Annotated in this window: 31 protein-coding genes; 13 read left to right on the top strand and 18 right to left on the bottom strand. The window is 33.8% G+C overall.

The window, feature by feature from the left end; translation table 11 throughout:
- Window positions 1-129: 129 nt before the first annotated feature.
- The 7 genes from ACKTTV_RS05070 to ACKTTV_RS05100 form a co-directional block, all read right to left on the bottom strand.
- Window positions 130-3585, bottom strand: a complete 3456-nt coding sequence (locus ACKTTV_RS05070) for a GEVED domain-containing protein (RefSeq protein ID WP_408029727.1) — start codon at window positions 3583-3585, stop codon at window positions 130-132.
- A 330-nt stretch (window positions 3586-3915) separates the two neighbouring features.
- On the bottom strand, window positions 3916-7290 hold the full coding sequence (locus ACKTTV_RS05075; protein WP_408029728.1) for a GEVED domain-containing protein: 3375 nt from the start codon (window positions 7288-7290) through the stop codon (window positions 3916-3918).
- Between the two features lie 475 nt (window positions 7291-7765).
- Window positions 7766-7912 carry a hypothetical protein gene (locus tag ACKTTV_RS05080; protein WP_408029729.1) on the bottom strand — a complete coding sequence of 49 codons (147 nt, stop codon included), beginning with the start codon at window positions 7910-7912 and terminating at the stop codon, window positions 7766-7768.
- Window positions 7913-8045: 133 nt separating this feature from the next.
- Window positions 8046-12305, bottom strand: a complete 4260-nt coding sequence (locus tag ACKTTV_RS05085) for a GEVED domain-containing protein (RefSeq protein WP_408029730.1) — start codon at window positions 12303-12305, stop codon at window positions 8046-8048.
- 80 nt (window positions 12306-12385) lie between these two features.
- On the bottom strand, window positions 12386-15838 hold the full coding sequence (locus tag ACKTTV_RS05090) for a S8 family serine peptidase (protein ID WP_408029731.1): 3453 nt from the start codon (window positions 15836-15838) through the stop codon (window positions 12386-12388).
- Window positions 15839-16224: 386 nt separating this feature from the next.
- Window positions 16225-18909 carry a GEVED domain-containing protein gene (locus ACKTTV_RS05095; protein WP_408029732.1) on the bottom strand — a complete coding sequence of 895 codons (2685 nt, stop codon included), beginning with the start codon at window positions 18907-18909 and terminating at the stop codon, window positions 16225-16227.
- Between the two features lie 188 nt (window positions 18910-19097).
- Entirely contained in the window at window positions 19098-21791 is a 2694-nt protein-coding gene (locus ACKTTV_RS05100) for a GEVED domain-containing protein (protein ID WP_408029733.1), read from the bottom strand.
- A gap of 161 nt (window positions 21792-21952) precedes the next feature.
- On the opposite strand from ACKTTV_RS05100, the gene ACKTTV_RS05105 reads away from it, so the two are divergent.
- The 6 genes from ACKTTV_RS05105 to ACKTTV_RS05130 all read left to right on the top strand — a co-directional run bounded on the left by ACKTTV_RS05105 (window position 21953) and on the right by ACKTTV_RS05130 (window position 28839).
- Entirely contained in the window at window positions 21953-23614 is a 1662-nt protein-coding gene (locus ACKTTV_RS05105; RefSeq protein WP_408029734.1) for an ABC transporter ATP-binding protein, read from the top strand.
- Between the two features lie 146 nt (window positions 23615-23760).
- Window positions 23761-24777 carry a sugar nucleotidyltransferase gene (locus ACKTTV_RS05110; protein WP_408029735.1) on the top strand — a complete coding sequence of 339 codons (1017 nt, stop codon included), beginning with the start codon at window positions 23761-23763 and terminating at the stop codon, window positions 24775-24777.
- Window positions 24716-25756: a tetratricopeptide repeat protein gene (locus ACKTTV_RS05115; RefSeq protein WP_408029736.1), complete on the top strand. Its 1041-nt coding sequence runs from the start codon at window positions 24716-24718 to the stop codon at window positions 25754-25756. The genes ACKTTV_RS05110 and ACKTTV_RS05115 overlap by 62 nt, the downstream gene beginning before the upstream one ends.
- A 28-nt stretch (window positions 25757-25784) precedes the next feature.
- Entirely contained in the window at window positions 25785-26552 is a 768-nt protein-coding gene (locus tag ACKTTV_RS05120; protein ID WP_408029737.1) for a DUF4292 domain-containing protein, read from the top strand.
- A 3-nt stretch (window positions 26553-26555) separates the two neighbouring features.
- Entirely contained in the window at window positions 26556-27758 is a 1203-nt protein-coding gene (locus ACKTTV_RS05125) for a murein hydrolase activator EnvC family protein (protein WP_408029738.1), read from the top strand.
- Between the two features lie 46 nt (window positions 27759-27804).
- The gene (locus tag ACKTTV_RS05130) at window positions 27805-28839 is read left to right on the top strand and encodes an AI-2E family transporter (RefSeq protein ID WP_408029739.1); all 1035 of its coding nucleotides are present in this window, start codon (window positions 27805-27807) and stop codon (window positions 28837-28839) included.
- A gap of 145 nt (window positions 28840-28984) precedes the next feature.
- Here the strand turns inward: ACKTTV_RS05130 and ACKTTV_RS05135 are convergent, their stop codons facing one another.
- Window positions 28985-29497 (bottom strand): acyl-CoA thioesterase, encoded by a 513-nt coding sequence (locus tag ACKTTV_RS05135; RefSeq protein WP_408029740.1) that lies wholly within the window; start codon window positions 29495-29497, stop codon window positions 28985-28987.
- Between the two features lie 63 nt (window positions 29498-29560).
- Entirely contained in the window at window positions 29561-30454 is an 894-nt protein-coding gene (locus tag ACKTTV_RS05140) for an HU domain-containing protein (RefSeq protein WP_408029741.1), read from the bottom strand.
- A gap of 96 nt (window positions 30455-30550) precedes the next feature.
- Between ACKTTV_RS05140 and dprA the strand changes: the two genes are divergently transcribed.
- Complete coding sequence (gene dprA, locus ACKTTV_RS05145; protein ID WP_408029742.1) at window positions 30551-31645, top strand: DNA-processing protein DprA; 1095 nt, start codon at window positions 30551-30553, stop codon at window positions 31643-31645.
- A gap of 29 nt (window positions 31646-31674) precedes the next feature.
- Here dprA and ACKTTV_RS05150 read toward each other — a convergent pair whose 3' ends face one another.
- Window positions 31675-32628, bottom strand: coding sequence for an energy transducer TonB (locus ACKTTV_RS05150; RefSeq protein WP_408029743.1), 954 nt, complete (start codon window positions 32626-32628; stop codon window positions 31675-31677).
- Between the two features lie 89 nt (window positions 32629-32717).
- On the opposite strand from ACKTTV_RS05150, the gene ACKTTV_RS05155 reads away from it, so the two are divergent.
- Window positions 32718-33776, top strand: coding sequence for a hypothetical protein (locus ACKTTV_RS05155; RefSeq protein WP_408029744.1), 1059 nt, complete (start codon window positions 32718-32720; stop codon window positions 33774-33776).
- 109 nt (window positions 33777-33885) lie between these two features.
- Here the strand turns inward: ACKTTV_RS05155 and ACKTTV_RS05160 are convergent, their stop codons facing one another.
- The 6 genes from ACKTTV_RS05160 to ACKTTV_RS05185 form a co-directional block, all read right to left on the bottom strand.
- Entirely contained in the window at window positions 33886-34776 is an 891-nt protein-coding gene (locus ACKTTV_RS05160) for a transporter (protein ID WP_408029745.1), read from the bottom strand.
- A gap of 81 nt (window positions 34777-34857) precedes the next feature.
- On the bottom strand, window positions 34858-35715 hold the full coding sequence (locus tag ACKTTV_RS05165; RefSeq protein WP_408029746.1) for a DMT family transporter: 858 nt from the start codon (window positions 35713-35715) through the stop codon (window positions 34858-34860).
- Between the two features lie 283 nt (window positions 35716-35998).
- On the bottom strand, window positions 35999-37453 hold the full coding sequence (locus tag ACKTTV_RS05170; protein WP_408029747.1) for a serine hydrolase: 1455 nt from the start codon (window positions 37451-37453) through the stop codon (window positions 35999-36001).
- Window positions 37454-37562: 109 nt separating this feature from the next.
- Window positions 37563-37937 carry a hypothetical protein gene (locus ACKTTV_RS05175; protein ID WP_408029748.1) on the bottom strand — a complete coding sequence of 125 codons (375 nt, stop codon included), beginning with the start codon at window positions 37935-37937 and terminating at the stop codon, window positions 37563-37565.
- Window positions 37938-37998: 61 nt separating this feature from the next.
- Entirely contained in the window at window positions 37999-38448 is a 450-nt protein-coding gene (locus tag ACKTTV_RS05180; protein ID WP_408029749.1) for a hypothetical protein, read from the bottom strand.
- On the bottom strand, window positions 38445-39041 hold the full coding sequence (locus ACKTTV_RS05185; protein WP_408029750.1) for an RNA polymerase sigma factor: 597 nt from the start codon (window positions 39039-39041) through the stop codon (window positions 38445-38447). Before ACKTTV_RS05185 ends, ACKTTV_RS05180 begins: the two co-directional genes overlap by 4 nt.
- A 158-nt stretch (window positions 39042-39199) precedes the next feature.
- Between ACKTTV_RS05185 and ACKTTV_RS05190 the strand changes: the two genes are divergently transcribed.
- A complete protein-coding gene (locus tag ACKTTV_RS05190; protein ID WP_408029751.1) occupies window positions 39200-39598 on the top strand; it encodes a hypothetical protein in 399 nt (132 codons plus the stop codon).
- 19 nt (window positions 39599-39617) lie between these two features.
- On the opposite strand, the gene ACKTTV_RS05195 is transcribed toward ACKTTV_RS05190, so the two are convergent.
- Window positions 39618-40526, bottom strand: coding sequence for a LysR family transcriptional regulator (locus ACKTTV_RS05195; protein ID WP_408029752.1), 909 nt, complete (start codon window positions 40524-40526; stop codon window positions 39618-39620).
- 92 nt (window positions 40527-40618) lie between these two features.
- Between ACKTTV_RS05195 and ACKTTV_RS05200 the strand changes: the two genes are divergently transcribed.
- A complete protein-coding gene (locus tag ACKTTV_RS05200; protein ID WP_408029753.1) occupies window positions 40619-41218 on the top strand; it encodes an NAD(P)H-dependent oxidoreductase in 600 nt (199 codons plus the stop codon).
- Between the two features lie 146 nt (window positions 41219-41364).
- On the opposite strand, the gene ACKTTV_RS05205 is transcribed toward ACKTTV_RS05200, so the two are convergent.
- Entirely contained in the window at window positions 41365-41871 is a 507-nt protein-coding gene (locus ACKTTV_RS05205) for a hypothetical protein (protein ID WP_408029754.1), read from the bottom strand.
- A gap of 284 nt (window positions 41872-42155) precedes the next feature.
- Here ACKTTV_RS05205 and ACKTTV_RS05210 point away from each other — a divergent pair, with 284 nt between their 5' ends.
- From ACKTTV_RS05210 to ACKTTV_RS05220, 3 genes are all read left to right on the top strand, one after another.
- Window positions 42156-42635 carry a hypothetical protein gene (locus tag ACKTTV_RS05210; RefSeq protein WP_408029755.1) on the top strand — a complete coding sequence of 160 codons (480 nt, stop codon included), beginning with the start codon at window positions 42156-42158 and terminating at the stop codon, window positions 42633-42635.
- Window positions 42636-42843: 208 nt separating this feature from the next.
- A complete protein-coding gene (locus ACKTTV_RS05215; RefSeq protein WP_408029756.1) occupies window positions 42844-43956 on the top strand; it encodes a hypothetical protein in 1113 nt (370 codons plus the stop codon).
- Window positions 43957-44079: 123 nt separating this feature from the next.
- Window positions 44080-45705: an alanine/glycine:cation symporter family protein gene (locus tag ACKTTV_RS05220; RefSeq protein ID WP_408029757.1), complete on the top strand. Its 1626-nt coding sequence runs from the start codon at window positions 44080-44082 to the stop codon at window positions 45703-45705.
- The last annotated feature ends 236 nt before the right edge of the window (window positions 45706-45941 follow it).

Raw genomic sequence — 45941 nt, forward strand, 5'->3', positions numbered from 1 at the left:
AAAATATTCTCAAAGCAATACAAAATTCCCATAAAGAAAAAGAGGTTGCTTTTAACAACCTCTTTCTTCATTCACCATCGAGTATTCGAATCTTATAGAAAGAAACGTTTATTATAATTTGAACTTCAATTACTTTTTAATCAGCTTTGCCTTCAATAGTTTTTGTCCATCATTGATTTCTAATAAATAAATACCAGACTTTAAACTTGATATATTCATCTGAGACTTAAGCTTACCTTCCTCAATTATTCTCCCTAAAGCATCTGTAATAGTGTAAGGAGCATCTTTTAAAGAAGAAATACCTTTTATTTGAACAATTGATTCAACTGGATTAGGATATACGCTAATATCTGTGATTACATCATTTCTCAAAGTTTCTGCATTGACGCTACTGAATACTCCATTTGAAGCTCCTCCGTTTGAAATAATATTTACCGTATAATCTTCCACTTCTCCATATCCAAAAGTTTCACATGCTGTTTGACTTCCATTCCACTTCATTGAAACACGCATTCTTGTTTGCCCCAACAATGCCGAAGAAGGAATAGTAACCTCAGTTGTTAGTAAATCGTAACTTGATGAGCTTCCTTCCGTAACTTTCTCCGAAGCTGAGAAAACACCATCTTGGTTATAATCAATCCATGCAGCCCAGTATTCTACATATGGGGTACTTGAAAAACCAGCACTAAATAACAAATGGTAAGTTCCTCCTAGTCCAACAGTTGCTACTTTGTTGGTATAATCACCATAACCAAAATCACTTCCTGTGCTATTCGTCATACCACCAAAGGCCACATAATCGATCCATTCATAATTTGCATTATTTCCTCCTGAAGAACAATAGCTAACCACATTACTCAAAGTAGTTGCTGTTGTAGTCGCTTGAGATGATTCATTTCCGGCTGCATCAAACGCAACAACAGTAAACGTATAAGTAGTACTTGGATTCAACCCTGTAACATCCATAAAGGTATCAGTGGTTGTTCCTACAAGATTTCCATTTACATAAACATAATATCCTTCCACTCCAACATTATCTGTTGAAGCTGTCCAAGTTAAACGTACTTCTGTTTGTGTAATATTAGAAGCCGTTAAGTTAGTTGGTGTCGAAGGGGCTTGAGTATCTGCCTCTGATCCACCAATAACAACCGTGTAATCTTCTGTTTCACCATAATCATAAGTTCCACAAGCGCTTGGTATTGTATTATATCTTAAAATAACACGCATTCTTGTTGCTCCTTCTTTTGCACTTGCCGGAACAGTAAATGTTCCAGAAACTGCTGTATCTGTGGAAGGAGACTTCGTCCAAACTGTTTCCCCAGCATCTGCAAAATCGCCATCTTGATTGTAATCTATAAACACTGCATATCCTTCATTATATACGGATCCCGTCCATCTTGGTGTAATGACAATCGTATGTTCTGTTGATTTTTCTAAATCGGTTGAAACACTTGTATAGTCAGAATATCCACTTGTACCTCCAGATGTTTTGTTTATGGTTCCTAATTGAACTCTTTGAATATGTTCTTCACTAGGATTATTCCCACTAGACTCACAATATTGTGATGGCGGTGTACCTCCTCCTGATTGGGTTGTAAAGTTTACTGAGTTACTATAGTTTGAATTTCCTGAAGAACATACACTTCGAACTTGAACTTCATATTGTGTGCTTTCAGATAATCCTGTTAAGCTTGTTGAAGTAGATAGCACAGGTACTGTTGTCCAAGTGGTTGTTCCTACTTGACGGTATCTAACTTCATAGGTTGCTTCCGGAACAGCATCCCAAGAAACTGTTGCCGTAGAAGCAGTAACATCAGAAGTGGTAACTCCTGTAGGTACTATTGCATTACAAACCGAAGTATTGCTAGTAATCCCAGTAACTATCAATGAATAGTCTTGACTTCCTCCCACTAAAGAACCTTTGTGAGTTACAGTAATCGTATAGGTTCCTGAAGCGTTTTCAATATCAATTCTTTCATAAGGATCTACATTGTTGTCTTGCTTAGCACTCGTAGTTGCACCAGTTAACTTGTATGGTAAATACGTTGTACCGTTTTTAGACACTCTAATATCCAAATCATTTACCAATACTGGTGTAGTTGAATTCACCGTTGTATTCGCAGTTCCAGGTCTATCGGTCCAAGATATTGATGCCAATAATGGACTTGTTCCGTCCGACTGAACAGTAATGGTATAAGTTTGACCAGAACTTAATGTTAATTCTTCCATTTTAGATTGATTCCCTTTCTTGGTAATCGTCTCTGCGGCTCTCTTGGTATTTAATAATCCCCATCCGAAAACAGCATCAGGACCTGAAGCTCCAGCATCATCTGCAGTATGTAAAGCCAATCCTTTTAAGGTCGCTGCTCTCATAAAATCTCCATTATTCAAGTTTTTATGGTGCTGCTGGAGTAATAATAAAGAACCTGCTACATTTGGCCCAGACATCGAAGTTCCAGTAATAGAATAATAATCATCATCCGTATTTCCATCACTCAAATTTGGAGCTCCTGGATTCATTGCAAAACTTGCAAAATCAAACGATGAATATACTTCCGTTCCATTTCCAGTAATATCAGGTTTAATTCTAAAGTCATCTGTTGGACCTTCACTACTTGACGAATTAATCGCTACAGAAATCAAATTCCCGTTTGAATCGATGTTTGCATCTTGAGCATTTGCAACAACCAAGTTGTTTTTAGATGTCGCTGCTGAAGTAAGTTTATCAAACCCAAAACCTCCAGTAGGGTTGTTATTAGCACTATCGTCATCACCATCATTTCCTGCGGATCTAACCATTAAATAATAAGGCGCATTAAACATTAGTTCATCCCATTGACGAGATTCAGTTATGTATCCCCCAAAATAGTGTTGAGGAATCCAAACTTGTCCAGTATTTGGATCTCTAAACGGAATACCATAGGAGTGATTCGAAACTAACATTCCGTTTGAAGCTTCCGAAGTTGCCTCTGAAATATCGTTATTCCAATCAGCTGTTTTAGCTTTTGCATGAGGAGCCATTCCTTTAGCATTTGCTTGATAAACCCCAGATCCAATTAATGTTCCGGTAACATGTGCTGCATGGAATGTATTTGCATTCCTATTGGTAACACCATCAATAATCGATGCACGATTGTTTCCTCCAGGACCATCATAATCCTCATGCGTTAATTGAACGGCACCTCCGTCCCAAACATTAATCGTCATTCCTTGACCTAAAAGGTTAAGACCTAAAGATCCTCCTGTATGCAAATGATCTGTTCTCGTTGATTTCGCCGCATCTACATTGTCTGTGGCATAATAAATAGGCATTCCTTTATCAACTCTTTGAAGTTCCATAAAACCGCCATCCTTTTTCAAAATTTCAGTTTTCCAACCTTTTTGTTTTGCCAGTAGTAGTGCTTCTTGTTTTTGATTGGCTTGCTTTGCTCGTAGTGTTTTCTTGAGAGTTTCAAGTTTAGTTAAATCGTAACTACTACGAATCTTTTGAATTTGTTGTTTGTTTTGTGCCTGCAATTGAGTGAAAAGACTAGCGCCTAAACACGTACCCGCAAACACAAGCATTTTAAAATACCTGTGATTCATTTTTGAAAGGTTTTTTGTTAGATATAGTTGTTTGTTTGCCCCCCGATGTTAAGAAAAAGACATCTTAACATTTACTACAAATGGGTTGCAATGTAGTTGATATTCAACTAACAACACACCAAAAAAACAAAATGAAACAAAGAATGTCGTTTTTCTGTTAACACCCTTATCTTTTTCAGTAAAATTCAATAATTTTCATTTGGCAAACCCTTCGGAAAAGTATTTTTTCTACTACAAACTCTATCAATATACCCTGGTATACTACAATCTTTTCTAACAAAAAGCCCGAGAAAACCTCGGGCCTTTAACACAAATATGTACTAAACTAATCTATTTTTTAATGAATTTTGAAGTCATTCGCTTTTTATCCTTGACAACCTCTAACACATATATTCCAGAACTTAAAGAAGATACATCTATCCTTGATTTTATTTTACCAAACTGGATAACGTTACCTGCTTTGTTTAAAATTTTATAGGTTGTTTTCCATGATCTGAAATCAGCATTAACATTAATAAATTCTATTACTGGATTTGGGTAAACTACTAGAGTGAGCTCTTTATCAATGGTACTCTCAATGCTGTCGTCATTGCCAGTTTGATTGAAAGCAACAATATTTACATTATAATCTTCAACCTCACCATGTGAAAAGTTTTCGCAAGCGGTTTGTTGCTTATCCCATTTCATTGAAACTCGCATTCTTGTAGTTCCTAAAATGGCATTGGAAGGAATCTTTACACTATTACTTAAATGATTTGCGCTTGAAGAAGTTTTACTAACTACTTTTTCATTATCATCAAAAGTTCCATCTTTATTAAAATCAATCCAAACTGCCCAGTACTCCTTATAGGCCTTACCTCCAAAGCCAGCACTCACTTTCAAGGTATTGTTTTCACTCCCTCGTTGTACTTCGGCTATTTTATTTCCAAAATATTTATATCCGTTGTTATTTTTACTTTCATTAGACATTCCACCAAACGAAACATAGTCAATCCACTCATAAGAAGAATTCTTCCCTTTTGATTCACAATAAATCAGTTCAGCATCATCTGCCGTTTTCACATTTACTTTATTACTGAAACCTGAAATATTCCCATCTGCATCCTTCGCTTTTACAGAAAAGGAATATGAAGTGTTCGGCGTCAAACCAGTAATATAGGCTGTTGTACCTGAAATCGATTTAACTTTTATTGAACCTCTATACACATCATAACCAACCACTTGAACATTATCAGTTGATTCATTCCAATTTAATTCCACACTTGTTTGTGTAACTGCCGATGCTACTAATCCATTTGGAGCAGTTGGAGCCTCAGTATCAGTTTCTGAATTTTTTATTGTGACGGTATAATCTTCAGTTTCCCCATACTTATAAACACCACAAGATTTTGCTGGTTCGTTATAACGCATTACGACCCTCATCCTAGTTTCTCCTACACTTACCTGGTTAGGAACTTTAAAAGAACCATTAACTGGCGAGGTTTTAGTAGGTGCTTTTGTCCAAACAATTTCATTTTCATCTTCAAAATCTCCATCTCTATTATAATCAATATAAACGCCATACCCTTCAGCATAGGTATTTCCTGTCCATTTTGGAGTAATGGAAATTGAATAGGTTTTACCCTTATTTAAGTCTGTAGATATTGACGTAAAGTCGGTGTATCCATTTCCTCCTCCTGAAGAATTATTAATACCCCCAAGCTTAACTCCTTGTATATATTCATCCTTAACACTATTTCCTTTTGAACTGCAGTATGAAACTGTAATATCAGGAGTTGTAAAATTCAAAGAAGTACTATAGCTAGAGTTTTCAGAAGAACATTTACTACGCACCTGTAATTCATATTCAGTTGAAGCAGATAATTCAGTCAAAGAAACAGATACTCCAGAAACAGCCTTTGTTGTCCAGTTATTTGATCCAACTTCACGAAATCTTACATCATATGTTGCTTCAGGCACTAAACTCCAGTTTACAACAGCAGTCGAAGATGTAATATTTAATAATTTTAGCTCTGTTGGTACGGAAGTACTACACGCTACTGGTTCGTCTGAAACACCTGTTATGATAAGTGTAAAATTTTGACTTGCCCCAGTTAAATTACCTTTATGTGTTACTGTGATTGTATATAGCCCAGAAGCTCCGTTTACATCAATTCTTTCAAAAGGGTCAACGTTGTTATCTTTCCTTGCATTAGTTTTAGGACCAATCAGTTTGTAAGGCAGATATTCAGTCTCTCCTTTAGAAACTCTTAAATCTAAGTCATTAACCAATACTGGTGTTGTGGAGTTTACTTCTTCATTTTCTTGCCCGGGTCTATCAGTCCAAGAGATAGAAGCCAACAAAGGATTTTCGCCATCAGAATTTACTGTAATAGTATATGATTCTCCAGATTGTAAGGTTAACTCCTTTAATTTTGATTGACTTCCTCTTTCTGTAATGGTTTCAGCGGCTTTTTTGGTATTTAGTAATCCCCAACCAAAAATAGCATCAGGTCCTGATGGTCCAGCATCATCTGCAGTATGGAGAACTAATCCCTTTAGTGTTGCCGCTTTCATATACTCACCGTTGTTTAGGTTTTTGTAATGCTGCTGCAAAAGAACCAATGAACCAGTAACATTTGGTGAAGCCATTGACGTTCCTGAAATTGATTTATAAGCCGTATCGCTATTATCAAAAGTAGAATAAACCTTAGTTCCATTTCCCGTAATATCCGGTTTGATTCTAAAATCATCTGTTGGTCCTTCACTACTAGAACTATTTATAGAAACGGATACTAAATTTCCATTAGCATCAATATTTGCATCTTCTGCGTTTGCTACAACCAGATTATTTTTTGATGTTGCTGCTCCAGTTAATTTATCCCAACCAGCTCCACCTGTTGGATTATTATTTGCTGTATTATCATCTCCATCATTTCCAGCAGCTACTACCATTAAGTAATTTGGGGCATTAAATAGGATTTCATCCCAAGCACGAGATTCATCGATATACCCTCCAAAAAAGTGCTGAGGAAGCTGAACCTGTCCAAACTCGTTTCTTGCTGCGTATCCATATGAATGATTGGAAATTAACATTCCATTAGAAGCAGCATTTGTTACTTCTGACTTATCATTCTCCCAATCATAGCCAATAGCTTTTGCATAAGGAGCCATTCCTTTTGCATTGGCTTTAACACCAGATGCTATGATAGTTCCTGTTACATGAGCTGCATGATAGTGCCTTTTCTTAGAAGAATCTCCAATAGAAAAACGATTATTCCCACCGGGTCCATCGTATTCTTGATGAGTAGTTCTTGCCAAACCACCATCCCAAACATGAGCTGTCATTCCTTGCCCCAACAAATTAAGACCTAACGATCCTCCAGTATGTAAATAATTTGTTCTAGTCGATTTTGCGGCATCAACATTGAAAGTAGTATAATAAATAGGCTTTCCATTTACCACTCTTTGTAACTCCATATAGCTACCATCATTTCTTTTGATTTGAGTTTTCCAACCGTTTTTCCTAGCTAGCTCTAAAACTTCCCTCTTAGCTTTTGATGTCTCTTTTCTAAATTTATCCTTTAATGTTTTTAGTTTGGATAAATTGTATCCCCTTTGAATCTTTTTAATTTCCTGCTTATTCTGTGATTGTATTTGCGTTTGGAAACCACATCCTAAGATTGCTCCAACAAATATTAGGTTTTTTAAATAGTTGTATCTCATTTTGAATGAGTTTTTAAAATTATAGTTATTTTAATTTAACATTGATTTTTCGTTACAAAAATCACAGATCTGTATTTTTTTTGTTAAAACGATGCCAAATATATAATTAAATTTCTGTCAGAAAATCTCAAAACTAGGAAGTAAAGCGAAACTCTAATAAAACATAACATCAAGCCCTTAAGGCGTCTGGGGTTTTAAAAGAATAAAATATTTATTTGACTTTTTGCAAAAAAAAATACCTTTATCATACATAATAAAAAAGAAAGTAATTCTAAAAAAAGAGCTAGTATAAACAATACTATTCAAGTCAATAGCAAACCGAAAGACTTCCAATAATTTTCACGAAAAATCTATTTCACCTGCATAAAAAAACATATAAAAAACTAAACAACAACAAGTTAAAACAATCAGTAGATTAACCAATTTTCATTAACTTTCCCTTACTATACTACATTTCATTTGTTTCAATAAAATTTTACCAAATAGTTAGGTAATATTTCTGCGCGTTTTTAGCCTGTTTTCTGTTATTATTTTTTGCAATTGTCACCTCTCTTCCATTTAATAATACTATTTCCAAAAACACTATTTTAACACCATTTTGAATAAAAAACTTAGCCCTCATGCTCTGTTTTTTCTTTCAATTTAAAAAAGTTGAAGTTTTCATGACTCAACAACTATCAAAACAGCACAAAAAAACCCTGAGCAAAAGCTCAGGGCGTGCATTAGTTAAAAGAAAGAAGGGTTTAATAAGATATTTATCTCTTAACTAACTTAGCAGATGTTGATTTATCTCCGTTGGTCACCTCCAACACATAAATTCCGCTTTGTAATTCTGCAATATTTATTGTGTTATTGATTGTATTTCCTTGTTGAACTACTTGACCAATGGCGTTGGTTATTCTATAATTTACCTTGTCATTGCTTCCAAATCGTACAATAACATTATTAATAGCTGGGTTTGGATACACAGTTAAACTAGTTAAACCATCTTTATCTAAAGGTTCAGCATACTCATCATTTGAAGCCGTTGCTACCGCCGACGCCGAATTCGTAATATTTACTGTATAATCCTCTACTTCTCCATCGGCAAAAGTTTCACAAGCTGTTGAAGCACCGTTATACTTCATCGAAACTCTCATTCTTGTTTGACCTAAATTTGCCGAAGCAGGAATTGAAATATTAGCCGATCTATTTGCAGCTGTGCTTGACGAACCTAAAGATGTTTGCTCGTTACTTTCAAAAGTTCCATTTTGGTTGTAGTCAATCCAAACTGTAAAATATTCGGTATATGACGAACCACTAAATCCTGCGCTTACCAAAATCTGATTGGTTGTTCCTCTTGTAACGGTAGCCACTTTGTTTGTGAAATCACCATATCCTCCATTTGCTGCAGTTGTATTGGTCATACCTCCAAAAGAAACATAATCAATCCATTCATAACTTACTCTATTACCTTTTGAAGCACAATATGAAACCACATTTGCTAAGGTTGTAACATTTACAACATTACTTGAATTAGATTCATTTCCAGCGGCATCATTTGCCTTTACAGAAAAAGTATAGGCAGTACTTGCCGTTAACCCTGTTACGTTATAAGAAGTTGATGCTGTTGATCCGATTTTCGTTGTGCCTTGGTATACGTCATATCCCGTTACACCTACGTTATCAGTTGATGCAGTCCACGCCAAACTTAATGTTGTTTGGGCAACATTAGAAGTAGCTAAGCTACTCGGTGCTGTTGGAGCCTGAGTATCAGCCACCGCAGCTGATATATTGACTGTATAATCTTCTGTTTCACCGTAGTCATAAGAACCACATGAAGAAGGAATTGTATTGTATCTTAAAATAACACGCATTCTCGTTTCTCCATCTAAAGCTGAGCTAGGCACAGTGAAAGATCCACTTACAGGTGTTGTTTTTGAAGCCGATTTTGTCCAAACAGTTTCTCCTGCATCAGTAAAGTCACCATCTTGATTATAATCAATAAAGACACCATAACCTTCATTATATACAGTTCCAACCCATTTTGGAGTAATGGTAATTGTATTAGATTTTCCTTTTTCTAAATTCGTAGAAATTGAAGTATGATCGGTATATCCACTAGATGCAGTTGAAGTATTATCAATACTTCCTAACTGAACTCTTTGAATATACTCATCGGCAACACTGTTTCCTTTTGAAGCACAATATGTAATTACTACTCCTGGTGTAGTTACGTTTACTACACTACTTGCAGCAGACTCATTTCCAGCAGCATCTTTTGCTTTTACTGTAAAAGTATAATTGGTGTTCGCGGTTAATCCTGTAACATTAAACGAAGTATTTGTAGAAGTTCCAATTTTAGTCGATCCTTGGTAAATATCGTATCCAGTTACAGCAATATTATCGGTTGAAGCGGTCCAAGTTAAAGTTAATCCAGTAGCAGTTACAGAACTTGCAGTAACATTTGTTGGTACTGTTGGAGCTTGCGTATCTGGAGTAGCATTAGACGCTGTAAATTCACCTGTAAACACTCCTCTACCATATGTAGAAGCAATAATTTTATTGTTTGTATGATCTCCGCTTACATTCCAATAATCGAAAGATGTTACACTCACATCACTCATTCCATTATATGCTTGAGACCATGTTGGATTTGCATCGTTGAAGTTTGAAGTAGACCAAACACCTAATTGCGTTGCTATAATAGCTTCGTTTCTTGACAATGGGTTTTGTAAGAAATCTCTTACTGGAATATTCGGTAAATCTCCTTCTTTATTCACCCAGTTTGCACCACCATCAGCAGTTGCCCAAACGCTAGTAACTCCGTAATTGTGAATTGTTACAAAAATATCATTAGCCGTTGCTCCAAATCTTACAGAAGAAACTGATCCTATAAACGGAGTATTGATATTTGCCCATGTAGCACTTGAATTAGTAACATTTGTTAGTCTTAATAACTTTCCGTTTGCTAAACCAACATACCAAGTGTTATTTGCAAAAGGAGACGCTCTAAAAGCCGTTGGACTTGCATCTAATAATGCATTGGTAATGTTTCCTTTAGAATTAGCCGCAACGTTAATACTCTTGATAGATTTTGCTGCATCTGTTGAAGCATTTGTTAACAAACGGTTTGCTGAATCATCATATCCCATTGGGTTTACGAAATCTCCAGTACCTTGCTCATTTAATAAAGTAGTTGCTCCTCCTTGTTGTCTTCCTAGACCATTCCAAGGTAAGTTAAAGCGATAAATTACATTTCTTACATACGTAGCAATCATGTAATCACCATCTTTATCAACGAAAGTGTAAAATCCATCTCCATCACTTAAGAAAGTAGTACTGTTAATTCCTGGAGTTGGGTTTCTAAATGCTTGTGTACCGTTATCTTGTGCACCAGCTGTAAATATTCCACCAGTATCTCCAGCTCCATCAGGACCAATACCTGCTTTTACAAACTGTGTTACGTTATATCCTCTGTTTCTTACACTAATTGTTCCTCCAGCATTTCCTGAGTAATAAATACCTCCATCATTTCCGAATAACATTCTAGATGAGTTGTTGTTACCGAAAGCAATGGAATGTTGATCTGCATGAACGTTTTGGAATCCAAAACCTCCATACCAGTGTGATAGTTGAGACCATGAAGTACCTCCATTAGTACTTTTAAACAAATCAATTCCTCCAACGTAAACTACATTATCATTTGTTGGGTCAGCTTCAATTACTAAATCATAAAATGCCTGACCTCTACAAAAGTCATTAGCAGCAATTCCAGTATCCGCATCATTTGGTAAAGATGTTGTGGTAACACTAGCAAACGCATTTGTGGTTTTGTAAATATGTACTGGAGCAGTGTTTGCTGTTCCCTGTGTTAAAGCATATATTTTGTTTGCATTTGTAGCCGATGGCTCCAATTCAACTCTATTTGAGTTTGTTAATGGAGAAGCTGCTGCTTCTGTCCATGTACCCCCATTTGTCGAGCTAAATACTCTACCTCCACTATTTGAATCTAAAGCTGATGAAATCGTTCCCATCCAAAGTCTGTTATCAGCACCAACTTCTAAATCATTAGGAATATAATAATAGTCATTTCCACTGAAGGTATATTTCATGTTAGCCGACTCTATTCTTCCCCAAGTAGTTCCACCATTAGTTGATCTATATAAACCAGCTGATTGTAGTCCTAACCAGTTTCTAGGGCTTGATGAATCTCCGTAAACATGAGCACCAACAGCTACATATAGTTCTGTTGACGTTCCGTTATCCCACGCTAGTACATCATTTACATAGTGAATACCAGATAAAAATACGTTGCTCGCGTTATGATTGATATCACCTCCACCTGCAGCTGGTATATTTACAGCGTTCCATGAAGTTCCACCATCATTGGTTACATAAACTCCGTTTCCTACAACATCACCAGCTGTATATTGTTCACCTGTTCCAACATACCATCTGTTTGAGTTTCTTGGATCAATTGTAATAGATGTTACCGACAAGTTTCCTGGAACATTTTGAACTCTTGTCCATTGCGAAGTTGAACTTGTAATATTTGTATTCTTCCATAAACCACCACTTACACCTCCAGCATAAACAGTATTGTTAGAAGCATCATTCGGATCAAATAAAATAACTCTTGTTCTTCCCCCTACATTATTTGGACCTCTTTCTACCCATGAATTACCAGCTTCTCCTGGTGTACTTCTTTGGTTTTGTCTTGAAATTCTTTCCTGTAGTAATTGTTCTCTTAATCCTGCTAAGCTACCATCTTCCATTTTTCCAGTCGCTGGATTCATAGTTAGTAACTGCATTTGATCGAAATACCTGTTAGGCGGTAATCCCTTTAATTTTCTTTCTTTCTTTCCCCATTTTAACGTTTCATTCAACGGACTCTTTTTCATAAAAGTGCTATGCACTTCGCGTTTTTTAGCTATCTCTTCGCTAGCATTTTGTTCTTTTAAATACTTAGAACCAATAATTGAAACAGCCGCCAAAGACAGCCCTCCAATTAATACTCTAAACTTAATATTCATATTAATAAGGGTGTTAGGGTAAAAGCAGCGAGAGACAAAAAGTCTCTCACTGCCTTTGTGTTAATAATAAATGTGTTCTTCTAATTCTTTACTAGCTTGGTAGATATCTGCTTTTGACCATCATTAATCTCAAGTAAATAAACTCCTGAGTTCAATTGTGATACGTCAATATCAGATGTAAATACTCCAGATTTAACTGTTGCCCCGATAGTATTTACGATTTTATATGTTGCCCCATCTGTTCTGAATCCTGCCTTAACGTGTACAAAGTTTGAAGCTGGATTTGGGTAGGTTATTAAATCTGAAATTAGTTCGTTTCCTAATTTTTCAGTATTTGGATCTGAGAATGTTACATAATTTGCTGCATTCGCAGAAATGTTTACTGTATAGTCTTCAACTTCTCCATAAGAGAATGTTTCACAAGCTGTTTGAGAAGCATTCCACTTCATTGAAACACGCATTCTAGTTTGTCCTAAAACTGCAGAAGATGGAATTGTTACATTTTCACTTAAGTTTCCTGAACTTGCTGAAACTCCTGTTGCAACACGCTCGTTATTTGAGAATGTACCATCACGGTTGTAATCGATCCATACAGCCCAGTGCTCTGTATAAGAAGTACTTCTAAAACCAACACTAAATACTAATTGATAAGTACCTCCTCTTCCAACGTTTGCAACTTTGTTTGTATAATCTTTATATCCTCCATCATTACCTGAAGTGTTAGTCATTCCTCCAAAAGCAACATAATCAATCCACTCGTAGCTTGAGTTGTTTCCTTTTGAAGCACAATAATTAACTGGTACTGCTTGAGTTGTAACGCTTACAACATTACTTGAAGCTGATTCGTTTCCTGCTGCATCTTTAGCCTTTACAGAGAATGTATAAGTAGTACTTGCTGTTAAACCTGTTACGTTATACGTAGTTCCTGTAACTGTAGCTATTTTAGTAGCTCCTTGGTAAACGTCATATCCTGTTACTCCTACATTGTCAGTTGACGCATTCCAACTTAATGACGTTGTAGTTTGAGTTGTATTTGAAGCCGTTAAGCTTGTTGGAGCACTTGGTGCTTGAGTGTCTGAACCTCCTCCAGAAGTTGTAACTGATAAATCATCAACAGCAATATCACTTGACCAGCCATTACCTGTTTTACCAACAATTCTTAATTTTACAGTACTTCCTGCATAAGCGGCAAGATCTACTGAATCTGAGTTCCACTGATTTCCTTTGCTACCAGAAGCTGTCCAAAGATTAGCCCAAGTAGTTCCATCTGAAGAACCTTGTACTGTTAAAGTACCAATGTTATTACCATACATATGGTTTTTGAAGCTAAATGAAGCAGAAGTAGCCGATGATAAATCAAAACATGGGCTTTCTAAAATTGCCGTTGCATTATGTCCTATTTGCCCAGTGCTTCCATTTGTTGAAGCCTCTAAGAATAAATAGAAAGATCCTTCACTCGCTGAACCTGGTCCTGTTCCTGAAGAAGGAGTACTTCCACTTCTTCTTACCCAGTTTCCATCATCACCAGTTACTTGAGTCCATCCATCACCTGATTCAAATCCTTGTCCATATGGGAATGTACTCACTGTTGAAGAACAGCTAATTGGTGGTACATCTGGAGTTGTAAAGTTAACTGATGCGCTATATGCTGAATTTCCAGAAGAACATTTACTACGAACTTGAACTTCATAAGAAGTTAAAGGAGATAATCCTGTTAATGATGTAGATGTTCCTGAAACTGCATTAGTTGTCCAAGTACTTGTACCTACTTGACGATATCTTACATCATAAGATGCTCCTGTAACTGCAGACCAAGAAACTGTTGCACTTGAAGAAGCTACATCTGATGTACTTACTCCAGTTGGAACAGTTGCATCACATACAGAAGTTCCTGTAGCACCTGTAACAATTAATGTAAAGTCTTGACTTCCTCCAGTTAAACTTCCTTTATGAGTAACTGTAATTGTATAAGTTCCTGAAGCATTTGCTATATCAACTCTTTCAAAAGGGTCAACATTGTTATCTTGCTTAGCACTTGTTGTTGGTCCTGTTAATTTATATGGTAAATGATTAGTTCCTGATTTTGAAACTCTAATATCTAAATCGTTTACTAAAACTGGTGTTGTTACATTCGCAGTTCCAGTATTTGCTGTACCTGGTCTGTCTGTCCAAGAAATTGAAGCCAACAATGGGCTTGTTCCATCAGAATCAACAGTAATTGTATACGATTGCCCAGAGTTTAAAGTAAGCTCTTGAACTCTTGATTGTGTTCCTTTTTGCGTAATTGCTTCCGCTGCCTTTTTCACATTCAATAATCCCCATCCATAAACTGCATCAGGTCCAGAAGCACCAGCATCATCAGCTGTGTGTAATGCTAAACCTTTTAAGGTTGCAGCTCTCATAAAAGCTCCTTGAGTATTATTATAATGTTCTTGTAATAATAACAGAGAACCTGTTACGTTTGGAGATGCCATTGACGTTCCTGTTAGGTTGTTATAAGATGAATCACCATTGTGATAAGTAGAATACAATTGAGTTCCGTTACCAGTAATATCTGGTTTAATACGATAATCATCAGTTGGTCCTTCACTACTTGAGCTATTTATTGCAACCGAGATTAGGTTTCCACTTGCATCAACGTTTGCATCATTGGCATTTGCTACAACTAAGTTATTCTTAGATGTAGAATGACCTGATAATTTATCATAAGAAGAGTTTCCATTTAAAGGATTTCCATTTGAACTATTATCATTTCCATCATTACCTGCAGCAACTACCATTAGGTATTGAGGTGCATTAAACATAATTTGATCCCAATCACGAGATACTCCAATATAAGCACCAAAATAATAGTCAGGAATTTGACTTGCTCTATAACCATAAGAGTGATTCGAAATCAACATTCCATTAGATGCAGCCGTTGTAGCCTCGGAAGTATCACTGTTCCAGTCGTAACCAACTGCCTTTGCATGTGGTGCCATACCTTTAGCAGAGGCTGTTACTCCAGATGCGATAATTGTACCTGTTACATGGGCTGCGTGAAAGTTCTGTGATGAACTACCATCACCCACAGTAAAACGATTTGTTCCTCCAGCACCATCATATTCTCTATGTGTTGCTCGAGCAATTCCACCATCCCAAACGTGAGCGGTTAAATTTTGTCCATTCAAGTTTAAACCAAGAGAACCTCCTGAGTTTAAATGATCTGCTCTGGTAGATTTCGCAGCTGCAACGTTAAAAGTTGTGTAGTAAATGGGTTTACCATCGACAACTTTTTGCAGTTCAACCAAACTACCGTCTTTAGTTGTAAACTTCGTTAGCCATCCATTTTGTTGAGCTAGTAATAAAGCTTTTTGTTTTTCCTCTGAAGCCTTTTGTTGAAGAGATTGCCTCAGGTTTTCGAGTTTTGTTAAGTTGTATCCTTTTCGGATTTGTTCAACTTCACTTTTAGTTTGTGCTTGCACTTGCGGATTAAGGCCAAAGCCAATAAATACACCGACAACCACAAGACTTTTAAAGTACTTGTGTTTCATTGTAAGAAGGGTTTTAATTTAGTTTTGTTTGATTAATTATTACATTATCATTAATAATAATTGATAATTCATAATATTTTTACCAAAACACTGCCAAATATATATATTTTTTTTAACAAAAAAATAACTATTTACGAAAACACTATAACGATTTCGAACGAAAAAACACCATATCCCTAGTAATTATGTAGATTTTACAACGATTGATACACTTTTTTAACAAGTCCACACTAAAGCCTAATTTGCAAAAATTGCAAAAATTAGACGCTTTTTATGGTCTTATTAGTCCTTATTTCGAAGGTTTTTGATGAATCCTCTTTGCATAAAATGAAAAAAGCCCGAGAAAATCTCGAGCTTTTAAGCATATAATAATACCTTTTATAAGGCTATTCCTTAGCTAGTTTTGTAGTTATTAGTTTCTGACCATCATTAACTTCCAAAATATAAACTCCAGAGTTAAGAGAAGAAACATCTATATTTGATTGTAATCTTCCTGATTTCACTACACTTCCAATAGTGTTCATAATTCGGAAGGTTGCATTTTCTAATCTGAACCCAGCTTTTACATTGATAAAACTTTTTGCAGGATTCGGATATGTCATTAAATCTACGTTGTTTTCGAATCTTAACTGCTCAGCCGCAACAACTTCACCTGTTTTAGCTGTACTTGAAGTAATATTTACAGTATAATCCTCAACTTCTCCGTAAGAAAAACTTTCACAAGCCGTTTGAGAAGCATTCCACTTCATAGAAACTCTCATTCTTGTTTGACCTAGAGAAGCAGTAGAAGGAATAGACACATTATAACTTAAATTACCTGAACTTCTTGAAGATCCTGAAGCTACTTTTTCACTGCTAGAGAATGTACCATCTTTGTTATAATCTATCCAAATTGCCCAGTACTCGTTGTATGATGTACTTCTAAATCCAGCACTTACCAATAATTGGTTTGTTGTTCCTCTACCAACGGTAGCTACTTTACTAGTGTTATCTTTATATCCTCCGTCATTACCAGAACTATTAGTCATTCCTCCAAAAGAAACATAATCAATCCACTCGTAACTAGAATTGTTTCCTTTTGACGTACAGTAAGAAACAGTATTTCCTAATGTGGTTGCCGTAACACTTCCTGCTCCTGATTCATTTCCAGCTGCGTCCAAAGCTCTTACTGAGAATGTATATGAAGTATTTGCGGTTAGTCCAGTTACATTGTATGAAGTTCCAGTTACTGAAGTTATTTTTGTTGATCCACGATACACATCATATCCTGTTACTCCAACATTATCGGTTGAAGCCGTCCAACTTAAACTTAAACTTGTTTGAGCAATATTGGAAGCTGTTACATTTCCTGGTGTTGTTGGTGCTTGAGTATCCGCTTGAGCAGCACCAATTACTACGGTATAATCTTCAGTTTCACCGTAATTATAGGTACCACAAGAACTTGGTATTGCATTATATCTTAAAATAACACGCATTCTTGTTGCTCCTTCAGAAGCGCTTGACGGAACTGTAAAAGTTCCACTTACCGAAGTATCTTTTGAAGCTGCTTTTGTCCATACCGTTTCACCCGCATCAGCAAAATCACCATCTTTATTATAATCTATAAACACACCATAACCTTCACTATAAATAGTTCCTGTCCATTTTGGAGTTATTGTTATCGTATGAGAAGTAGATTTTGCTAAGTTTGTTGAAATAGAAGTATGATCTGTATACCCATTACTTGCTCCCGAAGTATTATTAATTGATCCTAACTGAACTCTTTGAATATACTCATCGGCAACACTATTTCCTTTTGAGGCACAGTAAGAAATTGTTACTGCTGTAGTTGTAAAGTTGGTAGAACTTGAATATGAAGAGTTTGATCCATCAGAACATTTACTACGTACTTGAACTTGATATTGTGTTGAAGCTGATAATCCACTTAATGAAGTAGATGTTCCTGAAACGGCATTCGTTGTCCATGTACTTGTTCCAGATTGACGGTATCTTACATCATACGTTGCTCCTGAAACGGCATTCCAAGAAACAGTTGCTCCTGAAGAAGTAATTGATGCAACAGTTACACCTGTTGGAACTGTTGCCGTACAGTTGCTTCCTCCACCTGTTTTATCAGATAAAGCCAAACTTCTTCTAACACCTCCAGTTTCTAAAACAGCACGCATTCTGTTTTTTTGCCCAGTAGTGAATAAGTTCATACATGTATCATCTGAATAATCCATATAGTTTTCAACCATATCGGCCGAACCACAAGATGAGTGGTTTGAAGAACATCCATAGTTAGCCGCGTCAGATTCTGGAGTATCTGATACGAAATCATCAACGCCACATCCTCCGTCACCCCAAATATGACGTAAGTTTAAGTAATGTCCTATTTCATGAGTTGTTGTTCTACCTTTATCAAAAGGAGCTGATAAATAGAATCCAGAACCCTTATCGGAACTACCAAAATATTGAGGACTCATTACAACTCCATCTGTAGCTGCAGCACCACCTGGGAACTGAGCATACCCTAAAATTCCTCCACCTATATTACAAACCCACATGTTTAAATATTCTGCAGGATTCCATGGATCTACTCCTCCTTGAGAAGATTTTTTCATTGCATCATTTGTTCCCCATGATGTTTTTGATGAAGATTTTCTTGTCACTCCATTTGTAGAATTTCCGTTAGGATCTACCTGAGCTAAGTAAAATTCAATCTGCGTATCTGCAGCCTGTGACCATTTATTCGTTTGGTCAGAGTTAGTTCTTCTGTAATCTTCATTGATTACATCAATTTGTGATTGAATTTGAGCTTGACTAATATTTTCTTGAGAATTGCTGTAAATAACGTGAACAACAACCGGTATTTTAATAATATTCCCAACAACTTGTCTTCCAGGATGTCCCATCATTCTCACTTTTTCTTGAGTGAATGTTTCAATTTGGAGCATTCTTTGTTTTAATTGAGGATCTTTTGATTGTCTATACTCTAAGTTATGCATTGTATGACAATTCCGTTTGTCTTGGGCTAGCAAAGCACCCACAAAAAACCAGCACAAAAGTGCCAAAGTAATTTTTGGTTTCATTTTAGAAGGGTTTAATTTAATGTTTTTAGTTTTCAAAATAAATCACAAAAAAATCATGATTTATCCGTCAAAGATACATTTTTTTATTAAAAACCTAAAAAAAAGACAGTTAACATACAGAAAAAACAAAAAAGCCCAGATAAAATCTGAGCTTTTTCTAAATCAATCCAATTATTTACGCGGAGAAATTATATCTTAATAAACTTTGTTTTGAATGTTTTTTGAGTATCATTTACTTCTAAAACATAAATTCCTGGATTCAGTTGTGAAACATCAATGGTTTTAGTCAAAGAACTAGAATCCGAAACAACTTTTCCTAAAACATTTATTATTCTATAAGTTGCTCCTTTAACTATTGATCTCATATTCACACCTAGATAATTTTGTGCTGGATTTGGATAGGTAACTACAGAAACTCCTTCTTCATACCCCAATGTTTCCTCATTATCAGCACTTGCTGAATCATCTATACTATTATTTCCTCTTCCAGAAAACTCCGAAATATTTACAGTGTAATCTTCAACTTCTCCGAAATCAAACTTTTCACAAGCGGTTTGAGGTGCATCGGACTTCATTGAAACTCTCATTCGTGTTCTTCCTAATTTCGCATCAGCAGGAATTGCAATATTTCTCTTTAAGTTTTTATCTTTTGATGATGATCCAGTAACCACTTTTTCCTCATCACTAAATGTTCCATCTTGGTTGAAATCAATCCAAATAGCCCAATGTTCAACATATGAAAGTGTTCTAAACGCGGCACTAAATACTATTTTATTTGTAGTTCCTCGTTCTACATTTGCCACTTTGTTAGTAAAATTACCATACCCAGCGTCACTTTTCGTTTTATTCTTCATTCCACCAAACTTCACAAAATCAATCCACTCATAGGAAGCATTCTTTCCTTTAGATTTGCAATATTTCAGTTTTTTTGTTCGAACAGTTAACACATTGCTAGACTCTGATTCGTTTCCAGCTGCATCTTTAGCTACCACATAAAAAGAATATCTAGTTCTCGGTGATAAATCCATAATACTTGCTGTAGTTTCAGTAACGGTTGTAACCAACTCTGAATCCTGATATACATCGTATTCTGTTACACCAATGTTATCAGTTGAAGCATTCCAATTTAATGTTAAAGATATTGCCTTAACATCAGAAGCAGTTAATTCTGTTGGAGCTGTCGGAGCTTCTGTGTCTCCTCCTCCAATTACTACTGTGTAATCTTCAGTTTCTCCATAAGTAAAAGTACCACAAGCATCAGGTGTTGAATTAAACCTTAAAACCACACGCATTCTTGTTGGACCTTCTAAAGCATCTTCAGGAATTGTAAATGTACCCACCACTGGTGTTGTTGTTGATGGAGTTGCCGTAAATACAGTTTCTCCTTCATCGTCAAAATCATAATCTTGATTATAATCGATAAATACACCATACCCTTCACTAAATACGGTACCAGACCATTCAGGAGTTATTGTAATTGTATGTTCAACACCAGTTTCTAAGTCCGTAGAAATTTCAGTGTAATCCGAATATCCAGTATTGGTTTCAGAAACATTATTAATATCACCCAATTGAACTGTCTGAATGTACTCGTCACTTACGTTAGTTCCTCCTGATTCACAATACATCGGAGGCGTTTCAAGAGTTGTAAATGTAGCTGAAGCACTAAACTCAGAGCTATCTGACGGGCAAATACTTCGTACTTGTACTTCATACTCTGTTGAACCTGTTAATTCATTAATAATACTTGGAATTTCAGAAGTTGTACTTAAAAGCCAATCAGTAGTTCCTACTGGGCGATATCTTATTTCGTAACTTGCATTTGTTACTTCATTCCAATTGATTGTCGCCTGCTCGTAAGTAACATCAGAAGCTGAAACGCCTGTCGGAATTGACGCATTACAAGGTAGGTCACTAGTTTTATCCGACAAAGCAAGTTCATGTCGAACACCTCCTTCTTCTAAAACAGCTCTCATTCTGTTTTTTTGGCCTAAAGTGTATAAATTCATGCAAGCATCATCTGAATAATCCATATAATTTTGAACCATATCCAATGATCCACAAGACTCATGAGTAGAAGCACATCCGAAATTCGATGCGTCTGATTCTGGAGTATCTTCAACAAAATCATCTACTCCACATCCACCATCACCCCAAATGTGACGTAAATTTAAAAAATGTCCTACCTCATGTGTTGTTGTTCTTCCTTTATCAAAAGGAGCATCTAAATAAAAACCTGTTCCTTTGTCAGAACTTCCAAAATATTGTGGCCCCATAACCACTCCATCTGTAGCAGCATTACCTCCAGGAAATTGGGCATATCCTAAGATTCCACCACCAATATTACAAACCCACATATTTAAATACTCTGCTGTATTCCAAGGATCCACACCTCCTTGTGAAGACATTTTCATTGCGTCTGCTGTTCCCCAAGAAGTTCTTGTAGAAAACTTTCGAGTAACTCCGTTAGTTAAATTGCCGTTAGGATCAATTTGCGCCAGATAAAACTCGATTTCAGTATCTGCTGCTTGTAACCATTGATCAGTTTGGTCAGCATTTGTTCTTCTAAAATCTTCGTTAAGAACATCAATTTGAGACTGCACCTGTTCCATACTGATATTCTCCTGTTCATTACTGTAAATAATGTGCACAACCACAGGTATTTGAATAACATCTCCCACAATATTTCGAGAATTTTCTCTCATTCCCATTATCTTGCGGTGAGTAAACCTTTCGATTTCCTCCATTTTGTCTTTGATTGAAGGATTTTTTAACTGTCTGTAGTCAAGATTGTTCATCGTATGACAGTTTCTTTTTTTCTGAGCAGATACAATACCTGCTAGAAACAAACACAAAAGTGTTGCTAATAATTTCTGTTTCATTTTCATTAATGTTTAAGTTAATTTTATGTCAAAATTATAAAAAAAACGTTAAAATTATTTTTTATTATTTGCGTTTTACACTAAAGCGTTTCGGATTTTGCGAAATACGCAAAACACTGGTTTTGAGTATTAAACTTATATTTGTTTAAAAAGACGTATTAATGCTGCAGATTAAAAACTTAAGTGTTCGCTTTCACGAAACCAATTTCTTCCTTGACAATATCTCATTTACCTTGGGTAAAAATGAAACCTTGGGGATTGTAGGAGAAAGTGGTAGTGGAAAATCCATTAGTTCTCTAGCTATTATGGGGCTTTTAAATTCTAATGCCGATATTCAGGGTGAGGTTCTTTTTAATAAAGTAAACCTACTAGATTTAAATGATCACGAGTTCCAAAAAATACGTGGAAAAGAAATTGCCATGATATTTCAAGAACCAATGAGTTCTTTAAATCCTACCTTGAGCTGTGGATACCAAGTCGCAGAAATTCTCAAGCGACATACTAGCTTAAGCAAACAAGAAATTTATGATGAGGTAATTTCACTTTTTAAGAAAGTAAAATTACCAAGACCCGAGCAAATTTACTCTGCCTATCCACATGAAATCAGTGGTGGTCAGAAGCAACGTGTTATGATTGCCATGGCCGTTGCATGTAAGCCAAAAGTTTTAATAGCGGATGAACCTACTACCGCTTTGGACGTAACTGTTCAAAAAGAGATTATTAATTTGCTAAAAGAACTTCAGGTATCTGAAAAAATGGGGGTAATCTTTATTTCTCATGATTTATCGCTAGTGTCTGAAATAACAGATTCTTTAATTGTCATGTACAAAGGAAAAATTGTTGAAGAGGGTAATTCAAAAGATGTTTTCTTAAATCCGAAAGAAAACTACACAAAAGCTCTGATTAACTCAAAACCTGACTTATCTGTAAGACTAAAAAACTTACCGACAGTTTCTGATTTCATGAACAATATGGTAGATCATACAATAATAACAGATGAAGAACGAACATCTATCCATAACACTATTTATGAAAAACCTCCATTACTAGAAATCAACAACCTAAAAAAAGAGTTTGTTAGCAATTCTTCATGGTTTTCAAAACCATCAAAGATTACTGCCGTCAATGAAGTGTCTTTCAAAATTTACGAAGGAGAAACTTTAGGTTTAGTAGGGGAAAGCGGCTGCGGAAAAACAACATTAGGAAGAACGATTTTACAACTGGAAAAAGCTACTTCTGGACAAATAATTTATAGAGGTAAAGACATTACCAAAATTTCAAAATCTGACTTAAAAAAACTTAGAAAAGACATTCAAATTATTTTTCAAGACCCATTTTCTTCATTAAATCCAAGGATTCCTGTTGGAAAAGCAATTATTGAACCTATGACTGTTCATAACATACTTTCTTCCAATAAAGAAAGAAAAGAATATGTAATTAATTTATTACAAAAAGTAGGTTTGGAAGCAGAGCACTTTAATAGGTATCCTCATGAGTTTTCAGGAGGACAACGCCAACGAATAGGTATTGCTAGAACTATAGCATTGCAACCGAAATTAATCATTTGCGATGAATCTGTTTCAGCATTGGATGTGTCTGTACAAGCACAGGTTTTAAACCTTTTAAACCAATTAAAATCAGAATTTAACTTCACTTATATTTTTATTTCCCATGACTTATCTGTGGTAAAATACATGTCGGATCAATTACTTGTAATGAACCATGGAAAAATTGAAGAAATTGGGGAAGCAGATAGTATTTATGATAGCCCAAAAACCTCATATACAAAAACATTGATAAATGCCATTCCCAAAGGATTATAACTTTTTATAAACATATTTTAATGGTATATTGCACCGTTAAAAAATATTTTTATGAAAGTCTTACGAAAATGCTTGGAAAATATTTAAGGTTGCTGTTTTCCATAACATGTAAGACTGTTGTTTGTAAATAATTTAGAATAAAAGAAATGAGAATTATTGTCCCCATGGCAGGAATTGGATCGAGATTACGACCACACACCCTGACCATTCCCAAACCCTTAACAGTTATTGCTGGTAAGTCAATTGTTCAACGTTTGGTTGAAAATATAGCTACGGTTGTTGATGAACCTATAGAAGAAATAGCTTTTGTTATTGGCCCTATTGCGAAAGGCTTTCCATCGAACACTAAAAATGAGCTTTTAAAAATAGCTGAAGGGTTAGGAGCAAAAGGGAGTGTTTATACCCAAGAAGAAGCTATGGGTACAGCACATGCCATTTATTGTGCAAAAGACTCTTTAAGTGGTCCTTGCATTGTTGCCTATGCAGATACTCTTTTTAAGGCAGACTTTACATTGGATGTGAATGCCGATGGTGCTATTTGGGTAAAGCAAGTTGAAGATCCAAGTGCTTTTGGTGTTGTTAAAGTACAGGACGGAGTAATTACAGATTTTGTTGAAAAGCCAAAAGAGTTTGTTTCAGATTTGGCTATTATCGGAATTTATTACTTTAAAGATGGTAACAAGTTATTACAAGAAATTGAATATTTAATTGATAACGATCTTCGTGAAAATGGAGAATATCAAATTACCAATGTATTAGAATCATTAAAACAACAGGGAGCTAAATTTATTCCAGGAAAAGTTGATGCTTGGATGGATTGTGGTAAAAAAGACCCCACTGTTGATACCAACAAACAAATTCTTCGTTTTGAACAAGAAGACGGAAACAATTTAGTTGCTTCTGACGTAGTTTTGGAAAACTCAAATATTATTGAACCGTGTTATATTGGTAAAAACGTAGTTTTAAAAAATGCTACGGTCGGTCCTTATGTTTCATTGGGCGAAAATAGTGTTATTGAAAACTCAAGGATTGTAAATTCATTGATTCAAACCAATGTTAAGATTTCAAATGCTGAGTTAGATAATTCAATGATTGGAAATCATGCAAAATATAATGGTAAATTCACATCAATCAGTATCGGTGATTATACAGAAATTACATAAAACCCAAACAAATGTTTTAATTAAGATAAAAACAGGGCTTATTTTAAGGTCTTGTTTTATCTTATTTTTAATCCTCTCCCAAACGATAATTGCTCAAGATAGTATTCCAGTATCTCAAGATATTGCAGACAAAAATCTTTTAAAATTTCAAGAAAACTTCTTCCAAGCAATTACACATAAAGCTATTAATAATTTTCAAAAAGCAATTGACAATTTAGAAACTTGCAATGAGTTAAAACCAAACGATATTGCGGTTCTATTTGAGCTTTCTAAAAATTACTACAAATTAAAAAGGCTTGTCGAGGCTATTACCTATGCAGAAGAAGCCTTAACTATTGAACCAGAAAATGTTTGGTTACTGGAACATTTGGTAAAGGTTCATAAAAGCAATAACGACTTTAGAAATGCTATTGCTACTCAAAAGAAATTAATTCAGAAAATACCAAAGAAGAAACAAGATCTTGTTTTTCTTTATATCCAAGGCAGTCAAATTGATTCTGCCAAAATTGTACTTAACGAGTTGAAATCGGCAAAACTTCTAAATGCTCGTTTACGTTATATTCAAAAAAACCTCAATCGATATTCAAAATCGAAACCTAGAAATACAAAACCCATTGTTAAAAATACTACTTCAAACAATGAAAATCTCGAATTGCAGTTTAAAAGTAACAAGTCGTATGTTAATTTAAAGCAGTTACTTGAGCAGCTTGATTCAAATAATGATTCAAAATTATTAACTTACAGTAGTGAAGGATTGGTGCTTTTTCCGGCGCAACCATTTGTATACTTAATGAATGCCAAAGCTTTCAACAAGTCAAAAAATTACAAGAAAGCGCTTCTTAGTTTACAAAATGGTATTGATTTTGTTATAGATAATCCAACAATGGAAAGTCGTTTTTACAATGAGTTTGTCATTAGCTACCAAGGGCTGGGCGATCATAAGAACGAAAGTAAGTATAGAAAAAAGTTAAATAAGTAAAAACTCTTTGTACTCAAGGTTTTAAGAAATGAAATTATTAAAATACATATTACCTATTATTATTCTCTTTGCTTCATGTAAATCAAACAAAGAAGCTGCTACTTCTTCAGCTATTAAAAGTATTTCGGCTAGAAAAGTAGCTAAAAAACATGTTGCCGAAAATTTTCACGAGAAAACAGTTGACGCCAAGTTAAAGGTGAACTACAAAGACAATAAGAATGGTCTTGGTTTTTCAGTACGTATGAAAATTAAGAAAGATGAAGTAATTTGGTTAAAAGGGTCAAAATTAATAACCATTTTCAAAGCTAAAATTACTCCAGACAAAGTAAGTTTTTATTCTCCTTATAAGAAAAATTATTTCGAAGGAGATTTTAGTATGTTAAGAAAGATTTTAGGAACAGATATTACATTTAAACAATTACAAAATCTTCTTTTAGGCCAAGCTATTATTGATGTTAAATCTCAGCGTCAAAGTGTTGAAATAGCAAATAACTCTTATCAGTTATCTCCTAAAAAACAACCTAATTTATTTGATTTGTTCTTTTTTATCAACCCAAACCATTACAAATTAGATAAACAATCATTGGTAAACGTAAGCAAAAACCAACGTTTAGATATTTCATACCCAAACTATATTCGTAAGAAAAACATTGTTTTCCCAAACAAAATAAACATTTATGCTAAAGAAAACACTAAATTTACTAATATTGATATGACGGTGCGTTCTGTGGATTTTAATACAAATTTGAACTTAAATTTCTCAATCCCAAAAGGCTACAAAGAAATTCAATTATAACTCATGAAAAAGTTTCGTTTCGCTTTAACAATCTTAAGTATTTTTCTAGTATGTTTTTCCTCATTTTCTCAATCAAGAAAGCAGCTTGAGAAAAAACGCTCAAACCTTAAAAAAGAAATTAAAAAGGTTAATAGTTTATTAATTGAAACTAAGAAAAGAAAAAGCAATGCGTTAGATGATCTTAAAGATTTAACTCAAAAAATTAGTATTCGAGAGCGACTTATTGAAACCATTACGTTAGAAAACGACTTGCTTAATAAAGAGATTAAAAAAAATCAAAAACAAATTAAAAAAAACAATGATGAACTGGCTAAGCTTAAGTTAGATTATCAAAAAATGGTAGTTAAGACCTATAAAAGTAAATCGCTTCAAAGTAAAACTATGTTTTTACTTTCTTCGGAAAGCTTTTATCAAGCCTACAAGCGTGTAAAATACATGCAACAATACAACGATTTCAGAAAAAAGCAGGGAGAGGAAATTTTAGTTAAAACAAAAGAAATTGAAAAGCTAAACGACTCTCTTTTGCAAAGAAAAACCGTAAAGGAACGTTTAATTGCTGAAGAAAAAGATCAAAATGAAGCTGTCGAAAAAGATAAAGAAAGTCAAGAAAAATTAATTTCTTCTATCAAAAAGCAAGAAAGTCGTTACAAAAGGCAGCTTATTAAAAAACAAAAAGAAGAAAAGAGGATTGCGGCGAGAATCGATCGTTTGATTAGAGATGCTATTGCTAAGTCGAACAAAGCAAAAGGAGCTAAAAAATCGGCTAAATTCGCACTTAACTCTGCGGAAAAGGCTCTTCGCGCAAACTTTGAACAAAATAAAGGGAGCTTACCATGGCCCGTTTCTGGAATTATTACTAGAAAATATGGTGTTCAGCCCCACCCTACTTTCCCTGGAATTAGTATTAACAGTACGGGTTTACACATTGCAGCAAAAGGAAATTCAGATGCAAAAAGTATTTTCAATGGTGAAGTCATGAGTATCCAAGGTCATCCCGATGGAAAGAAATCAGTTTATGTAAGACATGGTAACTATATTTCAGTATACAATAGCCTTGAAACCATTTATGTTAAGAAAGGTGATCCAATAAAAACTGGCGATAAATTAGGAAAAATTTTCACTGATAAAATAACTGGAAAAACGAAACTAAGTTTTGTTTTATATAAGAATACAACTCGTTTGAATCCTCAAGAATGGATTCAATAATAGATTGAAATTTGGTATACTGAATTAATTAACTAAATTTATCTTCGTGAAGAACTCAGCCAACGTTGTTATTGTTATTACCGCTATTATTGCCATTTTAGTTATTGGAAAAGGCATTTTAATTCCCTTTATTTTCGCGTTAATCTTTTGGTTTTTAACCAGGGAAATACGAAAATCCGTTTATAAAATTCCTTTTGCGGAAAAATTCATACCGAAATGGCTAAGTAATGTTATTGTTTTCAGTATTATCATTCTAAGCTTTAGTTTCGTTTCAGAAATTATAACCAATAGCATTTCTGATTTAACCTCATCCTATTCAAAATACGAATCGAATATAGATAGTATTATTAAGAACATTGATAGTTATTTTCATGTTGATGTTGTTGGATCTATTAAAACCTTAATTGGAAAGTTTGATTATGGTTCATTTTTAGGCGATATAGCAAACGGAATTAGTGGTTTACTAGGTGATACCTTCATGATTATTATTTATGCCTTATTTTTCTTCTTAGAGGAAAGCAGCTTTAAAAAGAAGCTACATAAAATGTTTGTGAATAAAGAACATAGTTTTAATAATATGCAACATATGCTGGGGAAGATTGAAAATTCCATTTCAAACTACCTGCGTTTAAAAACCTACGTAAGTTTGCTTACTGGTATTTTAAGTTATTTTGTTCTTTTGGGTGTGGGTGTTGACAGCGCTCCTTTTTGGGCTTTTTTAATTTTCCTATTAAACTACATTCCAACTATAGGATCGTTAATAGCGACCGTTTTCCCATCTATATTTTGTTTATTACAGTTTGGTGAGATTACACCTTTCCTTATCGTTTTACTTGCCGTTGGAAGTATTCAGGTAATTGTTGGAAATATTATTGAACCGAGAGTATTTGGAAAATCACTTAACCTGAGTCCAATGGTTACAATCTTATCACTTGCCATTTGGGGTAAAATATGGGGTGTTACAGGAATGGTGTTAAGTGTGCCTATTACTGTAATTATGATTATCATATTTTCTCAGTTTGAAAAAACAAAATCTGTTGCCATTCTGCTTTCTGAAAACGGTGATCTTGATGAGGTATAACTGCATATTATTCTTATAGCTAATCAGAAAAATTTAAGGTTTTACCAGACATTTGAAAACTAAAAAACCTTACATGTTAACATGTAAGGCTCATTTATATTCTTTTGGTAATCGAAATACCAATATTTAAATCGAAATCTTGTTTTTAAGACAGGAACAAAGCTTTTAACTCCTCTGCATCCTTAGGTTCCATTTTGCCAGCTAAAACTAAGCTTAATTGCTTTCTTCTTAGAGCTCCATCAAACCTTTTTTGTTCTAATTCTGTTTCAGGTTTCAATGCTGGTACAGGAACTGGCTTTCCAGTTTCATCAACTGCAACGAATGTATAGATTCCTTCGTTTACTTTTGTTTTTTCTCCTGATTGACGATCTTCAATCCAAACATCAACGTATACTTCCATTGAAGATGTAAAAGCTCGCGATACTTTTGCTTCAATTGTAACAACACTACCTACTGGGGTTGACTTTGTAAATGCTACGTGATTTACTGAAGCTGTTACTACAATTCTTCTTGAGTGTCTTCTTGCTGCAATACTACAAGCTCTATCCATACGAGCTAATAATTCACCTCCAAAAAGGTTATCTAAGTAGTTAGTTTCTCCTGGTAATACTAAATCTGTAAGTGTGGTTAGCGATTCACTTGGAGTTTTTGCTCTCATTCTAAAAAATTTGTTGCAAAGATATGCAATGAAACGAAATATTTCGTAGCGATGTAAGGAAGATTATTTTTCCAATAACCATGCTTCTTCCGAAACATCTTCCTTTATTTTCAATAAGGCTGTACGAGCTGATTCTTTGGTATGATAACTTCCGTAAACCACTTGCGTTAATCCAAATGAATTCTCTCCAATGATTTTAGCATCAAACCCCTGCTCTTTCAATTCATTTACTTTATTGTGAGCGTTTTCAACTTCTTGAAAAGCTCCAGCAACAATGTGAAAGTTTTTAGGTTCTTCTTTTGAAACCTTTAAGTCAATAGTTGGTAACGGGCTATCAATAACGAATGTAGCCGCTTGAATTTCTTTTTGTTGATTTGCAAGAAACTCTTGTTGCTCATTATGATTTTGAACACCACTCCATCCAGCATAAATAATTCCAACAGCAACTGCCGCTGCGGCTGCTCTTTTCACAACTAAAGGAATTACTTTACCTTCTTTCTTTTCATCAAGAACTACAACTTCAGCAACTTGAGCATCTTCTCTTTCCACAGAAGTCGCTCCAGCTTGAGCTAATCCGAACGAGTCAATTAAGAAATTGGTTGAAGTATTTGGTTCAAATAATAGTTTTCTTTCTTCATTACGGGTTAAAGTACCCACTTTCGCTACAGTAATAGTTCCCGTTTCCAATTGGTTTTTCCAAGTGTCCACTTCTTCCGCTATCTTTTCGGTAGCTTTTTCAAAAGAAATCTTTTCAGTTGAAGCAATATAGTTAGCCAACAAACCGTCGTTATGTTGTAAGTAAGCATTAAACGTTACTTGCTTTTTTGGTGGATAAATTGCGTTTGCATTTTCATCAACCTTTGCTCCTATTTTATTGGTTACAAAACCTCCAAAGTTTGGAACAATTACGCAGTCGTATCTATATAATAAATCGTTAATGTAGTCGGCTAATCTCATATGAACAAAACTAGCAAATTTCAAGTGTGGTTTTCGAATTTATATACAATACTTATTAACACTTTTTTTGTATATTGATACTCAATTTTTTGCGCTATGAAAAAAGAAAAATTACTGGCTATTTTGCGCCTTCAAGCTACCAAAAACATTGGTGATGTAATAGCAAAAAAGCTCATTTCCGCCTGTGGAAGTCCTGAACAAGTATTCAACGAGTCAATTTCTACATTGTTAAAAATTCCTGGAGTTGGAAGCCATGCTTTACAACATATTTTTGACGAACAAATTTTGAAAAGAGCAGAGGAGGAGTTGCTTTTTTTGGAACAGTCAAACTACACGTACCATTATTTTTTAGATAACGACTATCCTCATTATTTAAAGCAATGTATTGACGCTCCAATTCTTATTTTTATGGATGGAAATATTGAGCTAAAAACCGATCGCATTATTTCTATTGTTGGAACTCGAACTATTACCAATTACGGACGTGGTTTCTGTAATCAACTTATCAAAGACCTTTCTCCTTATCATCCTATAATTGTTAGTGGGTTTGCTTATGGCGTGGATATCAGTGCTCACAAAGCGGCTATAGATAATAATCTGCAAACCATCGCTGTGTTGGCACATGGCTTGGATGAAGTTTATCCGAAAGCTCACAAACGATATATACGTGATATTAATACTAACGGTGGGTTTATTTCTGATTTTTGGCATAACGAACCACCGATACGTGAAAACTTCCTAAAGCGTAATCGTATTGTTGCCGGAATTTCAAAAGCAACCATTGTCATTGAATCTGCAGAAAAAGGAGGTTCGCTTGTTACTGCTGATATTGCCAACTCATATCATCGCGATGTATTTGCATTATCAGGAAGGGTAAGTGATGAATATAGTAAAGGTTGCAATAATTTGATTAAACAGAACAGTGCGCATATATTAACTTCGGCAGAAGATATTGTTAACATGCTGAATTGGGATGTTTCCCAGAAACAAGTAAAACAAACTGCTCTTTTTATTAACCTCAACGAACAAGAGCAAAAAATCTTCGATTACTTATCTAAACAAGGCAAGCAACTTTTAGATATTATTGCAAGAGATTGCGATATTCCCGTTTACCAACTGTCTTCAATTTTATTGGAAATGGAATTGAACGGAATCATAAAACCTTTACCAGGTAAGTTGTTTGAGGTGTAGTGGTTAGAAGTACAGTCAAAAATTTATTATTACTCAACAACAAAAGTTATTGGTAGTGTGTATGAAACACTAACTATTTTTCCTTCTCTTTTTGCAGGAATAAAACTGGGTAGCTTTTCTATAACATCCATAGCTTCTTTTTTCAAAACTTCATGGGGTGCTCGAACTTTTATCTGTGATACTTTTCCTTCAGCATTAATAATAAATTGAGAATATGTCCTATACTTACCCGAATTTAACCCTAAGTTTTGGAGAAGTTCAGCATCGAAGTTGGACTGAACAAAATCATTCATTCTTTTTTGAAAATTTGTTTTTGCTTTTTCCTCAGACAAATGTTTATCTTTTTTGAAACGTGGTGTTTCTTTAATTGATATGAAGGGATAAGGTTCACTCTCTTCTAACTCAATTACTCCCATGTCAACAATATCTCCCATTACTTCTTCTTCAATTTCAGGTTCTCCAGTTGCCAATATTATTACTTCTTCAATAGTATCATCAGAATTGACCCCCTCACAGCTATTTGTGGAATTCTTATTTAATTGAAAATTGTTATCTGTTCTAGTGGAATCAATATCATTAATATTATCAGGAAACACATTTTCCATTGTTTTAACCGAATCCACTATTTTGACCTTCTCAATTTTTTGAACTTTTCCGCTTTCCGTTTTACAGCTCAACAACATGGTTCCCATGGTTAAAACCAATGCTAACACAAACAAACTTCTAAAACTATGCTTATGGTAAATTACTCTCTCTGGAATTTCAATAACCAAACTATCCAATTGCTTTCTATAAAAATGACCACAAACTTTTTGTTTTCTATTATTTAGTAAATATTCTTGAACTTGCTTATCGGAAAATTGGGTAAAATCAACCACCGTTTTTGCACAAGAACTGCAAAATCTTCCTTTTTCATTAGGTCTCATTTCATTCCAGTTTTCATGACAAGGTTTTGGAATGGTTAATTTAAAATGCTTGTTCATAACTGTATTTTTTCAGAAAAGTCAACAAATACCATTCCTTTCTCTATTTTTTTCCTAGAAAAAGTTATTTTTGAGAAAACCCTAATTGTATGGCTTCAGAAGAGAAATTAATGTCGCAGAAAAAACCTGCATTTCCGGTTACTGATCAATTAAACGATTATCTTGTTGAAAACAGTAGAAACATAAAAATTCCAATTTTTTATGATGACTTATTGCGTTTTCAAGGTTCTATTGTAGTTTATGATAAAAATGATGAGGATACTTTATGGGTGAGAACCTATTATTCAGAATTTGAGCGAGCCGAAATTGACTTAAGTCTGAAAAAAGTTTATACTATTTTACATTCCAATGGTAACGAGGACACCATCCCTTTTTTGAATATTGATGCCATTGATTATTGCACCTTTGGAAACTCGAAGCCGTTTCGTGTAAAGGTTCGAAATATTTTGAATGATAACTACACGTATTTCTATGTAAAGAAAACTGATGCTTCTCGTATTTACGGACTGGAATTAGAACACATTTTATCACCTTACAATCTGAATTTTTTAGTATATAAAGACACCCTGATTGAAGAGCATATTGCAGGCATTCCTGGTGATGATTTTATCAAGGATTTTTTACCAAAATGTACCGAGTCTGAAAAAGCTCAAATTGCTAAGGAGTTTGTGAAGTTTAACGAACGCTGTATGATTCGATTATTAGGAGACATGCGTTCTTATAACTATGTGATTGTTCCTACACACGATTTTGATCATGTGGTATATAAAATAAGAGCCATTGATTTTGACCAACAATGTTTCGAAGGGAAGTTTAAAGTATACAATCCTCAGTTTTTTAAAGAAAATATGCCTATGGTTTCCTTGGTAGGGCAGAAATTACAAGAAGCTTCTATTAATCAGTATAAAATTGAAGAACGTTCCATTGTTGCCAAGCGAATTTTAAGTTCAGTGAACAGAATTAGTAAACTGGTTGCCTGCATGAAAAACGATTCCATTTCCACAGCTAAAAATATCGATTTATTAAAACACCAAGTATTTGATTTCACCAAAGATGTCGCATTTAAAAGAAGTAAAAATATGGGTGAGATTTTAGCGGCTGCTTTAGGGTTTGTAAAGAGAAACTATGAAAACATGAGAGTCAGTTAATGAAATAAGAAAAGGGTGAATATATTTCACCCCCCTTAAGTTTAATCGAAAGAATAATTAAGAATTATCTATTCTCAATTAGCTTTCTTTAATTCCCCCATAGAATTGTTTAATTCTTGTAGACAAGTCCCACAGAGAAACCTCTTTCATTTCCGAAGTTTCTTCCGTCTAGATTCAAACCATACCCAGCGGTAACACCAAAAGTTTGTTTGTAAACAGGTACGTACACGTCAAATGACAAATTGGTATAATCTACCTCTGTTTGTGACAAAGCAACTGGTCCTCCATTAGCTCCGAATTCCGAAGAACCGATATCATACCCTGAAGTAGAATCTTGGATTCCTAGTTTAGCGTGCACATAAAACTGATTTGTGAAATACCCTAACTTTAAGCTATATAACAAAGCATCTGGAACATCAAAATCAGAATTACTTCGAATACTGTAACCCGTTTGGGCTTCAGCAAATAAGTTAAAATTGGTAGTATACTGTAAAACTACTAATCCGTCTATGGCAGTTGCCTTATTACCAATAGATAAAATACCATTGCCTTCATAATCTCCTAAAGGAAAAGCAATACCAGCAGATCCTCCTAACGTAAATTTAGAACCGTCATTAAAGTTTTCTTCAAACATTCTTGCTTTCAGAAAAAGCGATAAATCTTGAATTCCGCTTTGTTCACTTTCTCCATGAACTGGATCAGGATTCCCTGCGTCGCTTTTTACAGAAACATAAGGAAATGTTACTACTGCTGATAACCAATTATTGATACCATAATCAGCGTAAACTCCCACAATTGAAGAAGATATATCTCCTAAGTTTGCAGGATTTCCGTCTGACAGTTCCTCTCCTAAATAAAACTTATCGTAACTTTTAGAGAAATAACTTACAGCAACTGTTAATTGATTCTTTTCTGGATAGAAGCCTGTGATTGGTGATTGTGCATGTAAAAACACTGGGAACAGCAAGGCAATTGCAATCCCAATACATGCTTTTTTCATTGTAAGCATAATTTGAAAGGTTTTAGTTTATTTCAAACCTTAGACGAACGCATAATTCATCTCTTACATAGAAAACATGATTTATTTTTTACTTCGAATGCTTTCGATAACAACCGTTGCCAAAATTAAACTACCACCAATAAACGTATTTACCGTAGGGATTTCTTTTAAAAAGAAAAAAGCCAAAATAATTCCGAATATTGGTTGAACACTGCTAATAATACTTGCCGTAGACGCCGTAAAGAATTGAAGTGAATGTACCATTAAACTGTGTCCGATGGCTGTTGTTAACAGTGCTAATAATAGTAGATAAGGTAGTTGACTTTGAAAACCTGAAATATCCATAAAGAATAGGGTAGGCAAGAGGCATATTGAAATTACAATTGTTTGGTAAAACATAAGCATTACTCCGTTGTACTGAAGTACATATTGCTTCATAATTAAAATTCGAACCGAATAACAAAGTGCTGATAAAACTCCGAATAAAATCCCTTGAAGATTGGTGCTTTCAAGGTTAAACTCTGGAGATAATACATACAATCCTATTAACACCAAAATTCCTAATAAAATATACACTGGGCTAAACTTGGTTTTTAGAAAAACTGGTTCTAAGAAAGCAATGATTACAGGAAAGGTATATAAAGATAACATTCCCATGGCAACATTCGATAGTTTTAATGCGTAAAAATAGGTAACCCAATGGGCCGCCATAAAGACTCCTGCAATAAAGAATGGCTTATTGTGTTTTGGGGATTTTAGTTTAAAATCCATTTTTCTGTACTTACAAAAAATGAACAAAAAAACAGCAGCAAAAGTGGAACGAAACCAAATGATAACCTCCGACGGCATCGCTATATATCTTCCTAAAACACCCGAAGTACTTATAAAAAAAGTTGCTAATAATAAACCGATTACATTTTTTAAATGATTGCTTTGCATAGTCCCCTGTAAAAAGAGTCAAATTTAGTAAAGTTTCATTCCAGCAAAAGACAGATTCCTAATTAACTTTCTAATTGATTCTTTTTTAAACGAATTCGTTATGTTCTGTTATGAATAACCAAAAACAAAAAGTTGATAGTATTCTCAAATTTTTAGATTCAGAAAAATTTATGCAAGTTCGCTGTATTGATAAATTTAGTTGCATATAGGCAATTTAGGAATCCTGATTTTATCAGATATCATCTAAAAATCAATAGCAAAATCAGGATTTACAATTTACTTTCTAATTTTTTAATAACTCTTTCAATACCTCTTTAGAGTTCTCACTTCCTAAATTTGCGGCTTTTTTATAATTTTGTGTTGCTTTTAATTTGTTACCCAACTCTAAATAGGCTTCTCCCAATGAATCCCATACATTAGCTTCTTCAGGAAAAAGGTTTGCATTTGCTTTGAAAAGTTCTAAAGCCCATTCTTTATTTTTAAATTTCTTCAGAACTATATATCCCAATCTGTTTAATATTTCTGGTTTTTCAAAACTTGTTTTATGTTTATTTTTAATTAATGAAACCAAATTTTTAGATTCTGATACTGAGTTGTTTTTTACAAATTCAACCACCATAAAATATGGGTTTTTCTTAATTGGTTCCGGCTTAAATGAGCTGTTAAAAACCATTTTTTCTACAGTATAAGCTACACCTTCAATAAAAAGACTACTAGCGTTACTCGAATAAAGTACCAGTACATCTTCATCTATGTTCCACAAAATTGTGTGACAAAAACCACCATTTCCTCCATTATGAGAAATTCGCTTCGTTTTTCTGTTGGTATTTATGATTCCCCAGCCATATCCAACTTTATATCTATTACTTTCTGGTCCACCGTATGGAGTAATTAGTTTTTCAAATTGAGCTGCCGTTAATACCGTGTTATTCTTAAGTGCTAAATACCATTTATACATATCTTCCTGAGTAGAGTTTATGCCACCATTGCCCTTTAAATGCCATGATACTTTTCCCTCTTTTTTATACATATTAACCATAGGACCACGAGGTATTATATTCTTAGCATATCCAACGGCTAGTGTAACAGGGCTCCAGTAGGGAAGAAGGTAACCTGTTTGAGTCATCCCTGAAGGCTTAAACAGATGTTGGTTTAAAAAAGACTCATAATTCATATTTGAAACCAATTCAATAATTCGAGCCAGAATACTATACCCAATATTTGAGTACGAATATTTAGTACCAGGTGCATGAAGCAACTCAGAGTTAAATACCTTAGTAAAAAATGCTTCGCGAGTTATCTTGTCAAAATCATGCCCAACTAACTCAACTAATCCCGATGAATGTGTTAATAGTTGATGAATGGTAATTTGTTTCTTATCATTAGGCAAATCTTTGAAATACTTACATAAAGGATCACTTAGTTTCAGTTTCTTAAAACCTTCCAGTTTTAGTATTGCAGCCGCTGTAAACTGTTTGGTATTAGAACCTATGTCGAATACTGTAGAAGAGGTATTCTTCCTGTTTTTCTCTTTATTCGCCAAACCATAGCCTTCATTTATAATTATTTTCCCTTTTTTAGCCACTAGAATGGCGCCATGAAACCCGTTAGTTACTCCTTCTTTTAAATAGTCGTTTATTTTCGCTTTTAAAGTTCTATTTTCTTCGAAATTTTGACAATGGCATACTACTGGCATTGCTACAATTAGTATGCAAATGATGATTGATTTTAAAGTCATTGTTATTTAATTTTATATTAAAATTTTGATAATAGGATCCCTAGCCCTCAATTAAGAGCTTCAAATTCATAAATATGTTTAGGTTGATTTGGAGTATTAACTCCTGAGATTAATTATTAAATCGTTTAAGGTATTGAGCAAAGGCTAAAAAGCTTAAGGCAATAAAAACAGCCATGATTCCTATAGAATGTAAACCTAAAGGGAATTGTTTAACAACAAACAATCCAATACCAATTCCCATAAGTATAAGAAACCACTTAATATTGTTATGTCCTTCGGTTTTATTACTTGTTTGAAGTATCTCTGAGATGGTCTCTTGAGGAATCCCTTTATCGATTATTTTACTTTTTAATTTATGATCTAGTATTTTTCGAAGTATAGATAATATAAACATCATAAATATGATAATTAAAAAAATGATGATTGCTATTTTATATACATCTGGGTCTATATATGGAATATTATTTATGTTCAAGGTATTCATGATAATCTCTTTATTTATACATTACTATTAGACAGAATAGTTATTTTTTGGTTGCAAGTTTTTATTGAAAATTGAGTTTTTTTAGTTTTTTATTATATGTTCTTAACATATCTTGACATAGTCCTATCATTACCAATATTGCCGTACTAATTATAAGGTAATTCTTAAAATCTGAAATTACTTTGAATAGATTGCTAATCTGAGTTAAGAATAAAATGAATATGACAGCCCCTATTCCCAAACATAGTATTGAAACTATATAAATAATGTAGTTTAGAGCCATATCTCTTTCTGGTTTTGGATAAAGTTGTTCTAATATCTGCTCTGAAACATCAAAATCCATTATTGGTTCTGGAAGAGACTTTAATTCATCCAAAAGAATACCATAATCATCTACCGCTTTTCGGCAGAGATCACAACCTTGTAAATGATCTAAAATTTTTGGATCAGCTACATTGGATTCAAAAACTAATTGTTGAATATCATTATCATTTAAGTGTTCTCTATTCATAAATCTTCTTTTTTATAATTACGCAATAGATTGTTTTTTAATATTTTTCGTGCCCTATATAAATAGCTTTTTACCGTTCCTTCTGGTAGTTTGGTTATTTCCGCTATTTCTTTAATTGTCGATTCTTGTTGATAGTACAAACCAATAATGGTACTATAAAGTGGGGGAAGCTTTTTAATTTCCTCTTGTAGAATAATAGATCTTTCTTTTTTCTCTATATAGTGCTCTGTTCTATTTCCATCACTTCCCAGTTTTTCTTCAATACTGTTGGTATACGTTTTATCTTTTTCATGCTTCAAACCGTCATAAACTTTAATCTTTTTCTTATCCAAATAATTTAAGCAACTATTATAAGCTATTGCACCAATCCATGTGGAAAGTTTGGAGTTATGCCTAAAAGTAGCCAACTTGTTATAAACCTTTAAATACACTTCTTGGGTAAGATCTTCTCTATCTTCTTGATTTGGTATCATTTTATAAACGATTTGCCACACCAATCTTTGTGAGCTAGAGATTATTATCTTAAAGGCCTTTGAATCGCCATTAAGTGCTTTAACTATTAAATCTTTATCTGTTAGTTTTTTGGGGTTCATTAATTGGTTCTAATGATTAATTAGACATGGTTTAGAAAATTTGGTTGCATTTTTCTATATTTTTTTTGAATTACTGTAATATATTGTTTTAAAAATATTGGTTGTTTTTTAATGTAGCTATTACAAGAGTTAGAAACCAACGACACATATTCTACTCTATGAACTCGCAATATCTTCCTGAAATGTCTTTATTAAAAAAATACTTGAGTTCTTTTGAAACTAAAAATACATCCGAATATCAAAATGAGCTTTTTGAAGATACTTTTAGCCAAGAAATAAAAGCATTTTTAGAGCAGTTTAAAGCAACCATCCATGTTGAATATACCATTGCAGGATTAAGTATAGATTTACTGTTAGAAAACAACAATATATGCCTTGGAATTGATTTAATTGGTTATCCTGGAAGTTTTACTGCAGCTTTTGATATTGAACGCTATCGTATTTTACACCGTGTTGGAATACAAATCGTTCCTGTTTCCTATCTTTCTTGGACTTACCATCAAGAGGAAACAAAGAAGTTTTTGAAGGAGATGATAAAACCTTTAACAGAGAAATAACACCTAAAATTGAACATATTTATAGCATATATTTTGATGCTTCTTTCGAAATGATTGTTTCTATTGTCTCAATTTCATTCTTTGCTTTTTGTTTGTTCATTTTTGCAAAATAAACAATGTCTCTAAGTTCTTTATTACATTTCCAAATAAGCTTAAGATTCTTGTTTTTTATTTCTTGTTCACATAAAAAACTAGGAATTAATGCAATGCCGTTACTAGTTTGCAAGCATCGAATGATAGAATTCATATTTGGAACAATATAGTTTGGTTTGTTGTATTGTTTTCTGTTAAAATTTAAAAGCCAAAATTGTTTTATGAATCCAGTAACATTTGAGGAACTATACCATATTTGATTCTTAAGTTCATTTTCTACTACATTCCAATGTTTATTTAGAATTGCTTTTTCTATTTCATCTGTATCTACATTGTTACTAGAAACTAACCATACTTCCTGATTGAAAAAACGGGTATAACTAATATTTTGATTCTTATTTTTTTTTGGTGTAATAACTAAATCTAAAATCCCTTCTTCTAATTCCTTAAGCATTTGAGGATATTCTCCAAAATGAGCAATAATATCAAAATCAAAATATTTCATATTGGGTTCAAATAAAGTCTGAAAAATCTCTGAACACATTCCAATACTAAGCGTTTTCCTGTTTCCTTTTCCCGTTTTTCTAAAATGCTTCTCCGATTTCTCCAATTTTTGTAGTGCATCTAAAATATAATCATATAAAATTATAGCTCGCTCTGTTGGTACCATAATCCGTGGTTTTCTTTCAAAAAGTTTATACCCTACATACGACTCTAAAGAACTGATATGCAAGCTTACTCCAGGTTGCGATGAAAACAATCTTTCAGATGCTCTTGTTAAATTTCCTTCTTCATATACCGCTTTAAACGTTCTATACCATTCTAAGTTTATCATTACTATTATTTTTATAATACAAATGTATAATTTCCATTATTTCAATAATACTTTAACTCAAAATATATTTGTAGAAAACAAATACAATACAAATGAAAAATGTTCTAATAATAAATGGTTGGCACTCTTTTTCAGACGCAAAAGGTCTGTTTAATAAATCATTAAGTACCTTAAGTGCTTCTTTTTTTTATTCCATAGAAAATTACACAGTTAAAACAACTCAAATAAATGAGGGTTACGACATAGCAAAAGAAGTTTTAAAGTTTACATGGGCAGATGTTATTATTTATCACACTCCTATTTGGTGGTTTTCTATACCTTTTAAATTTAAAAAATACTTTGATGAAGTATTAACAGCTGGCTACGGAAATGGACTTTGGATTAGTGATGGTAGAAGTTCTAAAAACCCTAAAGTTAATTATGGGACAGGTGGACTCCTAAGCGGAAAAAAATACATATTAACATCAAGTTGGAATGCCCCTAAGGAAGCATTTACCATGCAAGGTGAATTCTTTAATCAAACTAGTGTCGATTCTGGTGTTATGTCTGGGTTTCATGCGATGAATAAATATTTAGGATTAGATTTAATAGATTCATTGCATTTTCATGATGTTGAAAAAAACGCAAACATTCCTGAAGAGCTAAAAAAATATAGCTTCTTTCTTGAGAAAAACTTTATGGTTACAGTATAATTTTAAAAGTATCAAAACTATATTTAGGTATAGTTTTGATACCTTTTGTTAAAACAAGTAAGTAATCTAATCTTTATTCATAAAGAAACAACAGATTTCCACTTGCGACCAAAATGACTTTTATTAAAAAATATCATTCGGATCTACTAGTTGTTATTGACAGTAATTTTTTTCTTAAAACTATAGCTCCAGTGTGGAGCATCTGTTCGATACATTGCATAAATAATTCTCCATTTTGCCGTATTATTATTTCCATAATTAGGAAATTCCATACTGCTAGTCGATGAACCTACTTCAAACCTGCCCATATGTCTCCATTTTACATCTGGAGTTGAAGGATCTTGATTTTTAACTTGAAAAGTTATCCTATACCCTCTCTTATTCGGTGGAATAGAATTTAAAGCCGTTTGCGTCGGATAATAAGAATAAGTAACTTTTTCGTAAGCATTAACAGTGCTTGGACCGTACAAACCTGGAGGAATTCCAACAACAATGTTTTTATTGCTGCTATTACCTTTCAGGTCTTCTATGATTTCTACTTCACTAGATTTTTCATCCACTTGGTAACCTGAGATCTCGTCTGTTTCGTTCTGATTACATGCCGTTAATACCGTAATTACAAATACTAGGCATAAATAAATTGTTTTTTTCATTTTCGTTCTTTTTTAAATAATAAGTTGGTCTCTGTGTATTTTTATACAGATCACAGAAAATAATCTGTCTATTGAGCTAATGGCTCTTAGTATGTGTTGAACAAAAGTATATTTGAAATGAAAAAACAAAATCCCAAAACATTGATTTTCAAAATAATAGGACACATATTTTTATAAACAAAAATGTAATTTCCTTTAATAGAAATGCCATTTCAGAATTTAATGTATTTTTAAAAAGTTAGAATATTTAAAATCTGTTACGCAACGTAAAAACCATCCTCTAAATGAAAACCATAAAAAAGAAAAAAGTTGACATATTTTGGCTTCTAGAAGTTCTAAAAATGGAATCTCATTCTAACTTAGTTCTTGACTTAATAAATCTAATCGAAAATGGAAATATTCTACTAAGTTTTGCTTTCACACAACCAATAGAAGAAAAGATATCTAGTTTAAAAAACAGATTACTTTTTGCTCTACAGAATGGAAAAATATCAGAATCAAACTATGCTGAATCTGAAAATGAATTAAACCAAATAAAAAATGTTAGTTCCGGCGATTTTATTACCATTATTTCAATACAAACCGAAAAATGGATTTTCAAAACCTTTTGGAAAAGAGAAAAACAATTTTTGGGAATAATTCGATTTCCATCACCAAGAAATATTTCTGAACAAATCAAAGAATACAAACATTTGGAATTATCCGGTCATAAAATCGAAGAAACTGAATTTGAAAAAATGATTAATAAATCTACCTTTGATTAATATGTTGCCTAAAACGTTTATAAAACATAGCTAATAAATGCTAAACCGAAAGGTTTGTGTATATTTAGAAAGTCCGCCAAATTAAAAAATTTGGCTTTTTATTTAAAAACGAAAATATAAAAATTCACCTGTGTGTTAATATGAAAAGTTAGTGTCTTTTTGCACATTACTTATTATACACAAGTTCTTTAATTACAATAATACTCATATGGCATTCCAAGTACTGAACGCTCAACAAATCAATCATGAAATCATATATTTTTATGGCTGGTGGCAGCTTACCGTGTGCTTATTTGCTTTTATTGCTTTACTCGCTATTTGGTGGCATATTGGTAAAAAACAAAACGATTTTGGTCAAGTATGGCTAGCACTTTCCGTTTTGTGCTGGAGTATTTCTGGAGCCTTTGAAATTTACTTTATCGAAAGCAATACAACTTCTGAATATGTAATTAACGGATGGAGAAGTATATGGTCTTTACTCAACAGCTTGTTTATTTTGCTATCGCTTCCTTGGTTTCGATATTTACCTGTTCCTATTGGACACATCATAAAGTCTAAGTATTGGATTTACATTGTTGGTATTCCCTTTCTATTTTCATTGTTACCTACTTTGAGTCGTATGATATCAGGAACAGTAATTTCCGTGATTAATGAATTGGATGTGTATTACGCCTTTTTTACGCTGGTTTTTTTAGGTTTTGTTTTATGGGAGTCATTTTTAAAAAGACGTTTAAAGGCTTTGGCTTTTTTATCCTTGGCTTGTATACTGGTAGTATTAGTTGCTCAAATCTATAAGCTTTCTGGAAACAATATCAATCTCACCTTATTCTCGGCTATTTTCAAAACATCTTTAATCATGATATTCTTTGCATTGGCATTAAGTTGGGTAAAAGAATTGGCTGAAAACGTTATTCCGAATTCAAGTGATTTGCATATTAACTTTCAAAAGAATAAACTTTCATCAGGAAAAATAGAGAATTTAGTATTGCTTAAAGGCTTCCCTGGTTCTGAAAAACGTAAAGTAAAATTATCACCAGCTTTATTCGAGCTATTCATAAAGTTTGCAGAACGTAAATTATCCGATGCCGATTGGCTGGAAATTAAACCTAAGAATTTTTCTGCACCAAATAAAATCTTCGATATTAAAGATTATAATGAAGTAAAAAGATTGCTTATATCATTACTTGATGGTGTCTTTGGTAAAGATAATTGGACAACAGAACACCACTTAAATCCATTAAAAACAACACTTTTCGAAATGTCAGAAAAGCGAGATAGAAAAATTCGCCTGAAAGTACCTAAAGAAAATATATCCCTATAAAACAAAGACTTAACACTGTTTTGTCAGTAGTTTTTTTACTGACAATTTCAGATTCTTTCTGATAAAACCTTCTATAAAAAATTCAATTTTAAACATTGCGTTGGTAATCATAAAACTATTATCATGACCTTAAAACAACGCATATTAACAATTATTCTTCTTTTATTTCCGTTTATAAACCAAGCTCAAAACAAAGGATTAGACGAGCAAATTAATGATGCTTTTATGCCTTTTGCCACTTGGTGGGAAGGATTTATACTGTCAACCGTCAACATTTTTGGGTATGGAATTCCAATCGTACTTATTATCTTACTTCTTGGAGCGCTTTTCTTTACCCTTTATTTTGGCTTTATTAACATAAAACATTTTCCAACTGCTATTCAGGTAGTTCGAGGAAAATATGATGATTTAGAGTTTCTCAACATAAAAACAACTGCTCATGTTCATGAGGTTAATGGCGACATTATCGATACCATCAAAGACGAAAGTCATCACGGTGAAGTAAATCACTTTCAAGCCTTAGCAACCGCCGTATCAGGAACTGTTGGTTTAGGAAATATTGCTATGGTTGCGGTTGCCATTTCTATTGGTGGACCAGGAGCCACATTTTGGATGGTTATTGCTGGTTTACTGGGAATGTCTTCAAAATTTGTGGAATGTACACTGGGTGTAAAATACAGAGATATTGATACTGAAGGGAATGTTTACGGGGGTCCGATGTACTATTTATCAAGAGGACTTAAAGAACGAGGTTTAGAAAAATTAGGGAAGTTCCTAGCTGTTGTTTTCGCTGTTTTATGTGTCGGTGCCTCTTTTGGAGGAGGAAATGCCTTTCAAACCAATCAAGCTGCAGCTCAAATTATTTCGCGATTTGGTATTGATGGAGCAGCTTCTGGAAGTCTTATAGGACTTGTCTTTGCTATTTTCGTTGGAATCGTAATTATTGGAGGTATCAAAAGAATTGCTAAGGTTACAGAAAAAGTAGTTCCGTTAATGGCTATTTTATACGTTGTCGCAGCCTTATTCATCATTTTTTCAAACGTTAGTTTTGTTGATGATGCGATAGCATTAATTATAACCGAAGCTTTTACTCCCAAAGCGACCATCACCGGTGGTTTTATTGGTGTCATGATTCAAGGGTTTCGTCGTGCAGCATTTTCAAATGAAGCAGGGGCAGGGTCGGCTGCAATTGCTCATTCGGCTGTAAACACTAAATATCCAGCTTCCGAAGGACTTGTTGGCTTACTAGAGCCTTTTATTGATACAGTAATCGTCTGTTCTATGACAGCTATTATCATTGTTATGTTTAATATGGATGGTGCTTTTATTTATGGAGATGTAATAAATGGTCAAGCATTAATGGCTGACGGATCAAGATTGGGTGGTGTTAATTTAACCTCATTAGCTTTTGACAATGCTATTCCAGGAGCTTCTTATGTTTTAGTAATAGCAGTAACTTTATTTGCCTTTTCAACCATATTATCTTGGTCTTACTATGGATTACAATCATGGAAGTACTTGTTTGGTCGAGGAAAATGGACTGATTTAACTTATAAAATCATCTTTTTAATGTTTACAATTCTAGGTGCTGCTGTTACTCTAGATGCTGTTATTAAGTTTTCTGATGCTATGATTCTCGCACTAGTATTTCCTAATATGATTGGATTGTTGCTTTTATTTCCGAAAGTTAGAAATGAGATTAGGCGTTATTTACACGATATTAAATTGTTGAAATTGAAAAACAGTTAACCATCTCTCGAAATAACAAGGCGCAAAACAACTATTTCTAGTCATTTCGAAGGAATGATAATGACTGAGAAATCTCAATGTTATTCGAGATAATAGATAACTCTTATCAAGATTTTTTACTTAAATAATTTCGCTCGAAGTTGTAAAGGTTAACTAATTCGTTGACAAAATTTTATATTTTGCCATGCGAATAAATACAGATGATTTAACATTGGTTCGAAGTTATTTACAGAAAT

This window comes from Tenacibaculum xiamenense (assembly GCF_964513065.1).
GTDB classification, from domain to species: Bacteria; Bacteroidota; Bacteroidia; order Flavobacteriales; family Flavobacteriaceae; genus Polaribacter; species Polaribacter xiamenense.

Coding starts and splice junctions, on each gene's coding strand:
- ACKTTV_RS05195 (WP_408029752.1), bottom strand. CDS start 40,526: ATGATAAACTTAGAATGGTATAGAACGTTTAAAGCGGTATATGAAGAA.
- ACKTTV_RS05155 (WP_408029744.1), top strand. CDS start 32,718: ATGGCTTCAGAAGAGAAATTAATGTCGCAGAAAAAACCTGCATTTCCG.
- ACKTTV_RS05080 (WP_408029729.1), bottom strand. CDS start 7,912: ATGAGGGCTAAGTTTTTTATTCAAAATGGTGTTAAAATAGTGTTTTTG.
- ACKTTV_RS05200 (WP_408029753.1), top strand. CDS start 40,619: ATGAAAAATGTTCTAATAATAAATGGTTGGCACTCTTTTTCAGACGCA.
- ACKTTV_RS05115 (WP_408029736.1), top strand. CDS start 24,716: ATGCAAAATATAATGGTAAATTCACATCAATCAGTATCGGTGATTATA.
- ACKTTV_RS05205 (WP_408029754.1), bottom strand. CDS start 41,871: ATGAAAAAAACAATTTATTTATGCCTAGTATTTGTAATTACGGTATTA.
- ACKTTV_RS05070 (WP_408029727.1), bottom strand. CDS start 3,585: ATGAATCACAGGTATTTTAAAATGCTTGTGTTTGCGGGTACGTGTTTA.
- ACKTTV_RS05140 (WP_408029741.1), bottom strand. CDS start 30,454: ATGAGATTAGCCGACTACATTAACGATTTATTATATAGATACGACTGC.
- ACKTTV_RS05180 (WP_408029749.1), bottom strand. CDS start 38,448: ATGAATAGAGAACACTTAAATGATAATGATATTCAACAATTAGTTTTT.
- ACKTTV_RS05105 (WP_408029734.1), top strand. CDS start 21,953: ATGCTGCAGATTAAAAACTTAAGTGTTCGCTTTCACGAAACCAATTTC.
- ACKTTV_RS05170 (WP_408029747.1), bottom strand. CDS start 37,453: ATGACTTTAAAATCAATCATCATTTGCATACTAATTGTAGCAATGCCA.
- ACKTTV_RS05220 (WP_408029757.1), top strand. CDS start 44,080: ATGACCTTAAAACAACGCATATTAACAATTATTCTTCTTTTATTTCCG.
- ACKTTV_RS05135 (WP_408029740.1), bottom strand. CDS start 29,497: ATGAGAGCAAAAACTCCAAGTGAATCGCTAACCACACTTACAGATTTA.
- ACKTTV_RS05090 (WP_408029731.1), bottom strand. CDS start 15,838: ATGAAACACAAGTACTTTAAAAGTCTTGTGGTTGTCGGTGTATTTATT.
- ACKTTV_RS05215 (WP_408029756.1), top strand. CDS start 42,844: ATGGCATTCCAAGTACTGAACGCTCAACAAATCAATCATGAAATCATA.
- ACKTTV_RS05175 (WP_408029748.1), bottom strand. CDS start 37,937: ATGAATACCTTGAACATAAATAATATTCCATATATAGACCCAGATGTA.
- ACKTTV_RS05120 (WP_408029737.1), top strand. CDS start 25,785: ATGAAATTATTAAAATACATATTACCTATTATTATTCTCTTTGCTTCA.
- ACKTTV_RS05190 (WP_408029751.1), top strand. CDS start 39,200: ATGAACTCGCAATATCTTCCTGAAATGTCTTTATTAAAAAAATACTTG.
- dprA (WP_408029742.1), top strand. CDS start 30,551: ATGAAAAAAGAAAAATTACTGGCTATTTTGCGCCTTCAAGCTACCAAA.
- ACKTTV_RS05085 (WP_408029730.1), bottom strand. CDS start 12,305: ATGAATATTAAGTTTAGAGTATTAATTGGAGGGCTGTCTTTGGCGGCT.
- ACKTTV_RS05185 (WP_408029750.1), bottom strand. CDS start 39,041: ATGAACCCCAAAAAACTAACAGATAAAGATTTAATAGTTAAAGCACTT.
- ACKTTV_RS05075 (WP_408029728.1), bottom strand. CDS start 7,290: ATGAGATACAACTATTTAAAAAACCTAATATTTGTTGGAGCAATCTTA.
- ACKTTV_RS05165 (WP_408029746.1), bottom strand. CDS start 35,715: ATGCAAAGCAATCATTTAAAAAATGTAATCGGTTTATTATTAGCAACT.
- ACKTTV_RS05100 (WP_408029733.1), bottom strand. CDS start 21,791: ATGAAACAGAAATTATTAGCAACACTTTTGTGTTTGTTTCTAGCAGGT.
- ACKTTV_RS05160 (WP_408029745.1), bottom strand. CDS start 34,776: ATGAAAAAAGCATGTATTGGGATTGCAATTGCCTTGCTGTTCCCAGTG.
- ACKTTV_RS05095 (WP_408029732.1), bottom strand. CDS start 18,909: ATGAAACCAAAAATTACTTTGGCACTTTTGTGCTGGTTTTTTGTGGGT.
- ACKTTV_RS05125 (WP_408029738.1), top strand. CDS start 26,556: ATGAAAAAGTTTCGTTTCGCTTTAACAATCTTAAGTATTTTTCTAGTA.
- ACKTTV_RS05150 (WP_408029743.1), bottom strand. CDS start 32,628: ATGAACAAGCATTTTAAATTAACCATTCCAAAACCTTGTCATGAAAAC.
- ACKTTV_RS05210 (WP_408029755.1), top strand. CDS start 42,156: ATGAAAACCATAAAAAAGAAAAAAGTTGACATATTTTGGCTTCTAGAA.
- ACKTTV_RS05110 (WP_408029735.1), top strand. CDS start 23,761: ATGAGAATTATTGTCCCCATGGCAGGAATTGGATCGAGATTACGACCA.